The organism is Azospirillum agricola (assembly GCF_020005195.1).
Classification (GTDB): domain Bacteria; phylum Pseudomonadota; class Alphaproteobacteria; order Azospirillales; family Azospirillaceae; genus Azospirillum; species Azospirillum agricola.
Window position 1 is genome coordinate 1 of sequence record NZ_JAIFZR010000005.1, and the last position, 56,652, is coordinate 56,652.

Genomic DNA, 56,652 nt, shown 5'->3' on the forward strand with positions numbered 1-56,652 from the left:
CCAGCAGGTTGCGCAGCATGCGCTCCAGCAGGATCGGGTCGCTGCGCACCCGCGCCGAGGAGGGCACCATGCGCAGGCTCAGGCCGCGGTCGAGCGCCTGGTCGGCGATCTCCGTCGCCAGCCGGGAGATGATGTCGTGAATGTCGAACTCGACCACCCGCGGGGTGACGTTGCCCATCTCCAGCGCCGAGGTGTCGAGCAGGGCCGAGAGCAGCGCGTTGCCGGCGGCCAGCGCCTCCCCCAGCTTGGCGGCGATCTCCTTCTGCTGGGGCGTGGTCAGCTTGCTGACCAGGATGTGGTGGAACAGGCTCATCGCCTGGAAGGGCTGGCGCAGGTCGTGGCTTGCCGCCGCGAGGAAGCGCGACTTCGCCTGGTTCGCCCTTTCCGCCTCGGCGTGGGCGTCGGCCATGGCCTGGCGGATGCCCGCCGCCTCCGTCACGTCGATGGCCGCGCAGATGACGCCGGAGACCTCGCCCGTCTCGTCGCGCATCGGCTCGACGCTGAGGTCGAAGACCTGCCGGTGTCCGTGGACGGTCACCTGGACCTCCCGCCGCGCCCCGACGCCGGTGTCGAGGACCGGCCGCTTGATGCCGTCGAGCAGCGCCCCCAGCTCCGGCCCGTAGAGGTCGGCGTGGCTGCGGCCGATGAAATCCTCCGGCGGGTGGGTGGCCTGCGGGCTGTAGACCCATTGGTAACGCAGGTTGCGGTCCTGGCTGAACAGCGCCACCCGCGAGTGACGGAGCGCGAGGCGGAAGCGCTCCTCGCTCTCGCGCAGCGCGCGCGACATGGCGGCGCGGGCGCGGGCCTCCTCCTGCAACAGGCGCTTGGAACGCGCCTCCCACCGGACATAGGCGGCCAGACCGGCGGTGGCCAGCAGCCCGGCGATCAGCGCCATCCAGGCGAGCCGGTCGCGCGGATCGGCCAGCGGCGACGGATGCGGCACCAGCACAAGCCGCCAGGATTCGGAGCCGAAGCCAACCCGGTGCCCGATCGCCGGGATTCCGGCCAGTTCCGCTTCCGGCAGGGCATGAAACGCCTCGCCGGGCTCCCGCCCCCCCGCCTGGACCGCCAGGATGCGCGGGCCTCGGGTGGTCCGCTCGTCGACGAGATAGGCATCGCCGGCGCTCAGCCCGACATGCGCGGCGGCCTCCCGCAGCAGGTGATCCAGGCGGAAGGTCGCCCAGAGAAAGCCGATGAGCGCGCCGCAACGGTCGCCCCCCTCCTCCGGCCGGCCCTCCAGGGTCCGGGCGGCCGGGGAAGCGGTGCCGCGCGCATAGACCGGCAGGACGAGAGCGGTGGTGTCGGCCGGATGGTCGTCGCCGGGATTTGCCTGTCCGGCGGGCCGCTCGCCGGCGGACGGCTCACCGGCGGACGGCCCGTTGGTCACAACCAGCGATCCCGACCGGCAGGCCTGTGCCAACAGTTCCGCGCGATCGGGCTCCGCCGCGATGTCGAGCCCGATCAGGCGGTCGCCGAGCTGGCGCGGCTGGACCAGCGCAGTGACGAACAGGTCGCGGCCGGTCACGGCGGTTCCGCCCGCCGGGACCCGGCGCGCCCAGGCCACGGCGCGCAGACTGGGATACAGGGGAAGCAGCGGCTCGGCCGCCATGGCGAAGCCGTCCGGCGTCATCGCCGCCGGACCGGCCAATGGTCCGCTCAGCGCCCGCAGCAGCAGCGCGTGACGGTCGAGCCGCTCCTTGAACGCGTCATGGAGTTGTGCCGCCTGACGCTCGACCAGAGCACGTTCGACGGCACGCGAGGTCTCGCGGATCTGGACGAAGGCCGCCAGCGACACCAGGACACCGGCAATCACCAACGCCGGCACCACCAGCGCGCCTCCCTCAGCCCACCCCGCCATTGGTGCCATGCCGCCCCCGCACCCCGTCGTCACGGCCCACCCCTGGGGATGACCGCGACGAAGCTGCCCGGAACGACTATAGCAAACCCAAAGCAAACTTACTCAGTTGAAAACACTTTCTTCCTCCGAAAGAGAGAGGAACGTTCCAGAATCAGCCAGAAAAGCAACGAACTCCGAAGAACATCTTCAATGTCAATGCCGATATCTGTCGGATCTCACGTTGCAATGTTACAGGGGAGACATTTAGGATCTGGGAGAAAAGCCCGGCCGGAGATTTACGTTATCATGGTCTCGCGAGCCAAAAGGCGCGAAACGGCGGCGCGAAGCGCGAGCGGGGCAATCGGCTTGTGCAGCAGGGGATAACCGGACAGGCGCGCCTCCCGCAGCCGCTTGGGATCGGTGTCGCCAGTCAGGATCATCCCCGGCACCGGCTGGCCGAGCGCCTGGACGATCCGGCGGATGGCGACGATGCCGTTCGCCGTTCCCTTCAACCGCAGGTCGGAGATGATCAGGTCGGGCGCCTGCGGCGCGGTCCCGAGCCGGTCGAGGGCGCTGTCGCAGGATTCGGCGGCGAGCACGGTGCATCCCCACTGGCCCAGCAGCGCCTCCAGGGCGGCGAGCACCATCGGATCGTCCTCGATCACCAGGACGCGGGTCCGGTTGAGGTCGGACGTGTCCGCGTCCATCCGGGGCGCCGGGCTGAAACTCCGCCCCACCCCCTCCCCGTCGGCGGCGCGGGGCACGGTGACGCTGAAGAGCGTGCCCCGCTTCTCGATGGACCGCACCTCCAGCGACAGGCCCAGCTTGCGGGCCAGCCCGCGCGCCAGGGTCAGGCCGAGGCCGAGCGCGCCATGCCCGTAGCCGCCCGGCCCGGCCAGTTCGGTGCGCAGGGCGTCGAGCTGGCGGGGCGCCAGCCCGCGCCCGGTGTCCCACACCTCGATGCGCAGGGAATCGCCGCGCGGCCGGCAGCCGACCACCACCCGCCCCTGCGGCGTGTGGCGCAGCGCGTTGGCGACCAGCCCGTGCAACAGCCGCTCCAGCAGCGAGCCGTCGGTGCGGACGACGCCCGAGCAGGGCATGACCGTGAAGCGCACCCCGCGCTCGGCGAAGCGAGGCGCCACGTCGAGCGCCAGCCGCATCAGCACGCCGTTGATCGCGTGGGGCCGGATGTCGGGTTCGATCAGCCCGGCCTCCAGCCGCGCCAGATCGAAATGCCCATCGACCATGCCGCGCATCGATTCCACCGCCTGCGCCATCGACCGCAGCAGATCGCGCGAGGCGCGATCCGCCGCCACCCGGCCGTCGAGCGTCCCGATCAGCAGCGACAAGGCGGCGAGCGGCTGCCGCAGATCGTGGCTCGCCGCGGCGAACAGCCGGCCCGACAGATCGCCGGACGGCGGGGAAGCCGTCTGGCAGCCCCCCTGGCCGACCATGCGCAGGAAACCGCCGTCGGCCAGCGGACGGTCGACGCACGCCATGCCCTCGAACAGGGGATCCAGATCCGCCAGCGCGGCGCCCGCAGCCAGACGGCCGCCGGCGCCCGGAAGCGCCGCGATGCCCGGCGTCCAGTTCCGCAGCCGGCCGGCGGCGTCGAACACCAGGGTATGGCCGGCCCCCGCCGGCCTGTTCGAGGCTTCCCCACCGGCTTGGCCGGCATCGTTCTGGCTGCCGCTCTCGGTCACGGTCGCACCCTGTCCTTCTGCCGCCGAGTACTGAACAGTAGGAGTCGCCCAAGCCCCTGAAAAGCCATCCATTCGTTAGACCGGGCACAATGGGGCGCCATCCCTGGCCTCCGGAATACATACTATTTTATTAAATTATTCAGCAACCACCTTTCCGTCAAAACTCTGTCGCAATTCGACAAATATTCGTACGCCTGCGCGAAACCTGCCTTTATCGATTGTTAGGAATGCTGCGCAACCATTCCCGGATGGATATTGGCGCGCAGGCATGGCTGAGGGGGCACCCTTCCGGCAACCGGAGCATCGGCAGCGGGGTCGCCGACGCTCTGCCGCTTCTCGACTTGGCTTCTCTGTCGTCGCCCCTGCCGGCCGCGCTGCTCGCCCTGCTGCCCGACGCCGTCGCCGCCTTCGCGGCGCTTCGCGACCCCGACGGGACGATCGCCGATTTCGAATGGCAGGCCGCCAACCCGGCGGCGGAATCCCTGTTCGGACAGGGGCCGCTCGCCGGCCTGCGGCTGCGCGCCGACGGGATGGACAGCCACTGTCCGGGACTGTTCGCCGCGCTCGCCGCCGCGCTGGACGGGCCGCTGACCCGGACGCTCGACGCCTGCGCCGGTGCCCATCCCAGCGGCCATGCCGGCGCCCATGCCGGTCCCGGCGCCGGAAAGGGCGACGGGCGGAACGCCCCGCCGCGCACCCGCTGGCGCCTGTCCGCCTCGCCCTTTCCCGGCGGGGTCTGCGCCACGCTGGCCGACCTCGGCCCCGGCGCCCCATCGATGGCGGAAGCGCTGGCGGCGGCGCTGGAGCACAGCGCCGAAAGCTTCGCGCTGTTCGACGCCGGCGACCGTCTGGTCCACGCCACCAGCCGGCTGAAGCGCTTTCTGCCGGAACTGGCGGACCTGCTGGTTCCCGGCGTGCCGTTCGAGGCGCTGGTGCGCCGCGCCGCCCGGACCGACGGCGACCTGCCGTCCGACGCGGAGCGGGAACTGTGGGTCGAGGCCCGGCTGGCCCACCACCGCCGTTCGCACAAGCCCTTCACCCTGCGGGCGCGGGACGGGCGCTGCCTGCTGGTCAGCGAGCACGCGGTGCCGGACGACGGCGTCCTGGTGATCTACGCCGACGTCACGCCGATGAAGCGGAACGAGGAAAGCATCCGAATCCGCGAGGCCGAGGCCCGCGCCGCCCACCGCGAGGCCGAGCGGGCCAGCCGCGCCAAGAGCGAATTCCTCGCCCAGATGAGCCACGAGCTGCGCACGCCGCTGAACGCCGTCCTGGGCTTCGCCGAGCTTCTGATGGCGGAAACCTTCGGCCCGCTCGGCAACCCGCGCTATCTCAGCTACGCCACCGACATCCACGACAGCGGCACGCATCTGCTGGCGCTGATCAACGACATCCTCGACCTGTCGCGCATCGAGGCCGGGCGGCTTCAATTGTCGGACGAGGGGGTGGACCTGCCCTTCGTGACCGCCCAGGTCATGGCGATGCTGCGCAAGACGGCGACGGACAAGCGCATCGCGCTGACCACCGACATCGCCGGCGACCTGCCGATGCTGCTGGGCGACGCGCGGGCAACCCGCCAGATGCTGCTCAACCTGCTGTCCAACGCGGTGAAGTTCACGCCGGACGGCGGGCAGGTGATGCTGACGGCGGCGCTGCTGCCGGACGGCGGCATCGGCGTCATGGTGGCCGACACCGGCGTCGGGATCGCCGCCGCCGACCTCTCCCGCGTGCTGGAGCCGTTCGAGCGCGCCGACGCCACCATCGCCCGCAACGTCGGCGAGGGCACCGGCCTCGGCCTGCCGATCGTCAAGCGCCTGATCGAGCTGCATGGCGGCCGGCTGGAGATGGCCAGCGAGCCGGGCGTCGGAACCTCGGCCGTGCTGATCTTCCCGGCGGCGCGCAGCCTGCCGCGTGAGCTGTGCCCACCTCCACCGCTCGCGCCACGCCCGCCCGCCTGACGCAGCCCCGGCTGGTGCATCCCCGGCTGGCTTATCCCGGACTGCGCATCCCTGACTGGCGCGCTCCCTTTTTGCCCCTTGGCGGGAACGGCCGAAGCGGTCATTCTGCCGCGATGTTCCTGAACCGTTCCGGCAATTCCCATCCATGACCGACATTGCGTCCGACAGTACGGCCGGCATCGGCGCGACCGACGCCGGCGATGCCGCCGGCTCGCCCGCCGGCGGCGCGGCGCCCATCTTCCGCGGCGTGCGCCGGGCGCTCGCCCAGCGCGGCTTCGCCAGCCTGACGGAGTTCCGCCTCGCCTGCGGGCGGCGCGCCGACGTGCTGGCGATGGACGAATCCGGCACCGTCGTCATCGTCGAGGTGAAGAGCGGGGTGCCCGACTTCCGTTCCGACCAGAAATGGCCGGAATACCGGGAATGGTGCGACGCCTTCTATTTCGCGGTGGACGACGCCTTCCCGACCGAACTGATCCCCGAGGAGTGCGGCCTGATGGTCGCCGACGCCTATGGCGCCGAGGTGCTGCGCGAGGCGCCGCTCCTGAAGCTGGCCCCCGCCCGCCGCAAGACCCTGATCCTGCGCGCCGCCCTGGCCGGAGCCGGCCGGCTGCACCGCATCGAGGACCCGATGTTCGTCCAGGCGCCGCCCATCGTCTGACGCCCATCGTCCGAAGGCTCATCGCGCCGCCTTCGTCATGTGTGAGCGTGCGCAGCATCCGTCCGATGCGCGCGGCGCGCGAAACGGCTAGAGTGACGGCTCTGGTCCTGCCGGCTCCGGTTCCGGCGGCCCCGAAGACGGAGCAAGCATGCAAGCGAACGCAGCGACGGCCCTCCCTTCCCTGCGCATCCTGCTGGCGGAGGACGAGGTGGTGAACCGTATGGCGGCCACCGCCCTGCTGCGCCGGGCCGGCCACGCGGTGGTCGTGGTGGAGGACGGGCCGGCGGCCCTGTCGGCCGCGACCGACGGGACGGTCTTCGACCTCGTCCTGATGGATCTCCGCCTTCCCGGCCTCGACGGCGACGAGGTGGTGCGGCAATTGCGGGCCCGGCCGGCGGCCGCCGCGGCGGCGCCCCCGCGCATCCTGATGCTGACCGCCAGCGCCGCGCCGGACGGGCTGGAGCGCTGCCGGAGCTGCGGGGCCGACGGTGTCCTGACCAAGCCTCTGCGACTCGACGCCCTGGAGGCCGCCCTGCGCGACGGCGCGGCGGACTCCCCCGCTCCGCAGGCCGGCGGCGGCGCGTTCGACGAAAGCGCCATCGGCCAGATGCGCGACCTGCTGCCCGCCGACCGCGTCGCCCTTCTGATCGGACGGACGGCGGCGACCCTGCGGGACTACCGCGTCAGCCTGGACGCCGCCTGGGCCACGGGCGACCGTGCGGCGGTCAGCATGATGGCGCACAAGCTGGCGGGGGTGTCGGGACAATATGGCTGCGCCGCCCTGCGCCGGGCCGCGCAGGCCTTGGAAGCGGCGGTGGAGCGCAGGGACGACCCCGCGGCGCTCGACGCGGCGTTGCGGACGCTCGACTCGGCCTACGGCCCGGCCCTGGCTTACCTGGACACGCAGGCCGGCCGATAAGGGCGATGCCCGGTTACGACTTGTCGTTGGGCGAGACCGCGACGCAGCGGTGGCCGCTCTTGGTCAGCGTGGCGCAGGCCTGCCGCGCCGTCTTCTCGTCCAGACCGACCATGCGGGCGCGGTAGAGGGTGTCCTTGCCGTTCTTGACCTCGACCACCGCGTTGCGGGCGCCGCGCAGCAGGAACGGCGCCTGCTTGGAGGCCTGGGCCAGCGCCTTCTGGCCGGCAGCCCGCGTGGAGAAGGCACCGACCTGGATGCCCCACTTGTCGCCGCCCTTGGCCGCTCCGGAGGCGGCCGGGGCGGCGGGCGGCGCCGACGGCACGGACGCCTTCTGCACCGCCGCCGCCGTCTTGCGGACCGGCAGCTTGCCCTTCACCACGGGTTCGTCGTCGTCGTCCCCCTCGGCCTCGGGCTGGCTCCTGGGACGCTCGACGCTGGCGATCTGCGGACCATCCTCGCGCCCGCGGTTGGGCTTGCCGAAGGCCTGGTCGAGCAGCGCTTCCATCCGGTTGTCGCGCGACACCGCCGACTTGCCGCCCATCACCACCCCGACCAGCCGGCGCCCGTCGCGGGCGGCCGAGGCGGCGAGGTTGAAGCCCGAGGCGATCGTGTAGCCGGTCTTGATGCCGTCCATGCCCTCGTAACGGGACATCAGGCGGTTGTGGTTGGGCTGCGGCCGGCCGCCATAGACGAAGCTGCGGCGGCTGAAATAGGGGTAGTATTTCGGATGGTCGTCCAGCATCGCGCGCGACAGGATCGAGAAGTCGCGGGCGGTGGTCACCTGCTCCATGTTCGGCAGGCCGGACGCGTTGCGGAACACGGTGCGGCGCATGCCCAGCTCGCGCGCCTTGCGGGTCATCATCTCGGCGAAGCGGGTCTCGGTGCCGCCCAGCGCCTCGGCCAGCACGACGGCGGCGTCGTTGGCCGACTTGGTGACGAGGCCGAGGATCGCCGTCTCCACCCGCAGCGTCGAACCCGCGCGCAGGCCCAGCTTGGTCGGCGACATGCTCTCCGCCCAGGACGACACCGGCAGCGCCTGGTCAAGCGTCAGCCGCCCGTCGTCCAGCGCGTCGAAGGTCAGGTAGAGCGTCATCATCTTGGTCAGCGACGCCGGGTGGGTGATGGCGTCGGCGTCCTGCTCGTGCAGGACCTCGCCGGTGCGGGCGTCGACGACGATCGACGCCGCCTTGGCGGCGAGCGCCTCCGCCGAGGTCAGCGCGGACGCCAGCAGGGCCCCCGAAAGAGCGGCGGCGGCGAACAGGGTCCGCGTCAAACGCCTCGCGCTCCGCTCCCCCTCCGTCTCCACCGCACGAAAAGCGAATGGAAACAGTCCGGTACGAACGGTGCTGCGCGTTACTGTCATGATGGCCCCGCCAAAGGCTAATATTTGCCGCTTGGTTCAATGGTAAATTCGTGCCAAATCAGTGTCTAGCAGGAATTCGTTAATTTCTTGCTTTGGCTTTTCGGCCGGTCTGTGACCAAAATGGGGGGAGGACTCGGCCAGAAGGGCTAAGCCTGGACCGGTGGAGCCCGGCCGGCGTTCCCGTTCCGGCGCCGCAGGACGGCGCGGGCCGACCACGTACCAGACGCCGCTCAGGTGAGGCAAGAGACGATGAGCCGCACGCACAGCCGCTTCCGCCCCCATGGCCTCCCCGGCGTCCGCGCCCGCCTCCCCGCCGGTCCGGTGGCCGCCCTGCTGGCCGGCGCGCTGGCGCTGGCCGGCTGCGCCGCCGTCGGCCCGGCCGACAACCCGGTCGCCCGCAAGCTGACCTGGTTCAGCTACCTGAACGGCGACGATCTGCGGGTCGCCTGCGGCAAGCCCGGCGCCGACCGCTTCCGCATGGTGTTCAACGCCGACTACAACCGGCACGTCCGCACCTACGACATCACCGGCGACCCGGCCGAGGACGGCGGCGGCGCCAAGGTCGAGGCCCGCGTCATCGAGGCGACCGACCTCGCCCGGCTGACGCCGCTCGACCCGCTGTCCGCCGCGCGCGGCCACACGGCGACGGTGCGCTTGAACCCGGACCAGTTCGCCAGCTTCATCGGCCGGCTGCGCGACACCGGCGCCTTCGATCCGCCGCCCGATGGGCTGCGCCTGTCCTCGAACGGGATCTATTGGCTGATCAACGGCTGCCGGGGCGGGCAATGGTTCTTCTCCGCCCACCCCTACCCGTCGGGCCGCTTCACGGACGTGCGCTTCCTGGAACCGATGCGGGTGCTGGACGGCACCGGCATCCCCCCCCTGCCCCCGTTGCCCGCCCTGCCGAGCCCGGCGGACGCGCCGCGCGGCCTGCCCCCCGCCGGAGAGCGGGCGGAGGGCGGCGTCCATTTCGAGGTGGAGGTGGCCGACGGCGGCCTCGTCGGGCCGACCCGCCCCTTCGGGGCGTGGCTCGACGGGCCGCTCGCCGACCTGTTCAGGCGCTGAGGCCGCCGGTCAGACCGTCTCCTCGCCGCGGACGCGCAAGCTGTCGGGGACCAGCGTCTCGACCCACGGGCCGTCCGGCATGCGGCGGGCCAGTTCGGTGATGTTGCGGTTCCACCACTGGCGCTGCTCGCCGAGATCGTCGTAGTCGTAGTTCGACTGGCGCCAGGTCCGCTGCTCGGCGTGGTAGGACACCATGTCGATGGGGAAGCCGACGTCGTTGGTCGAGAAGCGCGTGCTGTCGAAGGACAGGTAGGCCAGCTTCAGCGCCGTCTGCATGTCGGTGGTGTAGGACAGCGCGCGGTCGAGGATCGGCTTGCCGTAGGCGGTGGCGCCGATCGACAGGTAGGGCGTGCGCTCGTCCACCTCGATCCAGTTGCCCTCCGGGTAGACCAGGAACATGTAGGGCTCGCGGTCCTCGGCGAGCTGCCCGCCGATGATGGCGTGCAGGTTGAAATGCAGCTTGGACGCCTCCAGCGACTCCCGGTCCTCGGCCGCGACCTGCCGCAGGCAGGCGGTGAAGGCCGACACCGCGTCGAGCATGGTCGGGTAGGATTCGCCCCGGCGCTTGCCCATGTCGCGGCGCAGATAGGCCAGAGTCTTGTCGCGCACGCTGCGCAGGCCGGAGTTCATGATGAAGAAGCGGTCGCCGCCGTTGCCCATCATCGTCACCTTGCGGGCCGACGAGAGCTGGGAACCGCTGGTGATGCGGCCGTCCGACAGGCCGATGAGCCCGTCGCGTGTCTTGATGCCGAGGCAGTAGGTCATGGGAGCGTCCCGGTTGAGCGGCCTGGGTGGAGGGTTCTGTCTTTAGGATGCGGCGCTTCGACGCGCCGCTTCTGACCATTGGCCGAAGCGCGTTTTGCGCATGGCGACGCTACACTTGTCGCATATCCGGTAAAGCCTTCGTTAAGGAATAAAGGCAGGGCGACCCGGAGGACGGGGGTTTTCCCGCGCAACGGGAATTGTGCATCGCATCCAAGCGCCCCTTGACTCCCGCCGCCTACTCGCATAGTTTGCTCATATTGCAGTGCAGCATTTCCTGGGCCTCACGTTGGTTCAGGGATTTGAAAAACCGCTGCCGGCAGGCTTCGCGACCCGCTTCCTGCGGCCGGAGCCACACCCCGGAACCGCGGGGCCGGCATCAGCCCAGGAAGGAACGCGCGTCATGACCAAGTTTTCGCCGAAGTCCATCGAGACCGTCACCGCCCAGGCCAAGGAGCAGTATGAGGGCTTCGTGAAGGCCGGGCAGGAGCAGACCGTCAAGCAGTTCGAGCAGACCGCCACGGTCGCCAAGGAGCAGTTCGACAAGGCCGCCACCCAGTTGCTGAAGAGCTACGAGGACATCCAGGCCGCCAACAAGGCGACCGTCGCCGCCCTGGTCGAGAGCGGGAGCATCGCCGCCAAGGGCGCCGAGGATCTGAGCCGCGAGTTCGTCGCCTACAGCCAGTCGGCGCTCGACAAGTCGATCACCACCGGCAAGGCCCTGCTGACCGCCAAGAGCCTGCAGGAAGTGGTCGAGCTTCAGAACAGCTTCTTCAAGTCCAGCTTCGATTCGCTGGTCGCCGAGGCCAGCCGCATCCAGGAACTGTCGGTGAAGGTCACCAACGAGGCGCTGGCCCCGTTGAACGCCCGCGTGACCGCCACCGTCGAGACCCTCTCCAAGCCGCTCGCCGCCTGACATCCTGGCAGGTGACTGGCAGCGCCCGAGCGGCCCGCAAGGCCCGGCGACCATCCCCATGGTCGCCGGGCCTTGTCCGTTCGAAGTCCGTTCGAACCACGACCTCCACTTGCGGCCGCACCACCCGGAAGAGGCATCCACTCGCCTTTAGATTTTTGTGCAGCGCAAAAAATTCTCTTTGACAAGCGCCGGTCGCCTGCCTTAATAATAGGCTATGTTGCATTGCAGCATATCTCGGGCGCCCGCCCTCAACCGGGGTCCGAGGGACTCAACCCACTCCGCGCCCGGTTGCCGCATCGTCGGGGCCGCGCGGTTGACCCCTGAGAGAGCGCGAGGAGCATAGCCATGTCCGACAAGTTCGCCGCCGCCACCAAGACCATCGAAGACGCCGTCTCGACCGCCAAGCAGAATCTGGAAGGCCTCGTCAAGGCCCAGCAGGAGCAGGTCGAGAAGGCCTCGGCCAAGATCCTGAAGAGCTACGACGATCTCTCCACCCTGACCAAGGGCAACGTCGACGCCGTCGTGAAGTCCGGCACCATCGTCGCCAAGGGCGCCGAGGAAGCCGGCAAGCAGGTCGCCGCCTTCACCCAGTCCTCGCTGGAGAAGAGCGTGTCGACCGGCAAGGCCCTGCTGGCCGTCAAGACCATCCAGGAGCTGGTCGAGTTGCAGAACGCCTACGCCAAGGCCAGCTTCGACGCCTTCGTCGCCGAGACCACCAAGCTCCAGGAGCTGTCGGTCAAGATCGCCAACGAGGCGCTGGCGCCGCTGAGCGAGCGTGTCAACCTGACGGTCGGCACCCTCTCCAAGCCGGCCGCCGCCTGATCGCCGTCCGCGAAGCCTTCGTTCGGGAACAGCCCGGCAGCCCTCACGGGTTGCCGGGTTTTTTCTTTTCCACCCCACCGCGCATGCAACGCCTGCGGCACCCGCACAAGGGATTAGGGCTTCCGGCAATTGTGCGCCGCCCTTCTCCGTAGTCTCCTATTCGGAGGTACAACGGGGATCGCCGCTTCGAAGGAGGCTCTCCCAAATGGAGAGCATCCGCAAACGGCCCCTTCCCTCGGCGCCCGGATTGCCCATATCATCCTTATAGACAGTGCATCGCGATGACATTTGATTGAGACCATGGCCGATTCCGACAAGCACGGCAACGAGGGCACCAACAGCGGCGTGGTCATCAAGACCAAGCCCAAGACCAAGAAGCCGTCGATGTACAAGGTCTTGATGCTGAACGACGACTACACTCCGATGGAGTTCGTCGTTCTGGTACTCGAACGCTTCTTCAGCAAATCGCGGGAGGAAGCGACCATGATCATGCTGCATGTACACCGGCGGGGTGTGGGGTTGTGCGGCGTGTTCACCTACGAGGTGGCGGAGACGAAAGTCACGCAGGTGATGGACTTCGCGCGCCAGCACCAGCACCCGCTGCAATGCACGCTAGAGAAGGATTAGACCCACACATGCTGTCGCGTAACCTGGAACAGACGCTGCACAGAGCCCTGGCCCACGCGAACGAGCGCAGGCATGAATACGCGACGCTCGAACATCTGCTTCTCGCGTTGACCGAAGACTCCGATGCTACCGCCGTCTTGCGCGCCTGCGGGATCGATTTGGACCGCCTGCGCGCCGAACTGTCGGATTACCTCGACAACGAACTTGCGAACCTTATCACGAACAGGCCCGATGATGCCAAGCCGACGGCTGGTTTCCAGCGGGTGCTGCAACGTGCGGCCATCCACGTCCAGTCGTCGGGGCGTGAGGAGGTGACGGGAGCAAATGTGCTCGTCGCCCTGTTCTCTGAACGCGAGAGCCACGCGGTCTATTTCCTGCAGGAGCAGGAGATGACCCGGTTCGACGCGGTGAACTACATCTCACACGGAATCGCGAAGGCTCCGGGCCGCTCGGAAACAAAGCGTGTCTCGGGCGCTGACGACGAGGCGGCGGCGGAGAAGGTCGTGAAAAAAGGCAGTGAGGCACTCGAGGCTTATTGCGTAAACCTGAACAAGAAGGCCGCCGGCGGGAAGATCGATCCGCTGATCGGGCGGGAGCAGGAGGTCGAGCGGACCATCCAGATCCTGTGCCGGCGCTCGAAGAACAACCCGCTCTACGTCGGCGACCCCGGTGTCGGCAAGACCGCCATCGCCGAGGGGCTGGCCCGCCGCATCGTCCAGAGCGAGGTGCCGGAGGTCCTGCGCAACGCCACCATCTTCGCGCTCGACATGGGCTCGCTGCTGGCCGGCACGCGCTACCGCGGCGACTTCGAGGAACGGCTGAAGGCCGTCGTCTCCGAGCTTGAGGCGACCGAGGGCGCGGTCCTGTTCATCGACGAGATCCACACGGTGATCGGCGCCGGCGCCACCTCGGGCGGCGCCATGGACGCCTCGAACCTGCTGAAGCCGGCGCTGGCCTCGGGCTCGCTGCGCTGCATCGGCTCGACGACCTACAAGGAATACCGCAGCTACTTCGAGAAGGACCGCGCGCTGGTCCGCCGCTTCCAGAAGATCGACGTCAACGAGCCGTCGGTCGAGGACGCGATCAAGATCCTCCAGGGCCTCAAGCCCTACTACGAGAAGCACCACAAGGTCAGCTACACCAACGACGCCATCCGCTCGGCGGTGGAGCTGTCGGCCAAGTACATCGGTGACCGCAAGCTGCCCGACAAGGCGATCGACATCATCGACGAGGTCGGCGCCGCGCAGATGCTGCTGCCGGAGAACAAGCGCCGCAAGAAGATCGGCGTCAAGGACGTGGAGGCGGTGGTCGCCAAGATCGCCCGCATCCCGCCGAAGTCGGTCAGCCGCGACGACAAGGAGACGCTGCTCAACCTTGAACGCGACCTGAAGACCATGGTCTTCGGCCAGAACAAGGCGATCGACAACCTCGTCTCGGCGATCAAGCTGGCGAGAGCCGGCCTGCGCGAGCCGGAGAAGCCGATCGGCAACTACCTGTTCACCGGCCCGACCGGCGTCGGCAAGACCGAGGTGGCCCGCCAGCTCGCCATGACGCTCGGCATCGAGCTGACCCGCTTCGACATGTCGGAGTACATGGAGCGGCACACGGTGTCGCGCCTGATCGGCGCCCCGCCGGGCTATGTCGGCTTCGACCAGGGCGGCATGCTGACCGACGCCATCGACCAGCACCCGCACTGCGTGCTGCTGCTCGACGAGATCGAGAAGGCCCACCCGGATCTGTTCAACATCCTGTTGCAGATCATGGACCATGGGAAGCTGACCGATCACAACGGCAAGATCGTCGACTTCCGCAACGTCATCCTGATCATGACGTCGAACGCCGGCGCGTCGGACATGGCGAAGCCCGCCATCGGCTTCGAGCGCGAGCGCCGCGAGGGCGAGGACGTCGAGGCGGTGGAGAAGCTGTTCACGCCGGAGTTCCGCAACCGGCTGGACGCGATCATCCCCTTCGCCCCGCTGACGCAGGAGGTCATCAACCGCGTCGTCGACAAGTTCATCATGCAGATGGAGGCGCAGCTCGAAGACCGCGGCGTGTCCATCGAGCTGAACGACGAAGCGCGCGAGTGGCTGGGCAAGAAGGGCTACGACCCGCTCTACGGCGCCCGCCCGCTGGGCCGGGTGATCCAGGAGTACCTGAAGAAGCCGCTGGCCGAGGAGCTGCTGTTCGGCAAGCTCAGCAAGGGCGGCCTCGTCAAGGTCACGGTGCAGGACGACAAGCCGCACTTCGAGTACGCCGAGGGCAACCGTCCCAAGCGCACCTCGAGCGACGACGACGAGGAAGGGCTGGTCAACGAGATGGCCGAATAACCCCGGCCGGTTCGCGGACTGTGAAGAAAAGGAGGCCCTCGTGGCCTCCTTTTTCCTTGCCCGGCGGGCGGCTTCGGATTGCCTTTCGCGTTGCACACCGGATGAGCGGCGTTTCCCCCTCCCATCCACCTGCGCTATGGTCGCGGCATGACCGATCCGACCCTGCCCCTCGCCGTCGATCCGCCCGCCGCCCCGGCCGCGTTTCCCACGGCCGACGCCCTGCGCATCGCCTTCGCCTGCGCGGACACCGAGGAGGCTCGGACCGCGCGCAACCGGCTGGTCCACCGCTATGGCAACGCGCCGCTGGCCGAGGCCGACGCCATCGTCGCGCTGGGGGGCGACGGCTTCCTGCTGGAGACCCTGCACCGGGCGCTCGCGCTCAACCGGACGCGGCCGGTCCCGGTCTATGGGATGAATCGCGGCTCGGTCGGCTTCCTGCTGAACGCCTACCGCGAGGACGATCTGGCGGAGCGGGTCGCCGCGTCGCAGCATGTGCAGCTCCACCCGCTGCGCATGGTCGCCACCCGCGTGAACGGCGAGCGGGTCGAGGCGCTCGGCATCAACGAGGTGTCGCTGCTGCGCGAGACGCGGCAGGCCGCCAAGCTGCGCATCACCGTCGACGGGGTGGTCCGCCTGCCGGAACTGATCTGCGACGGCGCCCTGGTGGCGACCCCGGCCGGCAGCACGGCCTACAACCTGTCGGCGCACGGTCCCATCGTGCCGATGGGGGCCGGGGTGCTGGCGCTGACGCCGATCAGCGCCTTCCGCCCCCGGCGCTGGCGCGGGGCGCTGCTGCCGCACACCGCGGCGATCACCTTCGACATCCACGAGGAAGGCAAGCGCCCGGTCAGCGCCGTCGCCGACTTCACCGAGGTGCGCGAGGTCCTGCGGGTCGAGGTCAAGGAGTGCCGCGAGGTGTCCCTGACCCTGCTGTTCGACCAGGAGCTGAACTTCGAGGAACGCATCCTGAAGGAGCAGTTCGCGCCGTGACCTCCCCTCCCTCCCCCACCGGGAGAGGGAGTCGATCCCCTACCTCCTCCAGGCGATCAGCCGCCGCGCCGCCTCGGCGATGGTCGCCTCCGAACCGGCGAAGCTGAAGCGCAGGAAACGACGGCCGCGCGCCGGGTCGAAGTCGATGCCCGGCGTGCAGGCGATCCCGGTTTCCTCCAGGATGCGCTTGGCGAAGGCCTCGCTGTCGTCGGTCATCTCCGACACGTCGGCGTAGATGTAGAAGGCGCCGTCGGCCGGAGCCAGCTTGGTGAAGCCGGCCTTGGGCAGTTCCTCCAGCAGCAGCGCGCGGTTGCGGGCGTAGCGGGCGATGTGGCCCTCCAGCTCCTCGGTGCTGTCGAAGGCGGCGACCGCCGACACCTGGCTGAGCGTCGGCGCCGAGATGAACAGGTTCTGCGCCAGACACTCGACCGAGCGGATCAGGTCGTCCGGCACCACCATCCAGCCGAGCCGCCAGCCGGTCATCGAGAAGTATTTCGAGAAGCTGTTGACGACCAGCGCCTGCTCGTTCACCTCGGCGGCGGTGACCGCGTCGGTGCCGTAGGTCAGGCCGTGGTAGATCTCGTCCGACACCATGCGCACGCCGTTGGCCTTGCACCAGTCGGACAGCGCGGTCAGCTCCTCGCGGCTCAGCATCGTGCCGGTCGGGTTGGCCGGGCTGGCGACGATCAGCCCCTGCACCGGGCGGTCGAGCCGCTCCAGCAGCTCCACCGTCGGCTGGAAGCGGTGCTCCGGCCCGGTCGGCAGCTCGACCGGCTCGACGCCGATGGCGGTCAGGGTGTGGCGGTAGGCGGGGTAGCTCGGCGAGGCCATCGCCACCCGGTCGCCCGGATCGAAGGCGGCGAGGAAGCCGAGCTGGAACGCCCCCGAGGATCCGGTGGTCACAACCACCCGCCCCTCCGGCACGGCGACTCCGTAACGGTCCTTGTACCACTTGGCGATGGCCGCGCGCAGCGGCGGGATGCCGAGCGCGCCGGTGTAGCCCAGCGGATCGGCGCCGACCACGGCGGTCGCCGCCGCCTCCACCACGCGGCGCGGCGCGCCGGTGGAGGGCTGGCCGACCTCCATGTGCAGGACCTCCAGCCCGGCGGCCTCACGCTCGGCGGCGGCGCGCATCACCTCCATCACGAAGAAGGGGGGAATGGCGCCGCGCTTGGACACTTTCGGCTGTTTGCTCATGATGCTCTGTCTTTTGAAGCTGTGTTGAGACGGGCGTCGAGCCCTCACTCGCGCGGGCGCTCGGTTTCCACCGTCACCGCCAGACCGCCGCCGCGCGGGTCGGTCGCCGGCTGACAGGCGCGCAGGCCCGTCTCGGTGGACACCTGGCAGGCGACGAAATTCACCCGGCCGGGGCCGGACACCGGGATGGATTCGGCGGTCTGCCACTCCAGCGCCGCCGGCATGGCGACCGACAGCAGGGCCGCCGGGCCGGCCGCCGGGCCGTCGTTGCCGGCCGCCTCCCCCACCCCGGCGAACAGGGTGCGGCCGACGATGGCGTTGGTCACCAGACCCGGCGCGCCGAAGCCGCCGCTCGTCACACCCTGCGCGCCCAGCAGGCCGGTGCCGGGAATGCTCCGCCCGGTGCCGAAGGGCGCGCCCTGGGTCAGCGCGCAGGCGACGCCGTTCTGGTCCTGGTCGATCACCATCAGGCCGGCGCCGGGGACGGCGCTGCCGCCGCCGGTGGCGCCCAGCGCCGTCGCGACGCGGGCGGCGCGCTGGGCCGGCGGCAGCTCGGCCGCGGCGTTCCACGCCTGGATCAGCGCCACGCCCGACTCGGGCAGGTCGGTGTCGGCGAACTGCATCGACACGATGCCGAGCGGCACCGACCGCGTTCCGGCCACGCGCGGCTGGTAGGCGCGCAGGGCCGCCGGGTCGAGCCCGAGCCCCTGGGCGACCGTCGCCGCCAGCGGGCCGCCGTAGAAGGCGCCGACGCCGTTGCGGCGGATGACCGACAGCGTGCCGGCCAGCTCCGGCTGGCTGATCGCCGTTCCCACCGCCGGGACCGCGCCGTTGGGAAGGAAGCGGCGGCGCATCTCCGAATCGGCCGGCAATCGGCTGCCGAACGCGCTCAGATCCTGCACCAGCGCGCGGCTGACACCGGGCGAGAACTGCGCGAGCTGCTCCGCCGGGGCCACCAGCTGTTCCCAGCGCTGGACGCCCAGCGACGCCTGCACGATGTAGAGGCCGCGCAACAGGCCGGGCATCGCCGCTCCGCCGGTGCCGGCGGCACGCGGCAGGAAATCGACGGTCCGCGCCTCCTTCTTCGCGGCGTCGAAGGTCACGCAGACGCCGCCGCCGGTCAGCCCGACGCGCGACGGCAGGCTGGCCGCCAGCGCCAGCCCCATGGCGGCGGCGGCGTCGCCGGCCCGTCCGCCCTGCGCCAGCACCTCGCGCCCGATGGAGGCCGCGCGCGGTTCGGAGGCGGCGGCGAAGCTCTGGATCAGGGCGTCGGTCTTGAACTTGGTGTTGACGCAGCCCGGCAGCAGTGATGCTGCTATGGCAATCGCGCCCCACCGTCGCCAGATTCGTTGGCGAGACTGCCGGCGCGGACGCGCGGGGGTCCGTTCAGAAGAGCCGGAGGTCGTCACGGTGCGCAAGCCCAGCAGGCTGGTTTCGGTCGTCGCCATCGTTTCCGTGTTGGTCGTGTCGCTGGTGTGGGGAGCGCCGCCGGCGGCGGCGCAGCGCCGGTCGGAGATGCAGATTCTCAGCGACGCCGAGACGGAACATATCATCCGCAAGATGGCCCGGCCAATCTTCCAGGCCGCCGGGATCGACCCCGACGCGGTGTCGATCCTGCTGGTCAACGACCCCTCGCTGAACGCCTTCGTCGCCGGCGGCCAGAACATCTTCCTGCACACCGGCCTGATCCAGAGCATCGACGACGTCGGCCAGCTGCTGGGCGTCATCGCCCACGAGACCGGCCACATCTCCGGCGGCCATCTGGTGCGCGGCGCCGACGCGATGGAGAACGCCTTCCTGTCCTCGCTGATCGGCATGGGGCTGGGCATCGTCGGCGGCGTCGCCTCGCGCAACGCCGGGGCCGGGGCCGCCGGCGTCATGCTGGGCCAGCATCTGGCCGAACGCAACCTGCTGTCCTTCTCGCGCAGCCAGGAGGCGTCGGCCGACCAGGCCGGCCTGTCCTTCCTGGAGCAGTCGGGCATGTCGGCGAACGGCATGCTGACCTTCCTGGAAAAGCTGGGCGTCGGCGAGCCGCTGCTGAACGACCGCGACGCCGGCTACCGCCTGACCCACCCGCTGACCCGCGAGCGCGTCGAGGCGGTGCGCGCCTTCGTCGAGCGCTCGCGCTACGCCAGGACCCCGACCCCGGCCGCGATGAACGAGGATTTCCGCCGCATCCAGGCCAAGCTGAACGGCTATCTCGACCCGGCCGGAACGCTGCGGCGCTACAAGGCCGACGACCGCTCGGTGGTGGCCCGCTACGGCCGCGCCTACGCCTATTTCCGCCAGGGCGACGTGAAGCAGGCCGGCCCGCTGGTCGATGGGCTGATCGCCGAGGATCCGCGCAACCCCTACCTGCACGAGATGAAGGGCGACCTGATGTTGCAGACCGGCCGCGCGCCGGAAGCGGTGGCGCCCTACCGCAGGGCGATCGAGCTGGCGGGGGTGGAGGCCGGGACGATCCGCGTCTCCCTTGCCCACTCCCTGCTGGAGCAGCACGATCCCCGGCTGGCCGACGAGGCGCTGAAGAATTTGCAGATCGCCTCCAAGTCCCAGGCGCAGTCGGCCTTCCTGTGGCGGCTGACCGCGCAGGCCTGGAGCATGAAGAACAACCCCGGCATGCTGGCCTACGCGACGGCGGAGGAGGCGCTGGCGCGCGGCGACCTGCCGATGGCCAAGGCCAACGCGGAGCGTGCGGAAAAGCTGCTGCCCGCCGGCTCGCCCGGCTGGCTGCGCGCCCAGGACATCCGCGGGCAGACCGGCGGCCGGGACAAGCCGAACTGACGCCCCGGTCCCGTCACCCGCCGCGCCGCTTCCGATAGGGGCTTGTCCCGCCCCGATTGTCGGTCCAGTGTGACCGCCTTCCCGTTCTCCGGAGACCCTTCACCATGCCGCTGTTCCGTTCCGCCCTGCTCGCCCTGCCCGTCATGGCGATGGTCTTCTCGCCCGCGGCGATGGCGCAATCGCAGCCGGCGGCCATGGACGACGCCCAGCGCACCGCCATCGAGACCGTGGTGCGCGACTATCTGATGAAGAATCCGGAGATCATCCTCCAGGCCGTCGAGGCGCTCCAGCAGCGCGAGAAGGTGGCCGAGGCCGAGCGCGCCAAGAAGGCGCTGGCCGACAACCAGAAGGCGCTGACGCGCAACCCCGCCGATCCGGTCGCCGGCAACCCGCAGGGCGACGTGACGGTGGTCGAGTTCTTCGACTACCAGTGCGGCTACTGCAAGGCGGTGCAGGCCGACACCGAGCGCCTGATCAAGGACGACCCCAAGCTGCGCTTCGTCTTCAAGGAGCTGCCGATCCTCGGGCCGGCGTCGGTGATCGCCTCGAAGGCGGCGCTGGCGGCGCGCGCGCAGGGCAAGTACCTGGAATTCCACAACGCCCTGATGGCCCAGCGCGGCCAGCTCGACGAGGACGTCGTCCTGCGCCTCGCCAAGTCGGTCGGGCTCGACACCGACCGGCTGAAGAAGGACATGGAGAGCCGCGAGGTCCTGTCGGTCATCGCCGCCAACCAGGCCCTGGCCGAGCAGCTCGGCATCCGCGGCACGCCGGGCTTCGTCTTCGGCGACGAGCTGGTGCCCGGCGCCATCAAGCTCGACGACATGAAGCGCCTGGTCGCCGCCGCGCGCGCCAAGAGCTGAGGCTGACCGTTCCATGACCGAAACCACCCCCTCCACCCCCTCGATCGTCGTCTTCGACATCGGGCAGGTGCTGATCGAATGGGATCCCCGCCACCTCTACCGCGAGCTGTTCGACGGGTACGAGGATCTGATGGAGGATTTCCTCGACACCGTCTGCACCCCGGCCTGGAACCTGGAGCAGGACCGTGGCCGCCCCTGGGCCGACGCGGTCGCCCTGCTGACCGCCGAGCGTCCCGACTGCGCCGAGCTGATCCGCGCCTACGACGAGCAGTGGGAACGCATGGTCCCCGGCCCGATCCCCGGCACCCCGGAGATCCTGGCGGCGCTGAAGGAGCGCGGCGTGCCGGTCTACGCCATCACCAACTTCTCGGCCGACAAGTTCGCGCTGGCCTGCCGGCGCTTCGACTTCCTCAACGGCTTCGACGGGATCGTCGTTTCGGGCACGGAACGCCTCGTCAAACCGGATCCGGCGATCTTCCGGCTGCTGCTGGACCGTTACGGACTCGATGCGAAGGAGTGCTTCTTCATCGACGACAGCGCGGCGAATGTCGAAACCGCCCGCGCGGTCGGCATGACGGCGCATCATTTCGCCGGCGCCGAGGCCCTGCGCCGCGATCTGGAGGGTTTCGGGCTGCTCTGAGCCATGGCTGGATGAAGACGGCACGGGGCGTTTCGCGCTTGCCTGGAAACGCCCCGCGTCTATGGTGGGGCCGCTTCCGGAACCGCAAGACCGAAACGCCGACGCCATGCCCGACACCGCCCCGCCCGCCTTCACCCACCGGGAAATCCTGCGCATCTTCAGCGGGGTGGCGCTCGCCATGCTGATGGCGGCGATGGACCAGACCATCGTCGCCACCGCCCTGCCGACCATGGCCGGCCAGTTCGGCGGGCTCGACCTGCTGCCCTGGGTGGTCACCGCCTATCTGCTGGCCTCCACCGCCACGACGCCGATCTACGGCAAGCTGTCGGACCTCTACGGCCGCAAGCGGGTGCTGCAAACCGCCATCCTGCTGTTCCTGGCCGGGTCCGTGCTGTGCGCGGCGGCGCAGAGCATGACCCAGATGATCATCTTCCGCGGGCTCCAGGGGCTTGGCGGCGGCGGGCTGATGTCGCTGGCCTTCACCATCATCGGCGACGTCGTCGCCCCGCGCGAGCGCGGACGCTACCAGGGGCTGATCGGCGGAGTCTTCGCGCTGGCCAGCGTCGCCGGGCCGCTGATCGGCGGCGTCTTCACCGAAACCATCGGCTGGCACTGGATCTTCCTGATCAACCTGCCGCTGGGGGCGGCGGCGCTGGCGATGACCCACCGGGCGCTGGATCGCCTGCCGGCCGGACGCACCAGGCCGACCATCGACATCGCCGGGGCGGCGCTGCTGGCCGGGGCGGTGACCAGCCTCCTGGTGGTGGCGACGCGCGGCGGCAGCCCCGGCATGGGCTGGACCTCGCCGCTGTGCCTGGGTCTGGCTGCGCTGGGCGGCGTGCTGCTGGCCGTCTTCCTGTGGCACGAGCGGCGGACCGAGGAGCCGATCCTGCCCCTGCATCTGTTCCGCCTGCCGGTGGTCGCCGTCGCCAACCCGGTGGTCGCCGTGTCGGCGATGGTGCTGTTCGCCGGCATCGTTTTCCTGCCGCTGCACCTGCAACTGGTGCGTGGCGCCAGCGCCACCGCGTCCGGCCTGCTTCTGCTGCCGCTGGTGCTGGGGATGACGCTGGGCGCCGTCGGCGGCGGGCGGCTGATCGCCAGGACCGGGCGCTACAAGGTGTTTCCGCTCGTCGGGCTGCCGCTGGCCGGGGCGATGTACCTGCTGCTGGCGCTGATGCCGGGAATCGCCGCCGACGGGCTGTGGTCGATCCTGACCCTGGTGCCGCTCGGCATGGGTCTGGGGCTGGTCATGCCGGTGATGACCGTCGCCGTGCAGAACGCGGTGGCCCAGCGCGACCTGGGGGCGGCGACCGCCTCGGTCGGCTTCTTCCGCTCGCTCGGCGGGTCGGTCGGCGTCGCGGTGTTCGGCGCGGTCTTCCACGCCGCCGTGTCGGACCGGCTGGAGGGCGCCGGCCTGTCCGGGCGCGCGGTGCTGGAGCATGGCGCCGCCGCCTTGAACGGCCTGCCGGAGGCGGCACGGGCCGGGGTGGTGGCGACGCTGGAGCAGGGCTTCTCTGCACTGTTCCTGCTGGCCGCCGCGCTGGCGGTGGTGTCCTTCGCGCTGACGCTGTTCCTGAAGGAGCTGCCGCTGCGCTCCGCCGCCAGGCCGGGGGTGGAGGCCCCACGGACCGAGGCCGCCTGAGCGGGTCGCGTCAGCTCTTGTCCGGGTCGGGGAAGTGCCGCTCCTCGCCCAGCTTGTCCTCGATGTAGAGCATGTTGACCAGAACCAGCGCGACGACGGCCAGCGGCGTCGCCAGGAACATGCCCATCAGCCCGAACAGCACGCCGCCGGCGGCGATGGCGCCGATGGTGACGACCGGCGGCAGATCGACCACGCTCTTCTGAAGCAGCGGCGTGATCAGGTTCCCTTCCACCTGCTGGATCACCAGATAGAGGCCGGCGACCCACAGCGCGTCGTTCGGCGACTGGGCGAAGGCGATCAGGATCGCCGGCACCGCCGCCAGGAAGGGGCCGACCAGCGGCACGAACTCCAGCAACCCGGCCACCATGCCGAGCGCCGGCGCCGCCGGGATGCCGAGCAGCCACAGGCCGAGCGTCGTCATGGCGCCGACCGAGGCCATCGCCGCCAACTGCCCGATCAGCCATTTCCACAGCGCGTCGCCGGTGACGTCCAGCACCTCGCGGGCGCGGTCGTGGCCGCGCGGCGGCACCAGCAGGACCACGCCCCGCCGGTAGACCCCCGGCGAGGCCGCCAGGTAGATCGCCGCGAACAGCACGACGATGGCGTCGCCGACGACATAGGCGAGGCTGGTGGCGAGGCTCTGCAAACGGCTCATCCACGGCCATTGCTTGCCCTGCTCGGCGATCTGGTCGTGGACGGGCGCCGGCAACTGCTTCACGGCGTTGGTGATCTGGTCGCGAAGCTGGTCGATCTGCGCCGCGACCGACTGGCCGAGCAGCCAGACGCCGCCGCCGATCAGCACCACCAGCAGCACCAGCACGAGGGCCAGCCCCCAGCCTTGCGACAGGCCGGTGAAGCGCGTCACCAGCCCGGCCAGACGTTGGAGCAGGATGGCGAACAGCACGCCGGTGAAGATCAGCAGCAGCGCGTCGGAGATCCGCCAGAGGAACAGGGCCAGGGCGGCGATCCCGGCGACGATCAGGACCTTCCAGGTGAAGACCGCCAACTCCCCTCGCCCCGCGCGGGCCGTCCCGTCCATCCCTCGTCCTCCGACCCGTGAGACCGGAAAGGCAACGCGGCGGAACGCGAAGGGTTGCGTGGGAGACGGCTAGGCCGTCAGCGGTACTCCGAACTTCGGAATGGCAAGCGCCATTCCGTGTCCCATATCAGGATGGACGCCAAGGAGTCATTCTCGCTGATGTCGCCTTCAAGCCCGCCGCAAGGCGGGCTTTTTTTTGGATCGACGCCGGGTTCAGCGCGCGGCGTTGCAGCGCTGGAAGCACTGGCGGAGCTGATAGCCGCAATTGTCCGACGGGGTGAAGGGGGTGCCGGCGTCCGGGCGCTCCAGGCCGCTCTGGGTGCGGGCCGCCACCGAATCCATGCAGACATTGTGGCTGCGCTCGCACTGCTGGCGGCAGGAGCCGCCGTCGCTGGCGTCGCCGTCCAGGCGCAGTGACTGGTCGTCCGGCGCCGGGGTGCTGCGCGGCAGCGTCTGGGTCTGCTGGACGGGCGCCGCCGTCGACGCGGCGCGCGGCTGCGGACGGTCGGCGCAGGCCGACAGGGCGATCAGCGCGAGGACGGCCAGCGGGGCGAAGATGCGGTTCGAGCGGAACATTGAGGCGACAGCTCCTATTGTTCTTGTTACGAAGAGGCCGCCCGGCATGGCGGATTGCCACACCCACTGGACCATCCCCGGTTCGGTCCCCACTATGCCGGGAACTCGTGTGAGAAGGAAATGATCCAAATGACATCGAACACCGGGCCCAAAGGCTCCCGCCGCACGCCCCGGCTGCTGTTCGCCGGACTGCTGGTCGTCGGTCTGCTGATGCTGGTCGCCCGCACCGTGGCGCGTCCCGACGTCGGCTTCGGCGAGATGGTCTTCCCGGCGCTGGGCGGCTTGGCCATCGCCGCCGCCATCGTCGTCATCGTGCGCCGCGACCGCAGCGAGCGCGACGCCCTGCCGCCCCAGGAGCGCGGCCGGCAGGACCAGGGGATGCCGCGCTGAGCGTGGCATCCGCCTCCTCCGACGGCCAGCCCCTCAGACGAACTTGAAGCTGAGCAGCCCGCCGACCACGACGACCAGCAGCACGGTCGTCACCAGCATCAGGCGCTTCTCGATGATCTCCTGCACCTGCGGGCCGTAGAAATGCAGCAGGATCGCGATCATGTAGAATCGCGAGAAGCGCGCGACGATCGAACAGAGGATGAAGACCGTCAGGTCGAGATGCGCGAAGCCGGCTGTGATCGTCAGCAGCTTGTAGGGGATCGGGGTGACGCCCTTGAGGATCAGGAACCAGGGGCCGAACTCGGCGAACATGTCCTGGAAGCGGTGGAACGACTCCTGCGCGTTGTAGAAGTCGATGATCAGCCGGCCGACGCTCTCGAACAGATAGAAGCCCAGCGCGTAGCCGAGAACGCCGCCGAGCAGCGAGGCGAGCGCGCAGACGTTGGTGTAGAACCACAGCTTCTTCGGCTTCGCCAGGCACATCGGCACCAGCATGACGTCCGGCGGCAGCGGAAAGAAGGAGCTTTCCGCGAAGGACACGGCCGACATCCACCACACCGCGTCGTCGCGCGCCGACAGGCGCTGGATCCGGTTGTAAAGAGAACGCAACATTCCGTCTGCCACATATGAGAAAACCCTTCCTCCGGGGGCAAACCCGAAGGAAGGGTCGGACGATCACCTATATCGGTCGCCGCTCCATGCGGAACAACGACCGGGCCGTGCCTTTTGCAAGGCGCAACCCATTTACTCCTGGCCTTCGGCCTCGTCGCCCTCGGCGGCGGCGTCCTGCGTCGGACCCGAGTTCTGGCCCTTGGCGGTGACGTCGCGCTCGACCAGCTCGATCACCGCCATGTCGGCGGCGTCGCCGTAGCGGAAGCCGGCCTTGAGGACGCGGCTGTAGCCACCCTGGCGGTCCTTGTAGCGGTCGGCCAGGACGGTGAACAGCTTGGTGACCATCTCGTTGTCGCGCAGCTGCGCGTAGGCGAGACGGCGGTTGGCCAGGCCACCCTTCTTGCCGAGGGTGATGAGCTTGTCCACGATCGGACGCAGCTCCTTGGCCTTCGGCAGGGTGGTGGTGATCTGCTCGTGCTTGATCACCGCGTTCGCCATGTTCGAGAACATGGCCTTGCGGTGGCTCGAGGTCTTGCTGAGCTTACGTCCAGAAACGCCGTGACGCATGGCGGTCCTCCTTCATGGCATGGCCCCCCTCGGGGAGCCGATCGTGAACCCCGCCGCCCAGACCTAGCGCTGGTACGGCTGCGGGGGCGGGCCGGATGGCCCTGGGAAACCACCCCTGCCCGGACGGGCCGGGAAGGGGTGAAGCAGAAAACGAGACTCAGTACGGCTCTTCCAGACGCTTGGCCAGTTCCTCGATGTTCTCGGGCGGCCAGTTCGGGATTTCCATGCCGAGGTGCAGCCCCATCTGGGACAGCACTTCCTTGATCTCGTTCAGCGACTTGCGGCCGAAGTTCGGGGTGCGGAGCATTTCCGCCTCGGTCTTCTGCACCAGATCGCCGATGTAGACGATGTTGTCGTTCTTGAGGCAGTTGGCCGAACGCACCGACAGTTCCAGCTCGTCCACCTTGCGGAGCAGGTTCTTGTTGAACGGAACCTCCTCGTGCTTCTCCTCGGAGACGGCGTGCGTCGGCTCCTCGAAGTTGATGAAGAGCTGGAGCTGGTCCTGGAGGATGCGGGCGGCGAGCGCCACCGCGTCGTCCGGCTTCACCGAGCCGTTCGACTCGACGACCATGGTCAGGCGGTCATAGTCGGTGACCTGCCCGACGCGGGCGTTGTCGACCTTGTAGGACACCTTGCGGACCGGCGAGAACAGCGCGTCGACCGGGATCAGGCCGATGGGAGCGTCCTCGGGGCGGTTCTGGCTGGCCGGGACGTAGCCCTTGCCGGTTTCGACCGTCAGTTCCATGTTCAGCCGCGCGCCGTTGTCCAGCGTGCAGATGACCAGTTCCGGATCCATGATCTGGATGTCGGCGCCGGTCTCGATCATGCCGGCCTTGACCTCGCCCGGCCCCTCGGCGCGCAGGCGCATGCGCTTCGGCCCGTCGCCGCCCATGCGCAGGCCCATCGTCTTGATGTTCAGGACGATGTCGGTCACGTCCTCGCGGACGCCGGGGATGGAGGAGAACTCGTGCAGCACGCCGTCGATGTGGATCGACGTGACGGCGGCACCCTGCAGCGAGGAGAGCAGAATGCGGCGCAGCGCGTTGCCGAGCGTCAGGCCGAAACCGCGCTCCAGCGGCTCGGCGACCACGGTCGCAATGCGGTCGGCGTCGTCGCCGGGCTGGATCTCCAGCTTGTTCGGCTTAATCAGTTCCTGCCAGTTCTTCTGAAGCACGGATCGACCTCAAGATGCCATCGGGTGAACACGAACCCGCGGGGACCGGCCGTTCCCATGCTGAGAGGGCCGCGATGGCGGCGGCCCCCTGCCCCGGAACGGTCGATCCCCGCGGGTGCGGAGACTTAGGAACGCTGTATCAGACGCGGCGCTTCTTCGGCGGGCGGACACCGTTGTGGGGGATCGGCGTGACGTCGCGAATCGAGGTGATCTGGAAGCCGATCGACTGGAGGGCGCGCAGGGCGGACTCACGCCCCGAACCCGGACCCTTCACTTCGACTTCCAGGGTCTTCATGCCGTGTTCCTGAGCCTTGCGGCCGGCGTCTTCGGCAGCCACCTGGGCGGCGTAGGGCGTCGACTTGCGCGAACCCTTGAAGCCCATGGTGCCCGACGACGACCAGGCAATCGTGTTGCCCTGCGCGTCGGTGATGGTGATCATCGTGTTGTTGAACGAGGCGTTCACATGCGCGACGCCAGCGGTGATGTTCTTACGCTCACGACGACGCAGACGCTGCGAGGCGGCGGACGGCTTGGCCATGGAAGGTAATCCTCTGTCTTACTTCTTCTTGCCGGCGATCGGCTTCGCCGGACCCTTGCGGGTACGGGCGTTGGTGTGGGTGCGCTGGCCGCGGACCGGCAGGCCCTTGCGGTGACGCAGGCCGCGGTAGCAGCCCAGGTCCATCAGACGCTTGATGTTCATCGCGACTTCGCGACGCAGGTCGCCCTCGACGCGGTAGTCGGCGTCGATGGTCTCGCGAATCTTCAGGACTTCGTCGTCCGTCAGCTGGTTCACGCGGCGCTCGGCCGGGATCTCCAGCTTCGCGCAGATTTCCTTGGCCTTGAAGGGGCCGATGCCATGGATGTAGGTCAACCCGATCTCCACGCGCTTTTGCGCGGGGATGTTGACGCCAGCAATACGCGCCACGCCTGCTCTCCTCGATTCCCGTCGGCGGCCCGGCTAGGCCGTCGATGATTCACACGCCCCGATGCAGATCCCCCTGACACCGGGACGCAAAACGTCGTTCGTACCCGGAAGGGGGCACGAGAGGGTGCGACTATAGAAAAAGCCCGGAACTTGTCAAGACCGAATACCGGCAGCCGGGCCTCTCCGTCGCAGGGACAGCCGTAAACGACCGGGACGGAGAACGCAAGCCCGACTCGCCGGGCCGGTCGCGCCCACCAAATCCCCAAGCAGCCCCTTGATCGCGTGCTGATGTTGGGCAACAACCACGGCAACGGATTGTTCGGATCAACGGACAGCCACGGCGCACCAGTCTCTGCCCATCAACGCCCACTCAACCTGTGAAGGCTTGCATTCATGACAACGACTGGCATGACAACGACCGGAGCGGCGCCGACCGGTTCCTCCGACCCCACCCTGCCCTCCGGCCCGATCCGCCGCTCCCGACTCACCAAGATCGTCGCCACGCTGGGGCCGTCGACCACCACCCCGGAGGTCATCGCCCGGCTGTTCGAGGCCGGCGTCGACGTCTTCCGCCTGAATTTCAGCCACGGCACCCACGAGGACCACGGCGCGCGCCTGAAGGTGCTGCGCGAGATGGAGGCGCGCACCGGCCGCCCCATCGCCGTCATGGCCGACCTCCAGGGGCCCAAGCTGCGCGTCGCCACCTTCGCCAACGGCCCGATCGCGCTGACGCCCGGCCAGCGCTTCCGCCTGGACCTGTCGAGGGAGCCCGGCGACGCCAGCCGCGTCGGCATGTTCCACCCGGAGATCTTCGCGGCGCTCACCCCCGGCACCGACCTGCTGCTGGATGACGGCCGCGTGCGGCTGCGCGTCGAGTCCTGCGGCCCCGACCACGCCGAGACGACCGTCGTCTCCGGCACCCGGCTGTCCGACCGCAAGGGCGTCAACGTCCCCGGCGTCGTGCTGCCGCTGTCGCCGCTGACCAAGAAGGACCGCGAGGATCTGGTCTTCGCGCTGGACATCGGCGTCGACTGGGTTGCGCTCAGCTTCGTGCAGCGGCCGGAGGACGTCGCCGAGGCGCGCAAGCTGGTCGCCGGCCGCGCCGCCCTGATGTCGAAGCTGGAGAAGCCCCAGGCCATCGCCCATCTCGACGAGATCATCGAGCTGTCGGACGGCATCATGGTGGCGCGCGGCGACCTCGGAGTCGAGCTGCCGGCCGAGGACGTCCCCACCCTGCAGAAGCGCATCGTCCGCGAGTCGCGCCGCGCCGGCAAGCCGGTGATCGTCGCCACGCAGATGCTGGAGTCGATGGTCGGCGCCCCCGCCCCGACCCGCGCCGAGGCGTCGGACGTGGCGACCGCCGTCTATGACGGGGCCGACGCGGTGATGCTGTCGGCGGAGACGGCGTCGGGCGACTACCCGATCGAGGCGGTGTCGATGATGGACCGCATCGCGCGGCGGGTGGAGCACGACCCGCTCTACCGCACCATCATGGACGCCCAGCACCCCGACCCGCAGCAGACCGCCGCCGACGCCATCACCGCCGCCGCCCGGCAGGTCGCCCACACCATCCAGGCGGCGGCCATCGTCACCTACACCACCTCGGGCTCGACGACGCTGCGCGCCGCCCGCGAGCGGCCGGAACAGCCCATCCTCTGCCTGACCTCGCAGCTGGAGACGGCGCGCCGCCTGCAACTGGTGTTCGGCGTCCATTCCGTCCACACCTCCGACGTCGCCAACTTCTCGGAGATGGTGCAGAAGGCGACGCGGGCCGCCCACAAGGACGGGCTGGCCATCGAGGGGCAGCGGCTGGTCATCACCGCCGGCGTGCCTTTCGGCACCCCCGGAAACACCAACATCCTGCGCATCGCCTGGGTCGAGGGGGAGTAAGCCCTTCCGCCCTTTCCGGCCCCTTCCCCGCCGCCCGCCACGCCGTCACCGGCTTGGCGGGCGGCGGCGTTTCAGCCCTCCACCAGCTCCGGCACCGGCTTGCCCGCCACGGCCGCCTTGCCGGCCGCTGGCAGCGGACCGGAGTCGGCCGACGGGACCGGTCCGGGCGCATCGTCCGCCGCCACCGGACTCGGGGCATGGGCGTGGGCGCCGCCCGTCGGCAAGCCGGCGCGCATCCGCTGGACATGCGGGAGGTCGAAGCTCAGCTTCAGCTCGACGTTGCGCCAGATCTGGCGCAGCCGCTGGACATGCAGATCCTCGCCGATCGCCCCGACCACCGACTCGAGATTGTCGAGCGTGATGCCGCGGTCCGCCAGGACCACCGTCTTCCCGTCGGTCTTGGGCGTGTTCAGCGCCGCGACCAGCCGGGGGCGCGACTCCGGCCGTTCCATGAAGCGCTCGATGTCGAAGATCGTGCGGACGTTGATGACGCGGAGCGCCTCGATCTGGTCGAGGTCGAGCGCCAGCATCAGCTGCGCCTGCGCCACCCAGTCCATCGTCTCGTAGATGCCATAGGGGGTTTCGACGAACAGCAGGATCGGATTCGCGGTGGCGAGGTTCTGGACGTCCTCGATCTCGAACTCGGCGAGCCGGAACCTGATCGCCGGCCCAATGCCCAGGACCATGTCGATCGGGTGCTCGCGCATGAAGGCCTGGGCACGCGGATCGGTGCGCCGGATCTGGAGCTGCGGCACCCGGCTCAACAGGGTTTGCAGGCCGAGCCGGGGAAAGAAGCCGACCAGGAAGGCGACGATCAGATCCGGCATGCGGTCGCTCAGCGCGGCGGCCGGCGTCGCCTGGGTGAGGTCCATGTAGCCATGGTGCAGCGTCACCGAGGTGACGCAGGCGAGCAGGATGTGCGCCGTCACCCGCAGGAAGGAGATCGGCGACAGATCGTAGTTGGAGATGCGGCGGACCAGATAATCGATCGCCCAGATGTAGGCGCCGAGAAAGGTGAAGGTCAGCACCGCCATCGTCTGGAGCTGGTAATCCATCATGGCGACCATGCTGGCCTGATCGCTGACGGTGACCAGCTTCATGCCGCTGAACAGGGGCTGGTACTGCTCCAGCCGCTCCCTGGTCACCAGAAGCCCGCTGGACGCCACGAAGCCGCTGAAGGTCACCATGATGAAGACCGTCACCGGCAGCAGGTAGGACCGCCATTCCGACGGTTGCCGCCCTTCCATGTGATGGGGCAGCGCCCGGTACTTGTAGGCGGCGAACTCGAAGGACGGGATCAGCGTGTCGGCGCCATGGCCGTCGATGCGGAACACCGCCTCCAGATCGGTGATGATCTTCTGGCGCACGCTCTTGATGTTGCTGCGGCCGATGAAGATCGTCAGCGGCAGGATGAAGGACAACCCCAGCAGCCCCAGCGTGCTGAGGACTCGCAATTCCCCAACCAGATCGACGAGCATCCGCAACATGCCACCACTCCCGGCTATCCAATCCGGACAGTGATACGCCTTTCGGGAGTTTGGCGGGAGTGGCTGGTTACGGAGATTTCGGGAAAATCACAGCAGAAAGCCCAACCTTTGACTGCGAATCGTGTCGACCTGCCGGCGGACATGGACCAGATGGGGGTTCAGGGCCAGCGCGGCGTCGAAGGCGCGCAGCGCAGGCTCGGGTTGATTCAGCGCGAGATAGACGAGGCCAAGACCGGTGAGCGCCCCGAAATGCCGGGGCTCCAGCATCAGCGCATGGCGCAAGTCGCCGACCGCCGCCGCGTAGTCGCCCAGCATGTAATGGGCGTTGGCCCGCTTGTTCCATCCCTCGGCGTAGGTCGGATCCATCGCGACCACCCGGTCGAACGCCGCCAGGGCCGAGCCATAATCGTCGTCGTTCAGGCTGAAGACACCGGTCCGCATGACACGGATCATCTCAGCGTCGGGATGCTCCAGCCAGAAATCCCAGATGTGCTCCTCGACCGACTCGGCATAGGACTCATCGGACGTTGCGCGCAAGGCCTGGAACAGGGCGTCCAGCCGCAGATTCCCCTGACCCGCTCCCGCCGGCGCCCCGACGGTCAGCAGCAAAAGCACTGTCAAGGAAAAGAAGCGACGGAAGATCATGCTCCAAATTTGGGCACGGTTTCGACGCTTCGCCAACTTCTTTTTGGTTGCAGAACGTTACGAATTTCGACGAAACGGGCGAGGAAACGGCTTAAATCCGCCGTCATATGACAATCGTGACACACCCCATGCGGTGAATGACCAAACCGACAGGCGGCGGCAACAACCGCACAAAAGGCAACGGCCGGCGGATCGCTCCGCCGGCCGCAGCCCTACAACCAACAGCGAAGAGAGATCAGGCGGCCTTGTTGCGGCCGGCCACGATTTCGTCGGTGACGTTGCGCGGCACCGGCTCGTAGTGGCTGAACTCCATCGTGTAGGACGCACGGCCCGAGGTCATGCCGCGCAGCTGGCCGATGTAGCCGAACATCTCGTTCAGGGGCACGTTGGCCTCGACGGCGATGTTCGAGCCACGCTCCAGCTGGCCCAGCACGGTGCCGCGGCGGCGGTTCACGTCGCCGATCACGTCGCCGAGATAGTCGTCCGGCGTCACGATCTCGACCTTCATCACCGGCTCCAGCAGGATCGGGCCGGCCTTCGGCAGGGCCTCGCGGAAGCAGGCCTTGGCGGCGATTTCGAACGTCAGGGCGTTCGAGTCGACGTCGTGGTACTTGCCGTCCACCAGGCGGGCGCGGAAGTCCACAGTCGGGTAGCCGGCGAGCACGCCGTCTTCCTTCTGCATCTCCAGGCCCTTCTTGACCGAAGGCACGTATTCGCGGGGAACGGTGCCGCCGACGGTCTCGTCGACGAACTCGAAGCCCTCGCCACGCTCGCGCGGCTCGAAGATGATCTTCACTTCGGCGAACTGGCCCGAACCGCCGGTCTGCTTCTTGTGGGTGTAGGTGTACTCGATCGGCTTGGTGATCGCCTCGCGGTAGGCGACCTGGGGCTTGCCCATGTTGCCTTCCACGCCGAACTCCGTGCGCATGCGGTCAAGCGTCACTTCGAGGTGCAGCTCGCCCATGCCGCGCAGGATGGTCTGGCCGGTTTCGCGGTCGGTCTCCAGGCGGAGCGACGGATCGGCGCGGACCATCTTGCCGAGCGCGATGGAGAACTTCTCCTGCTCGCCCTTGGTCTTCGGCTCGACCGAGACGCTGATGACGGGGTCCGGGAAGCGCATGCGCTCCAGGATCACCGGCGCGGAAGCGTCGCACAGCGTGTCACCGGTGTCGGTCTCCTGCAGGGAGACGAGCGCGATGATGTCGCCGGCGCGGGCTTCCTCGATCGGGTTGGCGTCCTTCGCGTACATCTCGACCATGCGGCCGATCTTCTCGCGCTTGCCGCGGGTCGAGTTGAGGATCGACATGCCCTTGGTCAGCACGCCCGAATAGACGCGGACGAAGGTCATCGAGCCGTAGGTGTCGTTCAGCACCTTGAAGGCCAGCGCCGAGAAGGGCGCGTCGTCGGAGCTGAGACGCTCGCCGTTCGCGTTGCCGTCCTCGTCCACCGTCTTGATGGCCTCGACGTCGGTCGGGGCCGGCAGCAGGTCGACGACCGCGTCCAGAACCTGGCAGACGCCCTTGTTCTTATAGGACGAGCCGCACAGCACCGGGGTGAAGGCGCTGGTGATGGTGCCCTTGCGCAGGCAGGCGCGCAGCACGTCCGGCGACGGGTCCTCACCCGACTCCAGGTAGGCTTCCATCGCCGCGTCGTCCTGCTCCAGGGCGGTGTCGACGAGTTCGGCGCGCAGGGCCGGGATGCTGGCGACGTTGTCCAGGTCTTCCTTGACGGTCAGGTTGAGCTTCTGGGCGAGATCGTCGGTGATCTCCCAGGTCTCCCACTTGGCGTCCTTGTCGTCCGAGAACCAGACATAGGCCTTCATCTCGATCAGGTCGACCATGCCGCGGAAGTTGTCTTCCGAGCCGAGCGGGACCTGGATGCAGACCGGGCGGGCGTTCAGGCGCGCCTTGATCATGCCGACGCAACGCTGGAAGTTCGCGCCCGAACGGTCCATCTTGTTGACGTAGCAGATGCGCGGCACGTTGTAGTTGTCGGCCAGACGCCAGTTGGTCTCCGACTGCGGCTCCACGCCGGCGACGCCGTCGAACACCACGACCGCGCCGTCGAGCACGCGCAGCGAGCGGTTCACCTCGATGGTGAAGTCGACGTGGCCGGGGGTGTCGATGACGTTGATCTTCTTCTCGCGCCAGAAGGCCGAGACGGCGGCCGACTGGATGGTGATGCCGCGCTTCTGCTCCTGCTCCATGTAGTCGGTCGTCGTCGACGTCTTGAGATCCTTCGTCTCGTGGACGTCGATGATCGTGTGCTTGCGACCGGTGTAGTACAGGATGCGCTCGGTCGTCGTCGTCTTACCGGCGTCGACGTGGGCGATGATGCCGATGTTGCGGATATCGGAAAGTGGCGTTTGGCGCGGCATGTTGCAGTTCCATTGCAGGTACGCGACAACCGAAGCGCGACCCGTGGGGGTCGACCGCTCCGGCGGCAGAGGTTGGTCGGGGTTTTACGGGCGATCCGTTAAGGCGTCATTAACATTCTGTAAACCGGCGGACGAAACCCGCCGGATTATCGAAGAGCGAGGCCCTCACGCGTGTTCGGGCCACGCCGGCACACCCCAACCGGGCTGCCGGGTTGCCCCGTTTCCGCCACTTACTTAGCGGCGGTGACCTGAATTTCAACGAGATACTGCGGCGCGGCCAGCTTGGCTTCGACCGTGGCGCGCGCCGGCGGGTTGGCCGCGTCCACCCAGGCTTCCCAGGCCTTGTTCATCGCGCCGAAGGAGGCGATGTCGACCAGGTAGATGGTGGCCGCGAGCAGCTTGCTCTTGTCCGAACCGGCCTCGGCCAGCAGGGCGTCGATCTGGGCCAGGATCTGGCTGGTCTGCTGCTCGACATCCGGGGTCGGCTGGTCGGCGACCTGACCGGCGAGATAGACCGTGTCCTTGTGGACGACCATCTGGCTCATGCGCGGTCCGGTGTGGAAGCGCTGAATCGACATGACGAAAAGACTCCGGGTTCCGGGACTAAGACGCGCGTACCTCTATGCCATTCCCGCGCCCGCGCGAAGAAAAAAATGCGGGAGCACCGCTCAGGGCTGCCCCGCACTGGCCTGCGGGCGCAAAACCGTCATGAAACGGGCGGCGGGCACCGCGAAATTGCGGCGTTCCGGCCCGCGCCCGGCGGCCACCCCGACCCCGGCGACCGACCAGCCGGCACCGTCGCGCGCCAGCAGCGGGCCGCCGCTGGTTCCCCGCGTCGCGTCGCAGTCGTGGACGAGCAATCCCGAGCCGGCGCCCAGGATGCGGCAATCGCGGTCGGCCATCAGGATCTGCGCCCGATCCTGGCTGTAGCCGCCGAGCATCACCGGCGTTCCGGCGGCCGGCGGCCGCGGCGACACCGGCAGGGGCGGCGTGCCGGCCGGTGCCGCCTCCGCCAGCGTCAGCAGCGCCCAGTCGGCGGCGATGTCGGGCCGGCCGGCGGCCGGGTCGTAGGCCGGATCGGTGGCGATGGCCGACACCGTGACATGCCGGCTGTACTCGCCGCGCGCGTAGCCGAACAGCACATGCAGGGAGGATTCCGGAAAGAATCGGCGTGTCCGCCCGTTGAACAGGCAGTGGGCCGCCGTCAGCACGCGGTTCGGCGCCACCAGCGCGCCGGTGCAGCGCCCGCCCAGGTTGGTCTGCACGCGGACGAGGCTGCGCCACGGCGCCTCCTCCAGCGGAACCGGGGCGCGCCGGTCGCCGCTGCCGACGCCGGGAAGCAGCGGACGCTCGGCCAGCGCGCGGCCTGGCGGCAGAAGCAGGGGCAGCGCCGCCAACGATGCGAACAAAAGCGGAAAAAACCCGTTCGCCCGCCGCCCATGTTCTTGATCCGTTTTCACGAAACCCGTATCCTCCTTACCCATGGCGACCCTGATCATCACCGAGAAATCCAGCCAGGCGAAGGATTTGCGCGCGGCGCTTGGCGACCGCTACGGCCGCATCCTGCCGGCGGAGGGCCATCTTCTGCGGCTGGCCGAGCCGGACGAGGTCGATCCCGCCTGGAAGCGCTGGTCGCCGACGCTGCTGAAGCCGGACGGACTCTACCCGACCAAGCCGGACGGCGGTGGAAACAAATCGGCGAAGTTCGAGGCGATCAAGGCGGCGCTGCGCGCCTGCGACCAGGTGATCCTGGCGACCGACTGCGACCGCGAGGGGCAGTTGATCGGCCAGGAGATCCTGGAGCATGTCGGCTATCGCGGCCGCGTCCAGCGCGCGCTGTTCACCGCGCAGGATCCCAAGACCCTGCGCGACGCCTTCGCCAAGCTGAAGCCGAACGCCGAGCTGCGCCCGCTCTACGAGGCGGCGGTCGCCCGCCAGCAGGCCGACCAGATCTTCAACCTGTCGCTGACCCGCACCGCGACCAAGACCCTGCTGGCGCCCGGCACGCGCGGCGTCATCGGCATCGGCCGGGTGAAGACCCCGACCCTGTCCATCGTCTGCCTGCGCGAGTTGGAGATCCGCAACTTCAAGCCGGAGGATTATTTCGAGGTGGTGGCGACGGCCACCGCAGCCGAGGGGAGCTTCCGGATGCGCCACGCCCCGGCGCCGAAGGACCGCATCAAGGACCGCGCGCGGGCCGAGGCCATCGCCAAGGCCGCCGACCGGCATCGCGGACCGCTGTCGGTGACGGTCGAGGAGAAGCGGCAGGCCCCGCCGAAGCTCTACGACCTGCCGGCCTTGCAGAAGACCTGCGGCCAGCGCTGGGGCTGGACCGCCGACCGCACCCTGTCGGTGGCCCAGGAACTGTACGACGGCGACGGCAAGAAGCTGATCACCTACCCGCGCGCCGAGGCGCGCTACCTGTCGGAGAACCAGATCGGCGACGTCCCGGCCATCGTCGGCGCGCTGACCCGGCTGCGCGGCTTCGCGCATCTCGACATCGCCCGGCCGGTGATCCGCAAGGGCAAGTCCGGCCATTTCTGCGACCGCGCGCTGGAAGGCGTGTCGCACCACGCGGTGATTCCCAACGTCAACGTGCTCGACGACCTGGAATCGCGGCTGGCCCGCCTGACCGACGACGAGAAGCGGCTGTTCGCGCTGATCTGCCGCTCCTACCTCGCCGCCGTCATGCCGGACTACGAGTACCGCCAGACCACCATTCTCATGGATGTGCCGGTCGACGCCAAGCCGGTGCCCTTCCGCGCCGTCGGCCGCATCCCGCTGAAGCTCGGCTGGAAGGCCGCCTTCGGATCGGCGGACGGCGACGAGAAGGCGGGCAAGCCGGAGGAGGAGGCCGAGCAGACCCTGCCGCCGCTGACCGACGGCGAGCCGGCAACCCTGTCCGACCCGAAGGTCGAGGCCAAGCGGACCCAGGCACCGCCCCGCTACAACGAGGGCACGCTGGTCGACGCCATGCAGAACGCGTGGCGCTTCGTCGAGGATCCGGCGTTGCGCGACCGGCTGAAGGAGGCCAAGGGCATCGGCACCCCGGCGACCCGCGCCGAGGTCATCAAGGGCCTGCGCAGGCAGAACCTGCTGGACGCCGACGGCAAATGGCTGATGCCGACCCCGGCCGGGCTGCAACTGTTCGAGACGCTGCGCGGCGCCGCTCCCGCCCTGGTCGATCCCGGCACCACCGCCCTGTGGGAGATGAAGCTGGACGAGGTCGTCACCGGGCGCGCCGACTTCCGCGCGGTGATCGACGCCATCGCCGGCGAGGCCGACCGCCTGATCGGCGTGCTGGTCGGCGGCGGTGGGCGCGGCGGTCTGGTCGATCTCGGCCTGCCCGCGCCGAAGGCAGCCCGCTTCACGAAGCGCCGCGCGGGGGCTGCGGCCGGTGCGGGGACAGGCACGCGTCGCCGGACGCGGACGACCGCCGCCACTGTGGTCACCGCCACTGCCGACGCAGGCACGGGCGCCTCACCGAAGCCGCGCCGCACGCGCAAGGCCAAGGCCGCTCCGGTCGAGGCTCCACCGATGGCGGCGCCTCCCGCGGCACCGCCGACGGGCGACGCCGCGGAACGCCCCAGACGCCGGGAGCCGACCGAGAAGATGGTCGCCTTCGCCCGCAGCCTCGCCGAACGCAAGGGGATCCCCCTGCCCGGCCCCTGCGTCCAGGATTTCGACCAGTGCCGGCAGTTCCTCGACCAGCATGCCCGGTGAGACGGCAACCGGAGACACGGCAACCGGAGACACGGACGAACACGGATTTCCGTTCGGCCGGAAAACATCCGTGTCCATCCGTGAGCAGGCGCAGCCTGCATCCGTGTTCATCCGTGTCGATCGAACGCTTTCAGCAAACCGCTCACGCGGCCGCCTTGACCCCCGCCCCCCGCACCAACGCGTCGTAGTCCGCGATCAGCGCGGCGCAGACCGGACCCGGCGTGAAGCGGTGCTCGCCGATTTCGCCGACCGGCGTCACCTCGGCCGCCGTGCCCGTCAGGAAGACCTCCTGCGCCTTGGCCAGATCCTCCGGCGGGATGTGGCGCTCCACCACCGTCAGGCCGCGCGCCTTGGCGAGGTCGATCACCGTGCGGCGGGTGATGCCGTCGAGGAAGCAATCGGCGATCGGGGTGTGCAGCGCCCCGTCGATCACCAGGAACAGGTTGGCGCCGGTCGCCTCGGCGAGATAACCGCGATGGTCCAGCATGAGCGCGTCCTGGTAACCCTTCGCCTCGGCGTCGTGCTTCGACAGGGTGCCGATCATGTAGAGGCCGGCGGCCTTCGAGGCGGTGGGGGCGCTGTCGGGGGACGGACGGCGCCACGGCGCCCAGCACAGGCGGATGCCGGCCATCTTCGCCTCCGGGCTGAAATAGCTCGGCCACGGCCACACCGCGATGGCGAGATGGATGCGGCTGTCCTGCGCCGACACCCCCATCACCTCGCTGCCGCGCCACGCCACCGGCCGGACATAGGCGTCGGCAAGGCCCGATGCCTCCACCGTCCGGCGGGTCGCCGCGTCGATCTCGGCCACCGACCAGGGGATCTCGAAACCGAGGATGCGGGCCGACGCCGCCAGCCGCTCGCTGTGCTCGGTCAGCTTGAAGACGTTGCCGTTGTAGACGCGCTCGCCCTCGAACACGCTGCTGGCGTAATGAAGGCCGTGGGTCAGCACATGGATGCGGGCGTCGCGCCACGGCACCAGGGCGCCGTCGAACCAGATGAAGCCGTCGCGGTCGTCGAAAGGCAGAAGGGACATGGTCGATTCCTCGTCGTTTCCGGATCGTCTCCGGCATGGTTTTTCGGTCCGGCGTCCGGGCACGCGCCCCCCTTTGGCAAAAGCCCGACTGCACGTGCGGCAAAGGGTTGCCGCTCATGAGCTTGCTCTTGTGTCCAGGCGCAGGATTGTTTATGTCTGAGTTGCTGACCTATTTATAACGAATCGAACCAACCGCGTCAACATGGCTGACCTAAAAGCAGGCGTGAATCAGCTCTTCCTCCGCGAGGAGGAGCTTCGCACGGGCATGGAGCTGCTGTTCTACGCCTACCGGGAATTCACCGCCGAGCCGGACGAGATCCTGGCCGAGATCGGATTCGGCCGGGCGCACCACCGCGTGATCTATTTCGTCGGGCGCTATCCCAAGATCACCGTGTCGGAGCTGCTGGCGATCCTGAAGATCACCAAGCAGAGCCTGTCGCGCGTGCTGGGCGAACTGGTCCGCCAGGGCTTCATCGACCAGCAGACCGGAGCGCGCGACCGCCGCCAGCGTCTGCTGGAGCTGACCGGCAAGGGCGTGGAGCTGGAGCGGCAATTGTCGGAAACCCAGCGCCAGCGCATCGCGCGCGCCTACCGCATGGCGGGGGCCGAGGCGGTGGAGGGGTTCCGCAAGGTGATGATGGGGATGCTGGACGACGAGGACCGGGCGAAGTTCACTCCCCCCGCACCGGCCCGCCTCGCCACGAAACGCTGACGCGGTCCGCGTCAGTCCGGAACCTCAGTCGGCCCGGAACCTCAGTCGGCGCCCGAATCGCCGCCGACCGCAACGGGCTGGGAGACCGCGGCGGCCGGGGCGCCCGGTTGAACGCCCGCCGGGGCGCCCGTCTTGCCGTCCCCGGCGGGGCGGCGGCGGAAGGTGCCCTTTCGATACACCACATTGTCCGAGGAACCCGGCGCGCACTGCATGATCTTGCCACCCTTCGCCAGGAATTCGCGGGTCATCGCGTCCAGGTCCTGACGGTCGGCGGACCTGTTGTCATCGGCCATTTGATCGCTCCTGTGATCCCAGGGTTCACAGTGTAACACGGAAATGCGTCAAAACCGTCAACGCGCATCGTTGCCGGTCCGCTATACGCCGGATGGGCGACCGCGCTATAGTCGCCCCATGACGGAAGACCAGCCCCACATCCTGGTCGTCGACGACGACACCCGCCTGCGCGAGCTTCTGCGCAAGTATCTGGCCGGCAACGGCTTCATGGTCAGCACGGCGCGCGACGCGGCCGACGCGCGGGCGCAGCTCGGCGGGCTGGCCTTCGACCTGCTGGTGCTCGACATCATGATGCCCGGCGAGTCGGGACTCGAGCTGACCGAATCGCTGCGGCGGACGCGCGACCTGCCGATCCTGCTGCTGACCGCCCGCGACGAGCCGGACGACCGCATCGCCGGGCTGGAGGCCGGGGCCGACGACTATCTCGCCAAGCCCTTCAACCCGCGCGAGCTGCTGCTGCGCATCAACTCTATCCTGCGCCGGCAGGCCGCCCGGCCGCCGGAGCCCGCCGCCACCCCGGCTCCGCCGGTGCGGCTGGGCCCCCTGCTCTACCTGCCCGACCGCGACGAGCTGCGCGCCGGCGACGAGGTCGTCCGCCTGACCACGGCGGAGGCCAGCCTGCTGCGCATCCTCGCCACCTCGCCCGGCGTCACCTTCAGCCGCGAGGAGCTGACCGAGCGCAGCAAGGTCGCCGGCAACGCCCGCACCGTCGACGTCCAGGTCACCCGCCTGCGCCGCAAGATCGAGGCCGACCCGCGCGAGCCGCGCTACCTGCACACCGTGCGGGGCGAAGGGTACGTGCTGAGGCCCGACCCGTGACCGCCGCCGCCGGCCCGGACCGCGCGTCCGGCGCCGCGCCGCGGCGCGACCGCCGGGGCCGCGGCGGCCTGTGGCTGAAGCGCTTCCTGCCGCGCACGCTGTTCGGCCGCTCGCTGCTGATCATCGTCACCCCGGTGATCCTGGCCCAGGCGGTGGCGACCTGGATCTTCTACGACCGGCACTGGGACACGGTGACCAACCGCCTGGCCTTCGCGGTGGCCGGCGACATCGCCACCGTCATCGCCCAGCTTGAGCACGACCCGAGCGAGGAGGGACGCAACTGGGCGCTGGCGACCACCGCCCGCACCACCGACCTGATCGTCACGCTGGAACCCGGCAAGATCCTGCCGGACGAGCGCCCGGCCCTGCGCGGCCTGCTGCAACGCACGCTGGGCAAGGCGATGGACGAGCGCGTCGCCCGCCCCTTCGCGATCAACGCGGAGGTCGCCCATGAATGGTACGAGATCCGCGTCCAGATGGCCGACGGCGTGCTGTCGGTGATGTCGCCGGAACGCCGCCTGTTCACGCCGACCAGCTACATCTTCATCCTGTGGATGGTCGGGTCGGCCATCGTGCTGTTCGCCGTGGCGATCCTGTTCATGCGCAACCAGATCCGCCCGATCAAGCGGCTGGCCGCCGCCGCCGATTCGCTCGGCAAGGGGCGCGACGTCACCAACTTCAAGATGGAGGGCGCCACCGAGGTGCGGCAGGCGGCCTCCGCCTTCCTGCTGATGCGCGAGCGCATCCAGCGCCAGATCACCCAGCGCACCGAGATGCTGGCCGGCGTCAGCCACGATTTGCGCACGCCGCTGACCCGCATGAAGCTGGCGCTCGACATGCTCGGCGCCATGGCGGAGGGCTGCGAGGCCGAGATCGAGGAGCTGATGACCGACGTCGCCGAGATGGAGGCGATGATCGAGGGCTATCTCGCCTTCGCGCGCGGCGAGGGAACGGAGGCGGTGCAGCCGACCGACCTGTCGCGCCTGCTGAACGAGGCGGCGGCGGGAGCCCGGCGCCAGGGGACCGAGGTGTCGCTGTCGGTCGACGGGCCGATCACCCTGCCGTTGCGCCCGAACGCGATGCGGCGCTGCATCGACAACCTGCTGGTGAACGCCGGCCGCCACGCCGGGTCCGCCTGGGTGCGCGCCGCGCAGCGCGGCGGCACGGTGGAGATCATCATCGACGACGACGGCCCCGGCATCCCCGCCGCCATGCGCGAGGACGTGTTCAAGCCCTTCTTCCGCATCGACCGCTCGCGCAACCTCGACACCGGCGGCTCCGGCCTGGGCCTGACCATCGCCCGCGACGTCGCCCGCGGCCATGGCGGCGACATCACGCTCGACGACAGCCCCTATGGCGGGCTGCGGGCGCTCGTCCGTCTGCCATTGTGACGGGCCTCCCGGCTCAGGCCGGACGGACGCCGGTGTAGACCACGAAGCTCCAGCTCTTGTAGACGCAGTCGACCTCGACGAAGCCGGCCTCGCCCAGCCAGCGGAGCTGGTCGGCGAGCGGCGCCATGCGGTCGAAGGCCTGGCGGCGGCGGGCGGCGGCGAAGTCGGCCTCGTTGACGCCGCCGGCATGAACCTGACGGACCCAGGTGGCGTCGTACCGCGCGTCGAGCGCCGGGGTCGGCCCCTGCGCCTGGTCGGCGTTGACGAAGCGACCGCCCGGCGCCAGCGCCGCGAAGGCGCGGCCGAACAGCGCCCGCTTGGCCGGATGCTCCAGATGATGGATGGAGAGCGCCGACACCACCGCGTCGTACGGCCCGCCAAGGTCGCCGGCTCCGTAATCGGCCACCCGGAAGGCGACGTCGCCGTCGCCGGCGAAACGCTGGCGGGCGACGGACAGCATGTCCTCCGCGACGTCGAGCAAGGTCAGGCCCGCCGCCGGGAAGCGCTGCCGGATCGCGGCGGCGAGCAGCCCGGTTCCCGCGCCGAGATCGAGGATCCGCAGCGGCCGTCCGTCCGGCTCGCCCAGCAGATCGACGGCGGTGCCGTAGAAATCGTCAAAACAGGGAATCAGCACGCGCCGGACGCCGTCATAGCGTTCGGCGGCGCTGTTGAAGGAGTCGCGGATGCTCACATTGCCCTCCCCGATGTCCACGGTCCGGCCGGATCGTCTCCGCCGGTTCGCCTTCGCCGGGTCGGGGCGCCCCGTTCTCAGGCGACGATCCGGCGGTCCCTCATGCCGCGCTCGAAGCGGTCGAACCGGCCGTCGAACGCGGTCTGGTCGATCGCCTCCATGCGGAAGCGCACCCGCAGCACGTCCTCCTCGCGGTAGGATTCGACGAAGGGCAAGGGGATGCCCAGCTCGTCGAACAGCAGCGTCCCGCGCGGCCCCAGCCCTTCGGCCCCCGCAAGCGCCGCGCCATGGCGCGAGATGTCGAGAAGCCGCACCGTCACGCGGGCTCCCCCCTCCCCCTCGACCGTGCAGGGCGCCTCGACACGGTAGCGCGGCAGATGGCGGCGGTCCACGTCCTCGGTCGCGGTGCGCACGGCGCGGACCAGCACATGCATCAGCTCGTCGATGCTGTGGGCGACGCCGGACGCGCCGGCCCGCAGCTCGGCCGCGTGCTCCCCGGTGGTCGCCGCCTCGCGCGAGACCTCGTGGATGCGCAGCGACACGTCGGTGGCGGCGGTGGCGGTCTGGTTGACGTTGCGGGAGATTTCCTGGGTGGCCGCCGCCTGTTCCTCCACCGCCGCCGCCACGGTGCCGGAGATCGAATCGATCTCGCCGATGGTGTGGCTGATGGCGCGGACCTCGGCGACGCTCTGCGCGGTGACCGACTGGATCTCCGCGATCAGGCGGGAGATTTCCTCGGTCGAGCGCGCGGTCTGGTTGGCGAGGTTCTTCACCTCGTTGGCGACGACCGCGAAGCCCTTGCCGGCCTCGCCGGCGCGGGCCGCCTCGATGGTGGCGTTGAGCGCCAGCAGGTTGGTCTGCGCGGCGATGCCCTGGATCAGCCCGGCGACGTCGCCGATCCGCCCGACCGCCGAGGACAGCGACTCGATGGTGCCTTCCGTGCGCCGCCCGGCCTCGACGGCGGAGCGGGTGACGATGGCCGCCTGCTCCACCTGCGAGCCGATCTCGCCGATCGAGGCGGCAAGCTGTTCGGCGGCGGACGCCACCGCCTGGGCGTTGCTCAGCGCCTGCTCGGCGGCGGCGGCGACGTTCTGGGCGTTGGCGCCGACCAGCCCCGCCGACACCGCCATCCCCTCGGCGTTCTGGTCCATCGCCTGGGTGCGCGCGGCCACCAGCTCGACCGCCTCGCGGCTCTCATGCTCGACCGTGTCGGCCATGCTCTGGAGCGCGCGGCGCTTCTGCGCCTCGCCCTCGATGCGCTGGCTCTCCTGGTCGGCGCGCAGCCGCTCGGCCTCGGCCATGCCGTTGCGGAAGACCACGACCGAGCGCGCCATCACGCCGATCTCGTCGCGCCGCTCCGTGCCGGCGATGGGGGTGGCGAGGTCGCCGGCCGACAGCCCGTCCATCGCGCGGGTCAACTGGCCCACCGGCCGCAGCAGCCGGCGCAGCACCAGATAGCCGGGAATTGCCAGCACCAGCGCGCAGATCACCACCAGCAGGGCGGCGAAGCGCATGCTGTCGTTGAAGGTGGCGAAGACCAGGCTCTTCTGGATGCCGACATAGAGAATGCCGATGGTCTTGCCGCCGCGATCCTTGATCGGGTCGTAGGCGGCGTAATACTCCTCGCCGAGGATGGTCACCATGCCGCGGTAGCCGGTGCCCCGGCCGAGCACGGAATCATAGGCCGGGCCGGGCGCCAGAACCGTGCCGACCGCGCGCGAGCCGTCCGGCTTCAGCACGTTGGTGGCGACCCGCCGGTCGCCCTGGAAGATGGTGGCGGTGCCGCCGGTGATCCGCTTGATGCGGTCGACGATGGCGTTGTTGTCGTTCAGCGTCGTGCCGCCGAGCTTCAGCACCCCGTCGGCGAGGGTGAAGTCCTGGCCGCCTTCCTGAAGGGCGCTCCAGGCGATGTCCATGCTGAGACGCTGCATGTCGACCGCCTGCCGCTCCAGGTCGCGGGCGATGACCTGGGCGATGGCGAACAGGATGGCGGTGCTGAGGAACAGCATGCCCGCGAGGTTCAGCACCGAGACTTTCGTCGAAATGGACAGCCCGCCGATAAACGCCCTCATCCCCGCGCTCCCGCAACCATCGATTTACAAGGTCCGGGGAGGGCTCATAGCATGGAGAACCCTTCGGAAAAAATTCTGGATTTTGATAAAATCCAGGACAAATTCCGAGCATCTCGCCGATGGCTTTGAAAAGACTGATGTCTTCGCGACGTCTGCTTCGTTTTGCCGCTGGCGCCGCGCGGCCGGGCGCTCAGTAAAGCTGGCCGCCGTTCGGCACGGTCCGCTCCGGGCCGACCAGGACCACCGCCCCCTCCGCGTCCGGCACGCCGAGGCACAGGACCTCGCTGGTGAAGGGGCCGATCCGCTTGGGCGGGAAATTGACCACGGCCAGGATCTGGCGGCCGACCAGCGCGTCGGGCGCGTAATGGGTCGTGATCTGCGCCGAGCTGCGCTTGGTGCCGATGGCGCCGCCGAAATCGACGGTCAGCTTGTAGGCCGGCTTGCGCGCTTCGGGAAAGGGATCGACCGCGATAATCGTGCCGACCCGGATGTCCAGCTTCGCGAAATCGTCGTAACCGATGGTCATGATCGCCTGCCCGCCCCGATTGATGCCGGGTGGCACGGTAGCGCGAAAGCCTCCGCCCCGAAACGCGAAAAGGGCCGCCCGGCGGGCGGCCCTTCCACGGCGATCCGCGCGCGACCGTCGCCTTACTTGGCGGCGGTCTTGGCGATCAGGGCCTTGACCTCTTCCAGGCTCTCCGACACGCGCTTGGACAGCACGTCGGCGGCCTCGGTGTTCGACTTGGCGACCAGCTCCGACAGCTCGCGGACATTGGCCAGCGACTTCTCGAAGGCGACCTTCACCAGTTCGGCCTGCTTGGCGGCCTTCTCCTCCGGCGAACCGGCGGCGATGACCTCGTTCACGTAGCCGCTGGTCTCCTCCAGCGAGGAACGGACGATCTCGGCCTGACGGCGCAGCACGGCCTGGAAGCCCTCGATGGCGAGCTGGTTGGCGGCGGTGATCGCCTCGATGTTCTTGCGCTGGCTGGCAAGGATCGAGTCGACGTCGACACCCGGCACCTTGAAATCGGCCAGGGTCTTGGACAGGTCGAATTCGAGGAAGGGGTTACCGCTCAACTTGGCCATGTTTCTCATCCCCGCTTTGGCGTTCGGCATGCTGCGACGCAACATTTCTGGGAGCCGACTATGCAGAGTGCCAAAAAGTTAGTCAACGAGCTTTTGCGCCGCAACATAACCCTTCGGCATGGCGCATCCGGCCATCCATCCTTAACTGTTTGGAGCGGCGGCAGGTTCCGCTGAGCGGGATGATGTCCCGGTCCAGCGGCAGATTGTCGCGGCACAGCCCTCCGCCCGCCGCAACCCGGCGTCGAGCGCGGCCATGGTGCGCGACAGGTCGGCGCTGTCGTCGTCGAGAAACACCCGCACCACCCGCAGATCCACAACCCCGAGCCCGGCGACCAGCGCGCCGCCGCCGCGCCGGTCGGGGTCGATCCCGGCCGCGCGCAGCATCCAGGCCATCGACCGCCCGAAGGCGCAGCTGAAGGCAAGCGCGGTCATCGGTTCTCCCGGCAGGTCGCGCGCCACCGCGCGCAACCCCTCGCGGAACGGCAGCAGGGCGTCGAAGCGGCGCATCATCACGTCGAACAGCCGGTCGCGCGCATTTTCGGTCGAATCCGGTGGAGCATCGGCGGCCAGCACCGCGGCGTCGGCCACCCGCGACACGGCGGCCAGCAGGTCGGCCCGCCCACGGTAGCGGTGATGGAAGCGGGACAGCGGCACCCCGGCCGCGCGCGCCACCTCCAGCAACCCGACGCGGCTCCAGCCCTTCTCGACGGCCAGCCGCATCGCCGCGGCCGCGACCGACCGGTCGAGCGCGCCGTCGCCGGCTTCGCCGCCTTGCCCATCCTGGTTGAACGGAGCGCTGTTGGACGTGTCTGACATCGCACCCACCCTCGCGGTTGATCGCCACCTTCCAACAAGGTGGGGCGCGGCGGGCGGTTCGTCACCCTTTGCGGACGCTCTCCACCCGGCCGCCGGTCATCGAGACCAGATCGGCGGGGGTCAGGCGGAACACCGCGTTGGGCGTGCCGGCGGCGGCCCAGATCACGTCGAGCGCCATCAGGTCGGCATCGATCAGCACCAGGGGCGGCACCGCGTGGCCGATCGGCGGGACGCCGCCGATGGCGTAGCCGGTGGAGTCGCGGACGAAGTCGGGATCGGCCCGCTCGATCTTCTCGCCGATCAGCCGGCCGACCGCCTTCTCGTCGACCCGGTTGGCGCCGCTGGCGACGACCAGCACCGGCCGGCCGCTGTCCTTGGCGCGGAAGATCAGGGATTTGGCGATCTGCGCCACGGCGCAGCCGACGGCGGCGGCGGCGTCCTCCGAGGTGCGGGTGCTGCCCTCATGCTCGACCACGCGATGGCCGAGTCCGGCGGCGTCCAGCAGATCCTGGACACGGCGGGCGGACGGGCTGAGATCGCCCGCCCCCGCCCCCGCCTCCTCGTCGGGGCTCCTCGTCAACCGGCCAGTTCCTTCGACCGCCGGCTGGCGGCGGCGACGGCGGCGGTCATCACCGGCTGGAGCCCGTCCCCGGCCATCAGCACGTCGAGCGCCGCCTGGGTGGTGCCGTTCGGGCTGGTCACCGCCTTGCGCAGATCGGCGGCGCTCTGCGGCGAACGGCTGAGCAGTTCGCCCGCGCCCGACACGGTGGCTCGGGCCAGCGTCATCGCCAGATCGGCCGGCAGCCCGCTCGCCTCGCCGGCCTTGGCCATCGCCTCGACCAGCAGGAAGACGTAGGCCGGGCCGCTGCCCGACACCGCCGTGACCGGATCGAGCAGCGCCTCGTCCTCGACCCAGGCGACGTCGCCGACGGCGCGCAGCAGCGAGTCGCACAGCGCGGTCTGGGCGGCGGTGGCCCGCGCGTTCGGCACCGCCACCGTCATGCCGCGCCCGATGGCGGCCGGCGTGTTGGGCATGGAGCGGACGACGGCCGCCTCCCCGCCCAGCGCCGATTCGAAATAGGCGATGGTCTTGCCGGCGGCGACCGAGAGGAAGACCGTCGCGGGACGGGCCAACGCGCGGTAGGCGGGCAGCGCCGCGTCCATCACCTGCGGCTTGACCGCCAGCACGACGACGTCGGGGACGAAGCCGGCCGGCAGAGCCTCCGGCCCGGTCGCGGCGGACACCGCCGGGTTGCCGGCCAGCGACTCCGGCAGGCCGGCCGTGTCGACCACCACGACGCGCGAGGCGACGCCGGAGGCGAGCCAGCCGTCCAGCATGGCGCCGCCCATCTTGCCGCAGCCGACCAGCAGCAGGCTGGCGCCGCTTCCGGAAACACCCCCGTTCCCTGCCCCGGCCATCGCGCTCACGCCTCGCCCATGGTGTCGAGGATGGCGGCGGACACCGCCTCCTGCGCCGACTTGCCGCCCCAGATCACGAACTGGAAGGCGGGGTAGAAGCGCTCGCACTCCGACAGGGCGATCTCCACCAGATCCTCGAGCTGCTCGACAGCGGCGCCGCGGGCACCGCGCAGCAGCATGGTCTGGCGGAACATCGGCGTGTGCTCCTCCGAGCAGACGTCGAAATGGCCCAGCCACATGCGGCCGTTGACCTCGGCCAGCAGCTCGGCGACGGCGGTGCGGCGGGGGGCCTGCACCTTCATGTCGAACTGGCAGGAGAACTGCATCGCGCTGACGTCGGGCTGCCAGACGAAGTAAAGGCGGTAGTCGCACCAGCGCCCGCCGATCTCGACGACCAGCTCATCCTCGCTGGCGCGCTCGAACGGCCATTCGTTGGCGGTGACGATCTCCTCGACGACGTCGAGCGGGTTGTGGGCGGATGCGGTGGTTTCGACGGCGACAGCCGACATGTTCAGCGTCCTCCTGTGAAGGCGCGGCGGGCGGTACCGTATACCCGGAAAGACCGACTACCGGAACCGGGCCCCGAGATGGTGGGGTGACTGGCCCAGGGGACACAACTCCTGGAACGGTGCCAAAGCCTTCGGGCCTTCGCAACCGATTTCAGGTGAGACCGCGATGACGGTTTTGTGGCCGGAACTCGTTTGGCCGGAGCGCGTGGCCGGACCGGGCACCGTTCAGGCGGTGGTTCCGGCCGACGCGCCCGGATCCTCGATCACGGCCGGGGCGCCCGCGGGCGGCACCACGGCCGGAGCGTGGGCGACCGGCACGGCCGCCATCAGCGAGGCGACGGTGGCCTCGAGCGTGGCGAGCCGTTCGGCCATCGCCTCCTGCTCCGCGCGGGCCTTGGCGGCCATGGCGCGGACGGCCTCATGCTCCTCGCGGCCGACCACGTCCATGCGCGACAGCACGCGTTCGAGCTGGGCGCGCAGTTGGCCCTCGGCCTCCTCGCGCAAGGACGAAAAGGCGCCGAGCGCGCCGCCCGCGACACGGGCCAGATCGTCCAGAATTTTGTTGTCCACCTGCATCGCTCAAACTTCCCGTTACCGTTTGTACATTATGGCGGCCGGACCGGCCGACTTCAACGCCCTTGGCCGTTTTCCTCCGCACCGCAGCGCGCAGCCGTGCCATGCGGCGCCCCGCAAGCGGCCCGGCGGCTCTAGGGTTTGGCGGCGCGGGCGAAATGCTCCTGAACCGCCTGCATGTCCAGGCTCTGGGTCGGCGCCGCCGCCGGGCCGACGACCCGCAGGGTCAGCGGCGGCAGCGGCGGTGTCGCCTTCACCTTCACGGTCAGTCCGAAATCCACCCGCTCCTCCGGCAGCGACCACTGGCCGCTCAGCAGCCCCTCCCCCGCCGCCGACGACAGGCGAGTGTCCTCGGTGCGGACGATCCCGTGATCGATGACGAAGCGGCCATCGAGCCGGTCGATGCGGGTTTCGCCGCCTTGCAGGCTGCCGGCGACGGCGCCCAGCACCTCCTGCGGGCGGTCGATGCGGGCAAGCCGGTCGCGCAGGGCCGCGAGATCCAGGCCACGCAGCGTCCCGCCGGCGGCGGCGACGCGCCCGCGCCCGGCCAGCCCGTGCAGCAGCGTCGCGCGATCCGTCCCGCTGCTGGTCAGCGTCAGGCTGAGATCGACGGTGCCGCCGGCCAGCGCCATGCCGCTGCCCGCCGCGACCTCCGACAGCGCCGCCTTGACCACGGTGACGTCGGCCTCGACCGACGGCGCGCGTCCGGCCGTCTCGACGACGCGGCCGCTCAGGCCGATCTGCCCGCCCAGCCATTCGCCGTCGAGCTGCTCGAGCGTCAGGATTCCGCCGGTCAGCCCGGCGCGCAGGGCCGGCTGGTCGATGCGCAGGCCGCCGGCCGTCAGCGACGTCGCGGTCAGCGCCAGCCGCCCGTCGAGGCTGCGCAGCCAGGAGGTTCCCCCGCTTCCGCCAACCGGCGCCGCCAGCGCGACGGAGGCGCCGCCCTGCGCCGGGGGCGGCCCCGACCCCGGCTCGCCACCCGCCGGATCAGCCGCCAGGGGAGCGGCGAGCAGCCGGTCGATGTCGAGATCGCCGGTCTGGATCTCCGCGTCCAGACGCGGGCGCGCCTCGCCCAGGACGGCGGAGAGCTTGCCGCGCAGCGCCGTCCCGGCGACGATGCCCTGGAGGTTGCCCAGGGTCGGCGCCTGGGCCGTCCCGCCCAGCTCGCCGTAGAGGTCGAGCGGGCCGTAGGCGCGCACCAGCGGGCGGTCGGCGAACAGCGCGGCGATCCGGCCGAGTTCGGGATAGCTCACCCGCAGCTTGACGTCGGCGGCCGGCGTCTTGTCGAGCGCCAGAAGGGCGCCGCCGGCCTCCAGCGTGCCGCCGGCCATGCCGGCGGTCAGCTCCAGCGCCAGCCGGCCGGCGTCGCCGGCCAGCCGCGCCTTGGCGGTGACCGCGCCCAGCCGCTCCGGCACCGGCACGCCGGCCGGCCAGGGAAAGGCGCTCGGCAGCCCTCCGAGGTTGGCGGCGTCGGCCGACAGGGCGATGTTCACCCCGCGCAGCGGCGACAGCCCGGCGATCTGGCCGTCGATCCGCCCCTTCAGCCCGACGAGGTCGTCGACCCGCGCCTCGCGGATGGTCAGCGCCCCGCCGGCGGCGGTGGCGTCGAGATGGATGCCCTGCACCGGCAGCCCGTGCAGCGTGAGCTGCCCGATGGTGAGGTCGAGATTCGCGTCGGCCATGCCGAGCAGCCGTTGCGGCGTCAGCGTCGCCCGCGCGGCGGACAGGGTCGCGGCCGACGCCGCCGTCGGGCCGGCGGCCGGCCCCGGACCGGGCGCGGCGGCGGTGGCTGGAGCGGTGGCTGGGGCGGGATCCGCCGACGGCAGATAGGCGTCGAGGTTGAGCCGGTCGAGTTCCAGGCGTGCCCCGAAGGCCGGGCGTCCGCGGTCGACGTAGGCGATGGCTCCCGACAGACGGCTGCTGTCCACCCGCAGATCCAGCCCGGACAGCTCGAATCGGTCGGCGTGCCCCTGGATGCGCCCGGCGATCGAGGCGCGCCGCAGCCGGCCGGCGGCGACGCCCTGCACGTCCAGCCTCATCCAGTCGAGCAGCGCCCGCAGATTGTCGGCGTTGGCCTCCATCCGGAGATCGACGGTCGGCTGCCCGCCGGGCGTCGTCACCTCGCCGGCCGCCACGACGTCGGACCCGCCGGGCAACAGGGCGCTGATGCGGTCGATGTTCAACCGCCCGTTGCCCAGGCTGGCCTCCAGCCGCCCCTGGCGCACGACGCCGCCGTTGTAGGTCAGCCCGTCGACCGCCAGATCGAGCTTCCCCTCGACCCCGGCCGGAAGGGCGAAGGCCGGCAGAATCGGGGACGGGGCCGCCGTCGGGGTGGAGCTTCCAGCGCGGCCGTTCCCGCTGGACGGCGCGGCGGCCGGCGCACCGCGCGCCGCGCCGGTGCCGGACGCCTTCGCCAGCCAGGAATCGAGATCCAGCCGGTTGACCACCAGCGTCAGCTCGGTGCGCGCCGGATCGCCCGCCCGCAGCGTCGCCGTGCCGGTGGCGCGGGTGTCGCCGAGCTGCGCCTCCACATTGGTGAAGGTGGCGAGGCTGGTCCCCGCCTCCACGGCCGCGCGCAGGCTGAAGGGCTGGGCCAGCGCCGTCGGCGCCTTGGCATCGAACAGCTTGGCGAGGTCGCCGCCCTCGGCCCGCAGATCGCCCTGGGCGCGCAGCGCGCCGCTGCCGTTCGGGTTGCCGCTGCCGCCGGACAGGATGCCGGCGAAGCGCAGCGTGGAATCGGTGCCGGGCAGCGACAGCGCGGCGCGCACCGGCACGGCGGCGCCGTCGGTGAAGCGGCCGGCGGTGCCCTCGCCGTGCAGCGGGAGGCCGCGCAGGCGGAAGTCGCCCTGGAACTGGAAGGGGCCGGCCAGGCTGCCGGCGACGATCCGGGCGCTCACCGCCTCCAGCGTCTCCACCCGGCCGGAACGGTCGTCGCGGTACAGGATGGTGCCGCCCTCGACCGACACGCGGTCGAAGCTGACCGCCGACGCCAGGCCGTCGGCCGACGGCAGCGAGGAGGAGCCGGCCGCCGGGCCGCCGGACAGGTCCCAGTTGACGCGGCCGTCCTTCAGCACCTCGACGACGAAGGTCGGCTCGACCAGGGTGATGCTCTCGACCTGGATGCGGCCGGTCAGCAGCGGGCCGAGCGCCACCCGCGCGTCCAGCTTCTTCAGCCGCGCCATGTCGGGTTCGGCGGCGCCGGGCGGGTTGGCGAGCCGGGCGTCGCGCACGGTCAGCGCCGGCGAAGGCAGCAGCGTCAGGCCGATGTCGCCGCGCAGTTCGACCTTGCGGCCGGTCGCCGCCGACACCCGTTCGGCGATGGCTCCCTTGTAGGCGTTCCAGTCGATCAGGTTCGGCGCCACCAGAACGGCACCGGCCAGCGCCGCCAGTCCGGCCAGTGCAGCGATCACAATCTTCTTCACCGCGTGTCCGCCTTCCCTGCGGCCGGCCGTGCCGCCGGCCATGCCCCGTCATCCATCGAACCGGCCCCGAACCGGCCCGCCTGCCGAACACAGCGCCGGGCCGGGCCCGGCCTTCTCCCCCGAACCGCCCTTCGCTAAGCTAGCGCCCGCAGAGAAAACAAGCAATTTGGGCGATCCCACGGCCAAATGACGGCCTGTCCGAAATTTTCCCCACCCCGGCGCTTCCGCCGACGCCAGAATGCCCCCTTCCCCCCGCACCGCAGACGGAGACCGAGCCATGGGCGACGTCGTCAACCTCAACCGCTTCCGCAAGACCCGCGCGCGCGCCGAGCGCGCCAAGGAGGCCGACGCGAATCGGATCCGATTCGGCCGCACCAAGACCGAGAAGGAACGCGACCGCAAGGAAGCCGAGCGCTCCACTCAGACTTTGGATGGAAAGAAGCTTGACGATCCGGCATAGGCGATTCCGCAGCGGCTTCCGGTGAAGCCTCCACCAAAGGCGATGAAAAACCAAGTTACGCAGTCGGAATAACCTCCATTTTTCTGTGACTATTCGCAGAACCAACAATTCGTCATTGCGACAGTCGTCCGGCTCGTGTGAGGATCGACCCGTGAGCGCCATGGGGCGCACCGTCTGGCATTCGGGGGAGGACCGGCATCATGGTCGACATGACGTCGTTTCGCGGTTCGTCGCAGCCCACACAATCCGCCGCCTATCTGCCGCCCATCCGCGCGGTCGGCACCGACCGGCCCTGGCTGTGGCTGTCCGCCGCATGGCGCGACATGATGGCCGCCCCCTTCATCAGCTTCGGCTACGGGGCGCTGGCGGTGGTTTCCAGCTTCCTCGTCGTCGCCGGGCTGTCGATGCTGGACATGGCCTATCTGATCCTGCCGATGGCCGCCGGCTTCATGCTGCTCGGGCCGCTCTTCGCGGTCGGCCTCTATGAGACCAGCCGGCTGCTGGAGCTGGGCGAGCGGCCGACGTTCGGCAAGCTGCTCGCCGCCTACCAGCGCAACGGGATGCAGATCGCCGGGATCGGGCTGGTGCTGATGCTGGCGCTGCTGGCCTGGATCCGCGTCGCCTTCCTGATCTTCGCGCTGTTCTTCTCCGCCTCGCCGCCGGCCTTCGACCAGCTGGTCGACCGCATCTTCTTCTCGGCCGAGACGATCCCGTTCCTGCTGATCGGCACCATCGTCGGCGCGGTCATCGCCGCCGGCGTCTTCTCGATCGCCGTGGTCTCGATCCCGCTGCTGCTCGACCGCGACACCGACGTGTTCACCGCGATGGCGACCAGCGCCGCCGTGGTGCGCGAGAACATCCGGCCGATGATCGGCTGGGCCTTCCTGGTGGCGCTGTTCACCTCGGCCGGGATGGTCACCGGCTTCCTCGGCATGGCGCTGGCCTTCCCGCTGATCGGCCACGCCTCCTGGCACTGTTACCGCGATCTGGTCGGCCAGGCCCGTTAGCCCCCGGCGCCGGCCCCAAGGGAAAGCCCCTTCCTCCGGGTGGAGGAAGGGGCTTTTTCATGCTCGGCCCATCCCTGTCAGGGCTTGCGGAAGCCTGTCAGGACTTGCGGAAGAAAGCCTCGGCGGCGTTCTTCTGGGCCTGCTTGGCGGCGATGGCGGCGCGGGCGCGGGCGATCTCCGCCTCCAGCCCGGCGATGTAGTCGTTCAGTTCGGCCACGCCGAGGACGCTCAGGTCCTTCGGCGCCGGCTTGGCCGCGCGCGGCTCGAGATCCTCGAAGCTCATGGACGCCCTCCCTCAATCCCGTGATCGGGCCTTGCTTGTGATCGGGTCTTGGCCGGCGCCGCTTGTCAGCCCGGCGCCCCGACTCTACCTTTCCCATCCAACGAGTCAAACGGGGGAAACAGCATGGGCCTCTCCTTGCCCGACAGCATGCGCTGCGTCGAGATCGCCAAACCGGGAGGGCCGGAGGTTCTGCGCCCGACCCGCCGCCCCGCCCCCGTTCCCGGTCCGGGCGAGCTGCTGGTCGAGGTCGCGGCGGCCGGCGTCAACCGCCCGGACACGCTGCAACGCCAGGGCCGCTACGACCCGCCGGCCGGCGCCTCCGACCTGCCGGGGCTGGAGCTGTCCGGCACCGTCATCGCCATCGGCGAGGGCGTCACCGGCTGGGCCAGCGGCGACCGGCTGTGCGCGCTGGTGGCCGGCGGCGGCTACGCCGAATACTGCACGGTCCCGGCGGTGCAGGCGCTGCCGGTGCCGGCACCTCTGTCGATGATCGAGGCGGCGGCGGTGCCCGAGACCTTCTTCACCGTCTGGACCAACGTGTTCGAGCGCGGCGCGCTGAAGCCCGGCGAGACGCTGCTGGTGCATGGCGGGTCGAGCGGCATCGGCACCACGGCGATCCAGCTCGCCAAGGCGTTCGGCGCCACCGTCTTCACCACCGCCGGCAGCGCCGACAAGTGCCGGGCCTGCGAGGAACTCGGCGCCGACCGCGCCATCGACTACAAGACCGAGGATTTCGTCGCGGTCATCCGCGAGGCGACCGGGGGGCGGGGCGTCGACGTGGTGCTCGACATGGTGGGCGGCGACTACATCGCCCGCGACGTCGAGATCATGGCCCCCGACGGCCGCCACGTCTCCATCGCCTTCCTGCAAGGACCGAAGGTCTCGCTGAACATGGCGCCGGTCATGATGAAGCGGCTGACCCTGACCGGCTCGACCCTGCGCGCCCGCCCGGTGGCGGAGAAGGGCCGCATCGCCGCGGCGCTGCGCGAAACGGTCTGGCCCCTGCTGGAGGCCGGCGGGGTCAAGCCGCTGATCCACGCCACCTTCCCGCTGGAGCAGGCCGCCGAGGCGCACCGGCTGATGGAAAGCAGCGCCCACATCGGCAAGATCGTGCTGACCGTCGGCCCCGACGCCGCCTCCTGACCGAAGGAAAACGCATCTTTCTCGCCATTCCCGTGCGGTCGGGCTTGCCTTGACCGCACGGGACGGGTTAGCAGAGACGCGTGGGCGACCGGGTTTTCCCGGTGAGCCTGCGTCAGCATGCTTATTTGACCCGGCTTTCGTCCCTATATCCAGGGGCGGAACCGGAAGAATTTCCGCCCAGAGATGAAAAACCGGCAGCGCCACCCGCCAGCGGGCGCGGCCGGGCCCGAGAGTTGTCAGGAGGGATGATGGCACTGCCCTTGATGCCGAAAGCGACAGCCGTCTGGCTGGTCGAGAACACGTCCTTGTCCTTCGAGCAGATCGCAGCCTTCTGCGGGATGCATTCGCTGGAAGTCCAGGCCATCGCCGACGGCGAGGTGGCGGTCGGCATGGTCGGGCTCGATCCCGTGGCCAACGGCCAGCTCACCAAGGCCGAGATCGAGC

Annotated in this window: 54 protein-coding genes (1 of these 54 only partly in view); 23 read left to right on the forward strand and 31 right to left on the reverse strand. The window is 69.7% G+C overall.

The annotated features are described in order from the left end of the window. Both JN22_RS14775 and JN22_RS14780 read right to left on the reverse strand, forming a co-directional pair. A partial coding sequence (locus tag JN22_RS14775) for a PAS domain-containing protein (protein ID WP_085554714.1) occupies positions 1-1,828 on the reverse strand: 1,828 nt, incomplete at its 3' end. A 305-nt stretch (positions 1,829-2,133) separates the two neighbouring features. Further along, the gene (locus JN22_RS14780; RefSeq protein ID WP_223677732.1) at positions 2,134-3,540 is read right to left on the reverse strand and encodes a hybrid sensor histidine kinase/response regulator; all 1,407 of its coding nucleotides are present in this window, start codon (positions 3,538-3,540) and stop codon (positions 2,134-2,136) included. A 227-nt stretch (positions 3,541-3,767) separates the two neighbouring features. Between JN22_RS14780 and JN22_RS14785 the strand changes: the two genes are divergently transcribed. The 3 genes from JN22_RS14785 (at position 3,768) to JN22_RS14795 (ending at position 7,075) form a co-directional block, all read left to right on the forward strand. After that, the gene (locus tag JN22_RS14785; RefSeq protein ID WP_223677733.1) at positions 3,768-5,498 is read left to right on the forward strand and encodes a sensor histidine kinase; all 1,731 of its coding nucleotides are present in this window, start codon (positions 3,768-3,770) and stop codon (positions 5,496-5,498) included. A gap of 145 nt (positions 5,499-5,643) precedes the next feature. Beyond that, a complete protein-coding gene (locus tag JN22_RS14790; protein ID WP_085554716.1) occupies positions 5,644-6,156 on the forward strand; it encodes an MmcB family DNA repair protein in 513 nt (170 codons plus the stop codon). A gap of 148 nt (positions 6,157-6,304) precedes the next feature. Then, positions 6,305-7,075: a response regulator gene (locus JN22_RS14795; RefSeq protein ID WP_223677734.1), complete on the forward strand. Its 771-nt coding sequence runs from the start codon at positions 6,305-6,307 to the stop codon at positions 7,073-7,075. Between the two features lie 13 nt (positions 7,076-7,088). On the opposite strand, the gene JN22_RS14800 is transcribed toward JN22_RS14795, so the two are convergent. After that, positions 7,089-8,348 (reverse strand): D-alanyl-D-alanine carboxypeptidase, encoded by a 1,260-nt coding sequence (locus JN22_RS14800; protein ID WP_223677735.1) that lies wholly within the window; start codon positions 8,346-8,348, stop codon positions 7,089-7,091. A 339-nt stretch (positions 8,349-8,687) separates the two neighbouring features. On the opposite strand from JN22_RS14800, the gene JN22_RS14805 reads away from it, so the two are divergent. Further along, positions 8,688-9,503 carry a hypothetical protein gene (locus tag JN22_RS14805; RefSeq protein ID WP_223677736.1) on the forward strand — a complete coding sequence of 272 codons (816 nt, stop codon included), beginning with the start codon at positions 8,688-8,690 and terminating at the stop codon, positions 9,501-9,503. Between the two features lie 9 nt (positions 9,504-9,512). Here the strand turns inward: JN22_RS14805 and JN22_RS14810 are convergent, their stop codons facing one another. Beyond that, entirely contained in the window at positions 9,513-10,268 is a 756-nt protein-coding gene (locus JN22_RS14810; protein ID WP_085554718.1) for a peptidase, read from the reverse strand. A 400-nt stretch (positions 10,269-10,668) separates the two neighbouring features. On the opposite strand from JN22_RS14810, the gene JN22_RS14815 reads away from it, so the two are divergent. From JN22_RS14815 to JN22_RS14835, 5 genes are all read left to right on the forward strand, one after another. Next, on the forward strand, positions 10,669-11,181 hold the full coding sequence (locus tag JN22_RS14815) for a phasin family protein (protein ID WP_085554719.1): 513 nt from the start codon (positions 10,669-10,671) through the stop codon (positions 11,179-11,181). A gap of 345 nt (positions 11,182-11,526) precedes the next feature. Next, a complete protein-coding gene (locus JN22_RS14820; protein WP_085554720.1) occupies positions 11,527-12,003 on the forward strand; it encodes a phasin family protein in 477 nt (158 codons plus the stop codon). A 300-nt stretch (positions 12,004-12,303) separates the two neighbouring features. Beyond that, positions 12,304-12,630 carry an ATP-dependent Clp protease adapter ClpS gene (gene clpS, locus JN22_RS14825; protein ID WP_085554721.1) on the forward strand — a complete coding sequence of 109 codons (327 nt, stop codon included), beginning with the start codon at positions 12,304-12,306 and terminating at the stop codon, positions 12,628-12,630. An 8-nt stretch (positions 12,631-12,638) separates the two neighbouring features. Then, positions 12,639-14,957: an ATP-dependent Clp protease ATP-binding subunit ClpA gene (clpA, locus tag JN22_RS14830; RefSeq protein ID WP_085554722.1), complete on the forward strand. Its 2,319-nt coding sequence runs from the start codon at positions 12,639-12,641 to the stop codon at positions 14,955-14,957. Between the two features lie 147 nt (positions 14,958-15,104). After that, on the forward strand, positions 15,105-15,947 hold the full coding sequence (locus tag JN22_RS14835; RefSeq protein ID WP_085554723.1) for an NAD kinase: 843 nt from the start codon (positions 15,105-15,107) through the stop codon (positions 15,945-15,947). 39 nt (positions 15,948-15,986) lie between these two features. On the opposite strand, the gene JN22_RS14840 is transcribed toward JN22_RS14835, so the two are convergent. Continuing rightward, positions 15,987-17,144: a pyridoxal phosphate-dependent aminotransferase gene (locus JN22_RS14840; RefSeq protein WP_085554724.1), complete on the reverse strand. Its 1,158-nt coding sequence runs from the start codon at positions 17,142-17,144 to the stop codon at positions 15,987-15,989. Between the two features lie 44 nt (positions 17,145-17,188). Further along, entirely contained in the window at positions 17,189-18,592 is a 1,404-nt protein-coding gene (locus JN22_RS14845) for a gamma-glutamyltransferase (protein WP_223677737.1), read from the reverse strand. On the opposite strand from JN22_RS14845, the gene JN22_RS14850 reads away from it, so the two are divergent. From JN22_RS14850 to JN22_RS14865, 4 genes are all read left to right on the forward strand, one after another. Beyond that, positions 18,555-19,928, forward strand: coding sequence for a M48 family metalloprotease (locus JN22_RS14850; protein ID WP_223677738.1), 1,374 nt, complete (start codon positions 18,555-18,557; stop codon positions 19,926-19,928). The genes JN22_RS14845 and JN22_RS14850 overlap by 38 nt on opposite strands. Before the next feature lie 104 nt (positions 19,929-20,032). Continuing rightward, the gene (locus JN22_RS14855; protein ID WP_085554725.1) at positions 20,033-20,788 is read left to right on the forward strand and encodes a DsbA family protein; all 756 of its coding nucleotides are present in this window, start codon (positions 20,033-20,035) and stop codon (positions 20,786-20,788) included. Between the two features lie 13 nt (positions 20,789-20,801). Beyond that, a complete protein-coding gene (locus JN22_RS14860) occupies positions 20,802-21,428 on the forward strand; it encodes an HAD family hydrolase (protein WP_085554726.1) in 627 nt (208 codons plus the stop codon). A gap of 106 nt (positions 21,429-21,534) precedes the next feature. Further along, positions 21,535-23,070 (forward strand): MDR family MFS transporter, encoded by a 1,536-nt coding sequence (locus tag JN22_RS14865; protein WP_143268332.1) that lies wholly within the window; start codon positions 21,535-21,537, stop codon positions 23,068-23,070. 10 nt (positions 23,071-23,080) lie between these two features. Here JN22_RS14865 and JN22_RS14870 read toward each other — a convergent pair whose 3' ends face one another. Together JN22_RS14870 and JN22_RS14875 are read right to left on the reverse strand one after the other, a co-directional pair. Further along, positions 23,081-24,109 (reverse strand): AI-2E family transporter, encoded by a 1,029-nt coding sequence (locus tag JN22_RS14870; RefSeq protein WP_085554728.1) that lies wholly within the window; start codon positions 24,107-24,109, stop codon positions 23,081-23,083. A 213-nt stretch (positions 24,110-24,322) separates the two neighbouring features. Next, on the reverse strand, positions 24,323-24,685 hold the full coding sequence (locus JN22_RS14875; RefSeq protein ID WP_085554729.1) for a hypothetical protein: 363 nt from the start codon (positions 24,683-24,685) through the stop codon (positions 24,323-24,325). Positions 24,686-24,814: 129 nt separating this feature from the next. Here JN22_RS14875 and JN22_RS14880 point away from each other — a divergent pair, with 129 nt between their 5' ends. Next, positions 24,815-25,075, forward strand: a complete 261-nt coding sequence (locus JN22_RS14880) for a hypothetical protein (RefSeq protein ID WP_143268333.1) — start codon at positions 24,815-24,817, stop codon at positions 25,073-25,075. Between the two features lie 33 nt (positions 25,076-25,108). Here the strand turns inward: JN22_RS14880 and JN22_RS14885 are convergent, their stop codons facing one another. The 5 genes from JN22_RS14885 to rpsM form a co-directional block, all read right to left on the reverse strand. Next, entirely contained in the window at positions 25,109-25,687 is a 579-nt protein-coding gene (locus JN22_RS14885; protein ID WP_085554731.1) for a YqaA family protein, read from the reverse strand. Between the two features lie 132 nt (positions 25,688-25,819). Continuing rightward, positions 25,820-26,254: a 50S ribosomal protein L17 gene (gene rplQ, locus JN22_RS14890; protein WP_085554732.1), complete on the reverse strand. Its 435-nt coding sequence runs from the start codon at positions 26,252-26,254 to the stop codon at positions 25,820-25,822. A 157-nt stretch (positions 26,255-26,411) separates the two neighbouring features. Further along, positions 26,412-27,428 (reverse strand): DNA-directed RNA polymerase subunit alpha, encoded by a 1,017-nt coding sequence (locus JN22_RS14895; RefSeq protein WP_085554733.1) that lies wholly within the window; start codon positions 27,426-27,428, stop codon positions 26,412-26,414. Positions 27,429-27,567: 139 nt separating this feature from the next. Further along, complete coding sequence (gene rpsK, locus JN22_RS14900; RefSeq protein WP_012974490.1) at positions 27,568-27,966, reverse strand: 30S ribosomal protein S11; 399 nt, start codon at positions 27,964-27,966, stop codon at positions 27,568-27,570. An 18-nt stretch (positions 27,967-27,984) separates the two neighbouring features. Continuing rightward, positions 27,985-28,353: a 30S ribosomal protein S13 gene (gene rpsM / locus JN22_RS14905; protein ID WP_085554734.1), complete on the reverse strand. Its 369-nt coding sequence runs from the start codon at positions 28,351-28,353 to the stop codon at positions 27,985-27,987. Between the two features lie 408 nt (positions 28,354-28,761). Here rpsM and pyk point away from each other — a divergent pair, with 408 nt between their 5' ends. After that, positions 28,762-30,243 carry a pyruvate kinase gene (pyk, locus tag JN22_RS14910; protein ID WP_085554735.1) on the forward strand — a complete coding sequence of 494 codons (1,482 nt, stop codon included), beginning with the start codon at positions 28,762-28,764 and terminating at the stop codon, positions 30,241-30,243. A gap of 71 nt (positions 30,244-30,314) precedes the next feature. Here the strand turns inward: pyk and JN22_RS14915 are convergent, their stop codons facing one another. The 5 genes from JN22_RS14915 to JN22_RS14935 form a co-directional block, all read right to left on the reverse strand. Continuing rightward, positions 30,315-31,730 (reverse strand): hypothetical protein, encoded by a 1,416-nt coding sequence (locus tag JN22_RS14915; RefSeq protein ID WP_085554736.1) that lies wholly within the window; start codon positions 31,728-31,730, stop codon positions 30,315-30,317. 87 nt (positions 31,731-31,817) lie between these two features. Next, a complete protein-coding gene (locus JN22_RS14920; protein ID WP_085554737.1) occupies positions 31,818-32,375 on the reverse strand; it encodes a tetratricopeptide repeat protein in 558 nt (185 codons plus the stop codon). A 235-nt stretch (positions 32,376-32,610) separates the two neighbouring features. Further along, positions 32,611-34,752 carry an elongation factor G gene (gene fusA / locus JN22_RS14925; protein WP_085554738.1) on the reverse strand — a complete coding sequence of 714 codons (2,142 nt, stop codon included), beginning with the start codon at positions 34,750-34,752 and terminating at the stop codon, positions 32,611-32,613. Positions 34,753-34,982: 230 nt separating this feature from the next. Then, entirely contained in the window at positions 34,983-35,330 is a 348-nt protein-coding gene (locus JN22_RS14930; protein WP_085554739.1) for a RidA family protein, read from the reverse strand. A gap of 90 nt (positions 35,331-35,420) precedes the next feature. Continuing rightward, positions 35,421-36,161, reverse strand: coding sequence for a trypsin-like serine peptidase (locus JN22_RS14935; protein WP_223677739.1), 741 nt, complete (start codon positions 36,159-36,161; stop codon positions 35,421-35,423). A 73-nt stretch (positions 36,162-36,234) separates the two neighbouring features. Here JN22_RS14935 and JN22_RS14940 point away from each other — a divergent pair, with 73 nt between their 5' ends. Continuing rightward, positions 36,235-38,475, forward strand: coding sequence for a DNA topoisomerase (locus tag JN22_RS14940; RefSeq protein WP_085554741.1), 2,241 nt, complete (start codon positions 36,235-36,237; stop codon positions 38,473-38,475). Positions 38,476-38,617: 142 nt separating this feature from the next. Here JN22_RS14940 and JN22_RS14945 read toward each other — a convergent pair whose 3' ends face one another. Beyond that, positions 38,618-39,511: a branched-chain amino acid aminotransferase gene (locus JN22_RS14945; protein ID WP_085554742.1), complete on the reverse strand. Its 894-nt coding sequence runs from the start codon at positions 39,509-39,511 to the stop codon at positions 38,618-38,620. 202 nt (positions 39,512-39,713) lie between these two features. On the opposite strand from JN22_RS14945, the gene JN22_RS14950 reads away from it, so the two are divergent. Continuing rightward, entirely contained in the window at positions 39,714-40,223 is a 510-nt protein-coding gene (locus JN22_RS14950) for a MarR family winged helix-turn-helix transcriptional regulator (RefSeq protein WP_085554743.1), read from the forward strand. Positions 40,224-40,264: 41 nt separating this feature from the next. On the opposite strand, the gene JN22_RS14955 is transcribed toward JN22_RS14950, so the two are convergent. Beyond that, positions 40,265-40,516: a hypothetical protein gene (locus JN22_RS14955; protein ID WP_179166165.1), complete on the reverse strand. Its 252-nt coding sequence runs from the start codon at positions 40,514-40,516 to the stop codon at positions 40,265-40,267. A 118-nt stretch (positions 40,517-40,634) separates the two neighbouring features. Between JN22_RS14955 and JN22_RS14960 the strand changes: the two genes are divergently transcribed. Both JN22_RS14960 and JN22_RS14965 read left to right on the forward strand, forming a co-directional pair. Beyond that, a complete protein-coding gene (locus JN22_RS14960; protein ID WP_085554744.1) occupies positions 40,635-41,336 on the forward strand; it encodes a response regulator in 702 nt (233 codons plus the stop codon). Next, entirely contained in the window at positions 41,333-42,727 is a 1,395-nt protein-coding gene (locus tag JN22_RS14965) for an ATP-binding protein (RefSeq protein ID WP_085554745.1), read from the forward strand. The genes JN22_RS14960 and JN22_RS14965 overlap by 4 nt, the downstream gene beginning before the upstream one ends. Before the next feature lie 13 nt (positions 42,728-42,740). On the opposite strand, the gene JN22_RS14970 is transcribed toward JN22_RS14965, so the two are convergent. The 10 genes from JN22_RS14970 to JN22_RS15015 all read right to left on the reverse strand — a co-directional run bounded on the left by JN22_RS14970 (position 42,741) and on the right by JN22_RS15015 (position 53,315). Then, entirely contained in the window at positions 42,741-43,418 is a 678-nt protein-coding gene (locus JN22_RS14970) for a class I SAM-dependent methyltransferase (protein ID WP_085557169.1), read from the reverse strand. A 77-nt stretch (positions 43,419-43,495) separates the two neighbouring features. After that, positions 43,496-45,445, reverse strand: a complete 1,950-nt coding sequence (locus JN22_RS14975; protein ID WP_223677740.1) for a methyl-accepting chemotaxis protein — start codon at positions 45,443-45,445, stop codon at positions 43,496-43,498. 235 nt (positions 45,446-45,680) lie between these two features. Beyond that, a complete protein-coding gene (locus tag JN22_RS14980; protein WP_085554747.1) occupies positions 45,681-46,016 on the reverse strand; it encodes a tRNA-binding protein in 336 nt (111 codons plus the stop codon). Positions 46,017-46,138: 122 nt separating this feature from the next. After that, the gene (locus JN22_RS14985; protein WP_085554748.1) at positions 46,139-46,576 is read right to left on the reverse strand and encodes a phasin family protein; all 438 of its coding nucleotides are present in this window, start codon (positions 46,574-46,576) and stop codon (positions 46,139-46,141) included. Positions 46,577-46,717: 141 nt separating this feature from the next. After that, positions 46,718-47,392, reverse strand: coding sequence for a helix-turn-helix domain-containing protein (locus JN22_RS14990; RefSeq protein ID WP_085554749.1), 675 nt, complete (start codon positions 47,390-47,392; stop codon positions 46,718-46,720). A 61-nt stretch (positions 47,393-47,453) separates the two neighbouring features. Further along, positions 47,454-47,972, reverse strand: a complete 519-nt coding sequence (locus JN22_RS14995) for a YbaK/EbsC family protein (protein ID WP_085554750.1) — start codon at positions 47,970-47,972, stop codon at positions 47,454-47,456. After that, complete coding sequence (gene proC / locus JN22_RS15000) at positions 47,969-48,811, reverse strand: pyrroline-5-carboxylate reductase (protein ID WP_085554751.1); 843 nt, start codon at positions 48,809-48,811, stop codon at positions 47,969-47,971. The genes JN22_RS14995 and proC overlap by 4 nt, the downstream gene beginning before the upstream one ends. Before the next feature lie 5 nt (positions 48,812-48,816). Then, positions 48,817-49,320 (reverse strand): type III secretion system chaperone family protein, encoded by a 504-nt coding sequence (locus JN22_RS15005; RefSeq protein ID WP_085554752.1) that lies wholly within the window; start codon positions 49,318-49,320, stop codon positions 48,817-48,819. A gap of 225 nt (positions 49,321-49,545) precedes the next feature. Beyond that, positions 49,546-49,896, reverse strand: a complete 351-nt coding sequence (locus tag JN22_RS15010) for an accessory factor UbiK family protein (protein ID WP_085554753.1) — start codon at positions 49,894-49,896, stop codon at positions 49,546-49,548. Between the two features lie 131 nt (positions 49,897-50,027). Beyond that, positions 50,028-53,315: an AsmA family protein gene (locus JN22_RS15015; protein ID WP_085557170.1), complete on the reverse strand. Its 3,288-nt coding sequence runs from the start codon at positions 53,313-53,315 to the stop codon at positions 50,028-50,030. Between the two features lie 277 nt (positions 53,316-53,592). On the opposite strand from JN22_RS15015, the gene JN22_RS15020 reads away from it, so the two are divergent. Together JN22_RS15020 and JN22_RS15025 are read left to right on the forward strand one after the other, a co-directional pair. After that, on the forward strand, positions 53,593-53,775 hold the full coding sequence (locus JN22_RS15020) for a DUF4169 family protein (protein ID WP_085554754.1): 183 nt from the start codon (positions 53,593-53,595) through the stop codon (positions 53,773-53,775). Positions 53,776-53,975: 200 nt separating this feature from the next. Continuing rightward, positions 53,976-54,782 carry a DUF2189 domain-containing protein gene (locus JN22_RS15025; protein ID WP_085554755.1) on the forward strand — a complete coding sequence of 269 codons (807 nt, stop codon included), beginning with the start codon at positions 53,976-53,978 and terminating at the stop codon, positions 54,780-54,782. A gap of 97 nt (positions 54,783-54,879) precedes the next feature. On the opposite strand, the gene JN22_RS15030 is transcribed toward JN22_RS15025, so the two are convergent. Further along, entirely contained in the window at positions 54,880-55,065 is a 186-nt protein-coding gene (locus tag JN22_RS15030) for a DUF1192 family protein (RefSeq protein WP_085554756.1), read from the reverse strand. Positions 55,066-55,188: 123 nt separating this feature from the next. On the opposite strand from JN22_RS15030, the gene JN22_RS15035 reads away from it, so the two are divergent. Beyond that, a complete protein-coding gene (locus tag JN22_RS15035) occupies positions 55,189-56,208 on the forward strand; it encodes an NAD(P)H-quinone oxidoreductase (RefSeq protein WP_085554757.1) in 1,020 nt (339 codons plus the stop codon). Between the two features lie 248 nt (positions 56,209-56,456). Next, positions 56,457-56,652, forward strand: the 5' portion of a protein-coding gene (locus JN22_RS15040) for a DUF1013 domain-containing protein (protein ID WP_085557171.1). The gene runs 419 nt beyond the window's last position; 196 of the gene's 615 nt are visible here — the first part of the coding sequence; its start codon is at positions 56,457-56,459; its stop codon lies off the right edge, out of view.

Coding starts and splice junctions, on each gene's coding strand:
- JN22_RS15010 (WP_085554753.1), bottom strand. CDS start 49,896: ATGCAGGTGGACAACAAAATTCTGGACGATCTGGCCCGTGTCGCGGGC.
- JN22_RS14985 (WP_085554748.1), bottom strand. CDS start 46,576: ATGGCCAAGTTGAGCGGTAACCCCTTCCTCGAATTCGACCTGTCCAAG.
- JN22_RS14855 (WP_085554725.1), top strand. CDS start 20,033: ATGCCGCTGTTCCGTTCCGCCCTGCTCGCCCTGCCCGTCATGGCGATG.
- JN22_RS14785 (WP_223677733.1), top strand. CDS start 3,768: ATGCTGCGCAACCATTCCCGGATGGATATTGGCGCGCAGGCATGGCTG.
- JN22_RS14990 (WP_085554749.1), bottom strand. CDS start 47,392: ATGTCAGACACGTCCAACAGCGCTCCGTTCAACCAGGATGGGCAAGGC.
- JN22_RS14805 (WP_223677736.1), top strand. CDS start 8,688: ATGAGCCGCACGCACAGCCGCTTCCGCCCCCATGGCCTCCCCGGCGTC.
- JN22_RS15005 (WP_085554752.1), bottom strand. CDS start 49,320: ATGTCGGCTGTCGCCGTCGAAACCACCGCATCCGCCCACAACCCGCTC.
- JN22_RS14870 (WP_085554728.1), bottom strand. CDS start 24,109: ATGGACGGGACGGCCCGCGCGGGGCGAGGGGAGTTGGCGGTCTTCACC.
- JN22_RS15030 (WP_085554756.1), bottom strand. CDS start 55,065: ATGAGCTTCGAGGATCTCGAGCCGCGCGCGGCCAAGCCGGCGCCGAAG.
- rpsK (WP_012974490.1), bottom strand. CDS start 27,966: ATGGCCAAGCCGTCCGCCGCCTCGCAGCGTCTGCGTCGTCGTGAGCGT.
- JN22_RS15020 (WP_085554754.1), top strand. CDS start 53,593: ATGGGCGACGTCGTCAACCTCAACCGCTTCCGCAAGACCCGCGCGCGC.
- JN22_RS14875 (WP_085554729.1), bottom strand. CDS start 24,685: ATGTTCCGCTCGAACCGCATCTTCGCCCCGCTGGCCGTCCTCGCGCTG.
- fusA (WP_085554738.1), bottom strand. CDS start 34,752: ATGCCGCGCCAAACGCCACTTTCCGATATCCGCAACATCGGCATCATC.
- rplQ (WP_085554732.1), bottom strand. CDS start 26,254: ATGCGTCACGGCGTTTCTGGACGTAAGCTCAGCAAGACCTCGAGCCAC.
- JN22_RS14820 (WP_085554720.1), top strand. CDS start 11,527: ATGTCCGACAAGTTCGCCGCCGCCACCAAGACCATCGAAGACGCCGTC.
- JN22_RS14865 (WP_143268332.1), top strand. CDS start 21,535: ATGCCCGACACCGCCCCGCCCGCCTTCACCCACCGGGAAATCCTGCGC.
- clpS (WP_085554721.1), top strand. CDS start 12,304: ATGGCCGATTCCGACAAGCACGGCAACGAGGGCACCAACAGCGGCGTG.
- JN22_RS14915 (WP_085554736.1), bottom strand. CDS start 31,730: ATGTTGCGGATGCTCGTCGATCTGGTTGGGGAATTGCGAGTCCTCAGC.
- JN22_RS14845 (WP_223677737.1), bottom strand. CDS start 18,592: ATGGCGACGACCGAAACCAGCCTGCTGGGCTTGCGCACCGTGACGACC.
- JN22_RS14940 (WP_085554741.1), top strand. CDS start 36,235: ATGGCGACCCTGATCATCACCGAGAAATCCAGCCAGGCGAAGGATTTG.
- JN22_RS15035 (WP_085554757.1), top strand. CDS start 55,189: ATGGGCCTCTCCTTGCCCGACAGCATGCGCTGCGTCGAGATCGCCAAA.
- JN22_RS14980 (WP_085554747.1), bottom strand. CDS start 46,016: ATGACCATCGGTTACGACGATTTCGCGAAGCTGGACATCCGGGTCGGC.
- JN22_RS14945 (WP_085554742.1), bottom strand. CDS start 39,511: ATGTCCCTTCTGCCTTTCGACGACCGCGACGGCTTCATCTGGTTCGAC.
- JN22_RS14815 (WP_085554719.1), top strand. CDS start 10,669: ATGACCAAGTTTTCGCCGAAGTCCATCGAGACCGTCACCGCCCAGGCC.
- JN22_RS14790 (WP_085554716.1), top strand. CDS start 5,644: ATGACCGACATTGCGTCCGACAGTACGGCCGGCATCGGCGCGACCGAC.
- JN22_RS14810 (WP_085554718.1), bottom strand. CDS start 10,268: ATGACCTACTGCCTCGGCATCAAGACACGCGACGGGCTCATCGGCCTG.
- JN22_RS14835 (WP_085554723.1), top strand. CDS start 15,105: ATGACCGATCCGACCCTGCCCCTCGCCGTCGATCCGCCCGCCGCCCCG.
- JN22_RS14930 (WP_085554739.1), bottom strand. CDS start 35,330: ATGTCGATTCAGCGCTTCCACACCGGACCGCGCATGAGCCAGATGGTC.
- JN22_RS14955 (WP_179166165.1), bottom strand. CDS start 40,516: ATGGCCGATGACAACAGGTCCGCCGACCGTCAGGACCTGGACGCGATG.
- JN22_RS14950 (WP_085554743.1), top strand. CDS start 39,714: ATGGCTGACCTAAAAGCAGGCGTGAATCAGCTCTTCCTCCGCGAGGAG.
- JN22_RS15025 (WP_085554755.1), top strand. CDS start 53,976: ATGGTCGACATGACGTCGTTTCGCGGTTCGTCGCAGCCCACACAATCC.
- JN22_RS14885 (WP_085554731.1), bottom strand. CDS start 25,687: ATGTTGCGTTCTCTTTACAACCGGATCCAGCGCCTGTCGGCGCGCGAC.
- pyk (WP_085554735.1), top strand. CDS start 28,762: ATGACAACGACCGGAGCGGCGCCGACCGGTTCCTCCGACCCCACCCTG.
- JN22_RS14795 (WP_223677734.1), top strand. CDS start 6,305: ATGCAAGCGAACGCAGCGACGGCCCTCCCTTCCCTGCGCATCCTGCTG.
- JN22_RS14960 (WP_085554744.1), top strand. CDS start 40,635: ATGACGGAAGACCAGCCCCACATCCTGGTCGTCGACGACGACACCCGC.
- clpA (WP_085554722.1), top strand. CDS start 12,639: ATGCTGTCGCGTAACCTGGAACAGACGCTGCACAGAGCCCTGGCCCAC.
- JN22_RS14860 (WP_085554726.1), top strand. CDS start 20,802: ATGACCGAAACCACCCCCTCCACCCCCTCGATCGTCGTCTTCGACATC.
- JN22_RS14840 (WP_085554724.1), bottom strand. CDS start 17,144: ATGAGCAAACAGCCGAAAGTGTCCAAGCGCGGCGCCATTCCCCCCTTC.
- JN22_RS14880 (WP_143268333.1), top strand. CDS start 24,815: ATGACATCGAACACCGGGCCCAAAGGCTCCCGCCGCACGCCCCGGCTG.
- JN22_RS14920 (WP_085554737.1), bottom strand. CDS start 32,375: ATGATCTTCCGTCGCTTCTTTTCCTTGACAGTGCTTTTGCTGCTGACC.
- proC (WP_085554751.1), bottom strand. CDS start 48,811: ATGGCCGGGGCAGGGAACGGGGGTGTTTCCGGAAGCGGCGCCAGCCTG.